At 64.0% G+C, this 57671-nt stretch carries 49 protein-coding genes (1 of these 49 running past the window's edge); 22 read left to right on the top strand and 27 right to left on the bottom strand.

Going from position 1 to position 57671, the window contains the following annotated elements; all coding sequences use genetic code 11:
• The 5 genes from dapC to QD280_RS13970 form a co-directional block, all read left to right on the top strand.
• Positions 1-999, top strand: the 3' portion of a protein-coding gene (gene dapC / locus QD280_RS13990) for a succinyldiaminopimelate transaminase (RefSeq protein ID WP_279839753.1). 201 nt of this gene lie to the left of the window's left edge; the window shows 999 of its 1200 coding nt (coding positions 202-1200); its start codon lies off the left edge, out of view; its stop codon occupies positions 997-999.
• Between the two features lie 39 nt (positions 1000-1038).
• Positions 1039-1440 (top strand): ArsC family reductase, encoded by a 402-nt coding sequence (locus tag QD280_RS13985; RefSeq protein ID WP_347881974.1) that lies wholly within the window; start codon positions 1039-1041, stop codon positions 1438-1440.
• 40 nt (positions 1441-1480) lie between these two features.
• Complete coding sequence (gene dapD / locus QD280_RS13980) at positions 1481-2506, top strand: 2,3,4,5-tetrahydropyridine-2,6-dicarboxylate N-succinyltransferase (RefSeq protein WP_077377814.1); 1026 nt, start codon at positions 1481-1483, stop codon at positions 2504-2506.
• Between the two features lie 161 nt (positions 2507-2667).
• Positions 2668-3864 carry a succinyl-diaminopimelate desuccinylase gene (dapE, locus tag QD280_RS13975; protein WP_279839751.1) on the top strand — a complete coding sequence of 399 codons (1197 nt, stop codon included), beginning with the start codon at positions 2668-2670 and terminating at the stop codon, positions 3862-3864.
• Complete coding sequence (locus QD280_RS13970) at positions 3861-4274, top strand: hypothetical protein (protein WP_043333036.1); 414 nt, start codon at positions 3861-3863, stop codon at positions 4272-4274. The genes dapE and QD280_RS13970 overlap by 4 nt, the downstream gene beginning before the upstream one ends.
• A gap of 96 nt (positions 4275-4370) precedes the next feature.
• Here the strand turns inward: QD280_RS13970 and QD280_RS13965 are convergent, their stop codons facing one another.
• Complete coding sequence (locus QD280_RS13965) at positions 4371-4835, bottom strand: cold-shock protein (RefSeq protein WP_043333039.1); 465 nt, start codon at positions 4833-4835, stop codon at positions 4371-4373.
• 596 nt (positions 4836-5431) lie between these two features.
• Between QD280_RS13965 and QD280_RS13960 the strand changes: the two genes are divergently transcribed.
• Positions 5432-5683, top strand: coding sequence for a SlyX family protein (locus tag QD280_RS13960; RefSeq protein ID WP_279839749.1), 252 nt, complete (start codon positions 5432-5434; stop codon positions 5681-5683).
• Between the two features lie 144 nt (positions 5684-5827).
• Here QD280_RS13960 and trxB read toward each other — a convergent pair whose 3' ends face one another.
• From trxB to QD280_RS13945, 3 genes are all read right to left on the bottom strand, one after another.
• Positions 5828-6784 (bottom strand): thioredoxin-disulfide reductase, encoded by a 957-nt coding sequence (gene trxB / locus QD280_RS13955; protein WP_192839172.1) that lies wholly within the window; start codon positions 6782-6784, stop codon positions 5828-5830.
• Positions 6785-7252: 468 nt separating this feature from the next.
• Complete coding sequence (locus QD280_RS13950; RefSeq protein ID WP_043333044.1) at positions 7253-7855, bottom strand: peroxiredoxin; 603 nt, start codon at positions 7853-7855, stop codon at positions 7253-7255.
• 297 nt (positions 7856-8152) lie between these two features.
• Entirely contained in the window at positions 8153-8518 is a 366-nt protein-coding gene (locus QD280_RS13945) for a CPXCG motif-containing cysteine-rich protein (protein ID WP_107335906.1), read from the bottom strand.
• 347 nt (positions 8519-8865) lie between these two features.
• Here QD280_RS13945 and acnA point away from each other — a divergent pair, with 347 nt between their 5' ends.
• Positions 8866-11625, top strand: a complete 2760-nt coding sequence (acnA, locus tag QD280_RS13940; protein WP_279839746.1) for an aconitate hydratase AcnA — start codon at positions 8866-8868, stop codon at positions 11623-11625.
• Positions 11626-11771: 146 nt separating this feature from the next.
• On the opposite strand, the gene QD280_RS13935 is transcribed toward acnA, so the two are convergent.
• The 11 genes from QD280_RS13935 to radC form a co-directional block, all read right to left on the bottom strand.
• Complete coding sequence (locus QD280_RS13935) at positions 11772-13451, bottom strand: NAD-dependent malic enzyme (protein WP_279839744.1); 1680 nt, start codon at positions 13449-13451, stop codon at positions 11772-11774.
• A 311-nt stretch (positions 13452-13762) separates the two neighbouring features.
• Positions 13763-14992: a YeeE/YedE family protein gene (locus QD280_RS13930; protein WP_341773674.1), complete on the bottom strand. Its 1230-nt coding sequence runs from the start codon at positions 14990-14992 to the stop codon at positions 13763-13765.
• Between the two features lie 265 nt (positions 14993-15257).
• The gene (locus QD280_RS13925) at positions 15258-16271 is read right to left on the bottom strand and encodes a tryptophan--tRNA ligase (protein WP_107335903.1); all 1014 of its coding nucleotides are present in this window, start codon (positions 16269-16271) and stop codon (positions 15258-15260) included.
• Positions 16272-16456: 185 nt separating this feature from the next.
• Positions 16457-17578, bottom strand: a complete 1122-nt coding sequence (gene ald, locus QD280_RS13920; RefSeq protein WP_279834594.1) for an alanine dehydrogenase — start codon at positions 17576-17578, stop codon at positions 16457-16459.
• A 143-nt stretch (positions 17579-17721) separates the two neighbouring features.
• Entirely contained in the window at positions 17722-18228 is a 507-nt protein-coding gene (locus QD280_RS13915) for a thioesterase family protein (RefSeq protein ID WP_279839741.1), read from the bottom strand.
• Positions 18225-18581 carry a DUF2007 domain-containing protein gene (locus QD280_RS13910; RefSeq protein ID WP_279839739.1) on the bottom strand — a complete coding sequence of 119 codons (357 nt, stop codon included), beginning with the start codon at positions 18579-18581 and terminating at the stop codon, positions 18225-18227. The genes QD280_RS13915 and QD280_RS13910 overlap by 4 nt, the downstream gene beginning before the upstream one ends.
• Positions 18582-18755: 174 nt before the next feature.
• On the bottom strand, positions 18756-19946 hold the full coding sequence (locus QD280_RS13905; protein WP_279839737.1) for a class I SAM-dependent rRNA methyltransferase: 1191 nt from the start codon (positions 19944-19946) through the stop codon (positions 18756-18758).
• 130 nt (positions 19947-20076) lie between these two features.
• Positions 20077-20892 (bottom strand): bifunctional DNA-formamidopyrimidine glycosylase/DNA-(apurinic or apyrimidinic site) lyase, encoded by an 816-nt coding sequence (mutM, locus tag QD280_RS13900; RefSeq protein ID WP_279839735.1) that lies wholly within the window; start codon positions 20890-20892, stop codon positions 20077-20079.
• A gap of 156 nt (positions 20893-21048) precedes the next feature.
• Positions 21049-21204 (bottom strand): 50S ribosomal protein L33, encoded by a 156-nt coding sequence (rpmG, locus tag QD280_RS13895; protein ID WP_016417370.1) that lies wholly within the window; start codon positions 21202-21204, stop codon positions 21049-21051.
• A 92-nt stretch (positions 21205-21296) separates the two neighbouring features.
• Positions 21297-21533, bottom strand: a complete 237-nt coding sequence (gene rpmB / locus QD280_RS13890; RefSeq protein ID WP_043336270.1) for a 50S ribosomal protein L28 — start codon at positions 21531-21533, stop codon at positions 21297-21299.
• A 441-nt stretch (positions 21534-21974) separates the two neighbouring features.
• Positions 21975-22649 carry a DNA repair protein RadC gene (radC, locus tag QD280_RS13885; protein ID WP_279839733.1) on the bottom strand — a complete coding sequence of 225 codons (675 nt, stop codon included), beginning with the start codon at positions 22647-22649 and terminating at the stop codon, positions 21975-21977.
• Positions 22650-22949: 300 nt separating this feature from the next.
• Between radC and coaBC the strand changes: the two genes are divergently transcribed.
• The 5 genes from coaBC to slmA all read left to right on the top strand — a co-directional run bounded on the left by coaBC (position 22950) and on the right by slmA (position 28187).
• Positions 22950-24299 (top strand): bifunctional phosphopantothenoylcysteine decarboxylase/phosphopantothenate--cysteine ligase CoaBC, encoded by a 1350-nt coding sequence (gene coaBC / locus QD280_RS13880; RefSeq protein ID WP_279839731.1) that lies wholly within the window; start codon positions 22950-22952, stop codon positions 24297-24299.
• Positions 24300-24758 carry a dUTP diphosphatase gene (gene dut, locus QD280_RS13875; RefSeq protein WP_043336274.1) on the top strand — a complete coding sequence of 153 codons (459 nt, stop codon included), beginning with the start codon at positions 24300-24302 and terminating at the stop codon, positions 24756-24758.
• Positions 24759-24929: 171 nt separating this feature from the next.
• Positions 24930-26312 (top strand): phosphomannomutase/phosphoglucomutase, encoded by a 1383-nt coding sequence (locus QD280_RS13870; protein ID WP_054556539.1) that lies wholly within the window; start codon positions 24930-24932, stop codon positions 26310-26312.
• A 227-nt stretch (positions 26313-26539) separates the two neighbouring features.
• Positions 26540-27457, top strand: a complete 918-nt coding sequence (gene argB / locus QD280_RS13865; RefSeq protein WP_043336279.1) for an acetylglutamate kinase — start codon at positions 26540-26542, stop codon at positions 27455-27457.
• A gap of 112 nt (positions 27458-27569) precedes the next feature.
• A complete protein-coding gene (slmA, locus tag QD280_RS13860; protein WP_043336281.1) occupies positions 27570-28187 on the top strand; it encodes a nucleoid occlusion factor SlmA in 618 nt (205 codons plus the stop codon).
• A gap of 137 nt (positions 28188-28324) precedes the next feature.
• Here slmA and QD280_RS13855 read toward each other — a convergent pair whose 3' ends face one another.
• From QD280_RS13855 to ftsY, 5 genes are all read right to left on the bottom strand, one after another.
• Positions 28325-30955 (bottom strand): GGDEF domain-containing phosphodiesterase, encoded by a 2631-nt coding sequence (locus QD280_RS13855; protein WP_279839729.1) that lies wholly within the window; start codon positions 30953-30955, stop codon positions 28325-28327.
• Between the two features lie 195 nt (positions 30956-31150).
• The gene (gene rpoH / locus QD280_RS13850; protein WP_043336284.1) at positions 31151-32026 is read right to left on the bottom strand and encodes an RNA polymerase sigma factor RpoH; all 876 of its coding nucleotides are present in this window, start codon (positions 32024-32026) and stop codon (positions 31151-31153) included.
• Positions 32027-32284: 258 nt separating this feature from the next.
• Positions 32285-33367, bottom strand: coding sequence for a permease-like cell division protein FtsX (gene ftsX, locus QD280_RS13845; RefSeq protein ID WP_279839727.1), 1083 nt, complete (start codon positions 33365-33367; stop codon positions 32285-32287).
• Positions 33364-34032 carry a cell division ATP-binding protein FtsE gene (ftsE, locus tag QD280_RS13840; RefSeq protein WP_043336289.1) on the bottom strand — a complete coding sequence of 223 codons (669 nt, stop codon included), beginning with the start codon at positions 34030-34032 and terminating at the stop codon, positions 33364-33366. The genes ftsX and ftsE overlap by 4 nt, the downstream gene beginning before the upstream one ends.
• Positions 34029-35789, bottom strand: coding sequence for a signal recognition particle-docking protein FtsY (gene ftsY, locus QD280_RS13835; RefSeq protein WP_279839725.1), 1761 nt, complete (start codon positions 35787-35789; stop codon positions 34029-34031). The genes ftsE and ftsY overlap by 4 nt, the downstream gene beginning before the upstream one ends.
• 106 nt (positions 35790-35895) lie before the next feature.
• Here ftsY and rsmD point away from each other — a divergent pair, with 106 nt between their 5' ends.
• Together rsmD and QD280_RS13825 are read left to right on the top strand one after the other, a co-directional pair.
• Positions 35896-36570, top strand: coding sequence for a 16S rRNA (guanine(966)-N(2))-methyltransferase RsmD (gene rsmD, locus QD280_RS13830; RefSeq protein ID WP_279839723.1), 675 nt, complete (start codon positions 35896-35898; stop codon positions 36568-36570).
• Positions 36571-36752: 182 nt separating this feature from the next.
• Complete coding sequence (locus QD280_RS13825) at positions 36753-37013, top strand: cell division protein ZapB (protein WP_054556544.1); 261 nt, start codon at positions 36753-36755, stop codon at positions 37011-37013.
• Between the two features lie 193 nt (positions 37014-37206).
• On the opposite strand, the gene QD280_RS13820 is transcribed toward QD280_RS13825, so the two are convergent.
• From QD280_RS13820 to prfB, 6 genes are all read right to left on the bottom strand, one after another.
• Positions 37207-37710: a GNAT family N-acetyltransferase gene (locus QD280_RS13820; protein WP_279834584.1), complete on the bottom strand. Its 504-nt coding sequence runs from the start codon at positions 37708-37710 to the stop codon at positions 37207-37209.
• Positions 37707-38678, bottom strand: coding sequence for a hypothetical protein (locus QD280_RS13815; RefSeq protein ID WP_279839720.1), 972 nt, complete (start codon positions 38676-38678; stop codon positions 37707-37709). The genes QD280_RS13820 and QD280_RS13815 overlap by 4 nt, the downstream gene beginning before the upstream one ends.
• Positions 38679-38680: 2 nt before the next feature.
• Positions 38681-38992, bottom strand: a complete 312-nt coding sequence (locus QD280_RS13810) for a BolA/IbaG family iron-sulfur metabolism protein (protein WP_279839718.1) — start codon at positions 38990-38992, stop codon at positions 38681-38683.
• A 237-nt stretch (positions 38993-39229) separates the two neighbouring features.
• On the bottom strand, positions 39230-39613 hold the full coding sequence (locus tag QD280_RS13805; protein ID WP_043336300.1) for a hypothetical protein: 384 nt from the start codon (positions 39611-39613) through the stop codon (positions 39230-39232).
• A gap of 367 nt (positions 39614-39980) precedes the next feature.
• Entirely contained in the window at positions 39981-41519 is a 1539-nt protein-coding gene (gene lysS / locus QD280_RS13800) for a lysine--tRNA ligase (RefSeq protein WP_054556548.1), read from the bottom strand.
• A gap of 164 nt (positions 41520-41683) precedes the next feature.
• Positions 41684-42782, bottom strand: a protein-coding gene (gene prfB / locus QD280_RS13795; RefSeq protein WP_107335890.1) for a peptide chain release factor 2 whose coding sequence is annotated in 2 segments (ribosomal slippage) — positions 41684-42706 and positions 42708-42782 — 1098 coding nt in all. Because the reading frame shifts where the segments join, the coding sequence is not laid out codon by codon here.
• A 419-nt stretch (positions 42783-43201) separates the two neighbouring features.
• On the opposite strand from prfB, the gene QD280_RS13790 reads away from it, so the two are divergent.
• The 6 genes from QD280_RS13790 to QD280_RS13765 all read left to right on the top strand — a co-directional run bounded on the left by QD280_RS13790 (position 43202) and on the right by QD280_RS13765 (position 51801).
• Entirely contained in the window at positions 43202-44827 is a 1626-nt protein-coding gene (locus tag QD280_RS13790) for a peptide ABC transporter substrate-binding protein (RefSeq protein WP_279839715.1), read from the top strand.
• Between the two features lie 152 nt (positions 44828-44979).
• Positions 44980-46698, top strand: a complete 1719-nt coding sequence (locus tag QD280_RS13785; protein WP_279839713.1) for a peptide ABC transporter substrate-binding protein — start codon at positions 44980-44982, stop codon at positions 46696-46698.
• Between the two features lie 59 nt (positions 46699-46757).
• Positions 46758-47684, top strand: coding sequence for an oligopeptide ABC transporter permease OppB (gene oppB / locus QD280_RS13780; RefSeq protein WP_043337152.1), 927 nt, complete (start codon positions 46758-46760; stop codon positions 47682-47684).
• 14 nt (positions 47685-47698) lie between these two features.
• A complete protein-coding gene (locus QD280_RS13775) occupies positions 47699-48622 on the top strand; it encodes an ABC transporter permease subunit (protein WP_107335886.1) in 924 nt (307 codons plus the stop codon).
• Positions 48623-48769: 147 nt separating this feature from the next.
• Entirely contained in the window at positions 48770-50365 is a 1596-nt protein-coding gene (locus QD280_RS13770; protein ID WP_279839817.1) for an ABC transporter ATP-binding protein, read from the top strand.
• Positions 50366-50718: 353 nt separating this feature from the next.
• Positions 50719-51801, top strand: a complete 1083-nt coding sequence (locus QD280_RS13765) for a porin (protein WP_192839189.1) — start codon at positions 50719-50721, stop codon at positions 51799-51801.
• A gap of 187 nt (positions 51802-51988) precedes the next feature.
• Here QD280_RS13765 and QD280_RS13760 read toward each other — a convergent pair whose 3' ends face one another.
• Complete coding sequence (locus QD280_RS13760) at positions 51989-53242, bottom strand: outer membrane protein transport protein (RefSeq protein WP_279839710.1); 1254 nt, start codon at positions 53240-53242, stop codon at positions 51989-51991.
• Between the two features lie 443 nt (positions 53243-53685).
• Here QD280_RS13760 and QD280_RS13755 point away from each other — a divergent pair, with 443 nt between their 5' ends.
• Both QD280_RS13755 and QD280_RS13750 read left to right on the top strand, forming a co-directional pair.
• On the top strand, positions 53686-54141 hold the full coding sequence (locus tag QD280_RS13755; protein ID WP_192839191.1) for a MerR family DNA-binding protein: 456 nt from the start codon (positions 53686-53688) through the stop codon (positions 54139-54141).
• Positions 54138-56948 carry a heavy metal translocating P-type ATPase gene (locus tag QD280_RS13750; protein WP_347881973.1) on the top strand — a complete coding sequence of 937 codons (2811 nt, stop codon included), beginning with the start codon at positions 54138-54140 and terminating at the stop codon, positions 56946-56948. The genes QD280_RS13755 and QD280_RS13750 overlap by 4 nt, the downstream gene beginning before the upstream one ends.
• The last annotated feature ends 723 nt before the right edge of the window (positions 56949-57671 follow it).

Genomic DNA, 57671 nt, shown 5'->3' with positions numbered 1-57671 from the left:
GGGGAATTGCGCCAGGCGATCGCCGACTGGCTCGAGAAGCGCTTCTCGCTCAACGCCACGCCGGATATCGACCAGCAGGTCCTGCCGGTCACCGGCACCCGCGAGGCACTGTTCGCCTTCATCCAGGCCTCGCTGGACAGCAGCCGTCCAGCGCGCGTACTGGTGCCGAACCCCTTCTATCAGATCTATGAAGGCGCGACGCTGCTGGCCGGCGGCGAGGTCACCTACCTGCCCTGCCCCGCCGAGAATGGCTTCCGCCCCGACTACGCCGCGGTCCCGGCCGAGGTGTGGCGTGACACCCAGATCGTCTTCGTCTGCTCGCCGGGCAATCCCACCGGCGCCGTGACACCGCTGGAGGACTTCCAGCAGTTGATTCGCCTCGCTGACGAGCACGATTTCCTGATCGCCTCCGATGAGTGCTACTCGGAGCTCTATCTCGACGAGTCCACGCCGCCGCCGGGCCTGCTGCAGGCCTGTGCCGCCATGGGCCGCGATGACTATGCGCGCTGCGTGGTCTTCCACTCGCTGTCCAAGCGCTCCAACCTGCCGGGCCTGCGCTCCGGCTTCGTGGCCGGCGATGGCGAGGTGATCCGTCGCTTCCGTCACTACCGCACCTATCACGGCTGCGCGATGCCACTGCATCACCAGTACGCCTCCATCGCCGCCTGGAATGATGAAGCCCACGTGCTGGCCAATCGCGATGCCTACCGCGAGAAGTTTGCCGCCGTGACCGAAATCCTCGCACCGGTGATGGACTTCCCGACTCCGGAAGCCAGCTTCTACCTGTACCCCGCCGTGCCGGGCGGTGACGACGCCGCCTTCACCCGCGAGCTGCTGCGCGAAGAGGCGGTCGGCGTGCTGCCGGCAAGCTACATGGCGCGCGAGGTGGACGGCGTGAACCCTGGCGCCGGACGCATTCGTCTGGCGCTGGTGGCCGAACTGGAACAGACCGTCGAAGCCGCCCAGCGCCTGCGTCGCTTCGTCGAACGCCTGCGCTGAGCGCCGGGCCTGCATGGGCTGACAGCAGCCCAACACTGGATGACAGCCCCGCCCGGCGAGGCGGATTGGCTCAAGGAGACCGCCATGCACGTGCTCTACGGCATCAAGACCTGTGATACCTGCCGCAAGGCACGCCGCGCCCTCGACGACCGGGGCGTGCCCTATCGCTGGCATGACCTGCGCGAGGATGGTCTCTCCGCCAGCCTGCTGGAATCCTGGCTGGAGCAGACCGCCTGGAGCAGCCTGCTCAACAAGCGCAGCACCAGCTGGCGCAACCTGAGCGATGAACAACGTGACAGCCTCGATGCCAATTCGGCACGCGCATTGATGCTGGAGCACCCGACCCTGATCAAGCGTCCCATTCTCGAGCGTCATCCCGCCGACAATGAGATGGATCTGGTGATCGGCTATGACAAGGCGGTCTACGAACCGCAGGACTGAGCTACCCCTTACACCACTGGACACCCCGGAGATTGACACGATGTTGAGCCTTGCCCTCGGAATCGGCACCCAGAACACCACCGGCGACTGGCTGGAAGTCTACTATCCTGCCCCGCTGTTCAAGCCGACCGCTGCCGTTGCTGACGCCGCTCGCAAGGCACTGGACGCACCGGCTGGCACCACCGCCACCAGCTTCCTCCCGGAACACTGCGCCGCCCTGGCCAGCGCCCTGCGCGACGCCGGTGACAGCGCCCAGGCCGAACTGGCCGAGAGCCTGGCCGCCAGCCAGCGCCCGCTGGTCGCCATGTTCATCGAGGAAGACGCCGCCCCGCAGAGCGTGCCGGAGGTCTACCTCAAGCTGCACCTGCTGTCTCACCGCATGGTGCGTCCGCACGGCATCGATCTGACCGGCATGTTCGGTCTGCTGAAGAATGTCGCCTGGACCAGCGAAGGCGCCATCGACATCGAGGAGCTGCCGGCGCGGCGCCTCAAGGCCCGCCTGGAAGGTCGCACCCTGTCCGTGGACTGCGTCGACAAGTTCCCGAAGATGACCGACTACGTGGTGCCGACCGGCATTCGTATCGCCGATACCGCACGCGTGCGTCTGGGCGCCTACCTGGGCGAAGGCACCACCGTGATGCACGAAGGCTTCTGCAACTTCAATGCCGGCACCGAAGGCCCGGGCATGATCGAAGGCCGCATCTCCGCGGGCGTCTTCGTCGGCAAGGGTTCTGATCTGGGCGGCGGTTGCTCCACCATGGGCACCCTGTCCGGTGGCGGCAACATCGTCATCAAGGTCGGTGAAGGCTGCCTCATCGGCGCCAATGCCGGTATCGGCATCCCGCTGGGCGATCGCTGCACCGTGGAAGCTGGCCTCTACATCACCGCCGGCACCAAGGTCATGGTCTTCGACAACGAAGGCCAGGAAGTCGAGACGGTCGCGGCCCGTGAGCTGGCCAGCCAGGACGACCTGCTGCTGCGTCGCAACTCCGTCACCGGCCGTGTCGAGTGCCGCACCAACAAGAGCGCCATCGCGCTCAACGATGCCCTGCACGCCCACAACTGAGGCGCGTGACGATGGCCTGTCAGGGGCTACACCTCTGGCAGGCCGTCGTGGCATTTCCCGGCTCGGGCAGCAGTGTCCGAGCCGGCGTGAAGACACTTCGTCTCTCCCCCCGAATTTCGCGCTGTCGCTCCTCGCGATGACGCCTGCAGCGATGGCCCATGATGACTGATTCAAACGCACCGCTTCCGCCACGCCCCGCCGATCTGTCTCCGACGCTGGAGCTGGCCTTCGATCTCATCTCACGCCCCTCGGTCACGCCGGACGACCTGGACTGCCAGACCCTGATGATCGAACGCCTCGAGGCGCTGGGCTTCACCATCACGCGGCTACCCTTCGGCGATGTCGACAACTTCTGGGCGGTGCGCGGCCATCATGGTCCGGTGCTGGCCTTCGCCGGCCACACCGATGTCGTGCCGACGGGCCCGGAAGCCAACTGGCAGTATCCGCCGTTCTCGCCGTGCATCGACGATGCCGGCTTCCTGTGTGGCCGTGGCGCCGCCGACATGAAGGGTTCGCTGGCCGCGATGCTGACCGCCACCGAGCGCTTCGTCACCGCCAACCCGGATCACGAAGGCCGCATCGCCTTCTTGATCACCTCCGATGAGGAAGGCCCGGCGGTTCACGGCACCCGTGCGGTGGTCGAGTATCTGCGCGAGCATCACGAGCGCCTCGACTACTGCATCGTCGGCGAACCGTCCTCCACCGACTACGCCGGTGACGTGATCAAGAATGGCCGTCGCGGCTCGCTGGGTGCGGTCATGCACGTCAAGGGCATCCAGGGCCATGTGGCCTACCCGCATCTGGCGCGCAACCCGATCCACGATGCCGCTCCGGCGCTGGCCGCCCTGGCTGCCGAGCATTGGGACAACGGCAACGACTTCTTCCCGGCGACCAGCTTCCAGATCTCCAACATCCGTGGCGGTACCGGCGCGACCAACGTCATTCCCGGCGAGCTGGAAGTGGTCTTCAACTTCCGCTACTCCACCGAACTGACCGCCGATGACCTCAAGCGTCGCACCTATGAGATCCTCGAGAAGCACGGTCTGGACGTCGAGATCGAGTGGAACCTGAGCGGCGAGCCCTTCCTGACGCCGGAAGGCGCGCTGGTCGATGCCGCCGTCCATGGCGTGGAACGCGCGCTGGGGCGCAAGCCGGTGCTGTCCACCTCCGGCGGCACCTCCGATGGTCGCTTCATCGCCACGCTCGGCACTCAGGTCGTCGAGCTGGGGCCGGTCAACGCGACCATCCACAAGATCGATGAACGCGTCATGGCCAGCGATCTGGACCGACTCTCCAGCGCCTACGAGCACATCCTGGAATACCTGTTTGTCCCCGCGACCCAAGAGACCACGGCATGAGCGACACCCCGCACAATGACGCCGATGAGCAGTACCCGGACATCGAGATCTACCTCAAGCCCTTGAGCCTGGAGGCGCTGGGCGCCTGGCTGGGCGAGCAGTTCGGTCAGGTCGTCGTCTTCCAGCCGGCCGGCAAGCTGCAGCACCGTACGCGCCTCACGCGTGATGGCGCCGAGATCGCGGTGCTGGTGGTCGAGAAGGTCGCCGATGGCTTCGCCAGCCTGTGGTTCGACAGCGCCAGTACCCCCTGGGCGCGCGATGTCGACTGCGCACGCGCCGCCGCCCGGGCCCTGCAGGTCGAGACGCGCTGCTCACTGGGCAGCTGGCAGCCCGGTGATGAGCCGGACCGCTTCTTCCGTGTCATGGCCGATGGCAGCGAGGAGGCTTTCACCTGGCCGGACAAGGGCTGAGTGACCCGCCTCTTCTGGTGCGACAGACCATGAAACGACAACGCCCCGCAGGCTAGCCTGCGGGGCGTTGTCGTCTTTCACTGAGCGAGTCAGCGATCAGGTGATGACCGTCACGTCATCCGCCTGCAGGCCACGCTCATTGCTGATGACGTGGTAACGCACTTTCTGACCTTCGGCCAAGGTACGGTGGCCCTTGCCACGAATGGCACGGAAGTGAACGAAGACATCTTCACCACTTTCACGGGTCACGAAACCGTAGCCCTTGTTGACGTTGAACCACTTGACCTCGCCGATCTCACGATCGTCGTCCTCGACTTCAGCCAGTACTGCAGAGCGCGGAGACAGCACCGGAATGGCAAGCGTCGCGATCAACAGCAGGATGAACACGGCCGCGACGGCAGCCGCGTACGCCAGCTCGAAGCCCTCGACGCTAAGCGCCTGGCTCAGGGTGTCGGCCAGCTGGCCGCCGGTCAGGGTGATGAAGACAGCAATCAGCAACGGTGCCGGCAGTGCCAGCAGCAGGCTGATGATGAAACAACGGAAGAACGTCTTGGAACTCATCAAGATAAACTCTCTAGGTAATGGGTGGAGGTGTAACGCGAGGACAGAAATGAGTGCTTCGGATGATCCCTATCAGAATGTTCTGCCCTTGATCGCAATGGACAGCGCCTGACCGCACGACAGGGTTACAGCAGCTATCGTCAGTCGGGAAACTGCCTGAAGGCAGCGCCTCACGGCGGTGCCCGTCACCGTCACTGATACACGCGAAGATGCCTGTGCATCGCTCTGATGACGTCGTGGCTCGTGATGCAGGTAACTCCACATCAGTCGATGGAACCGGCCCTGTCAATGACGCGCGAAGCGCAGGCAATCGAAGGCCGTCAATGAGTGCGATATACGAAAAATAAGTCAATCGCACTGTCAACAGTCTATCACGCCTCTTCCTGATGCGTCTGAGGCAACTCAGTGACAATCCTTCAACACTTTGCGGTAATTCGACAACGATCCAGGCAACGACCGCAGCGATGATTCGGCGTGCCATCGCTTAAGAATCGTGGCAGGAGTCATGGCATGAGTCGTCATCCAACGGCGACCGCCTTACCCTCTTCCCCCACTGCCCACGCGGACCATTCCCTCACCCTCTGGAGCCCAGATGCATGACAACCTCGACTGATCCCAGCCTGGAAGCCCGACTGGAAGCACTGGAATCGCGCCTCGCGCATCAGGATGACTGGCTCGAGACCCTCGATCGCACCGTCATCGCCCAGCAGCGTCAGATAGAGACACTCGAGCGCCTGACCGCGCTGATGGCCAGCCAGCTACGCACCCTGCGCGAGCAGCAAGGCGATGCAGATTCGACAGCACCTTTCAGTGCACAACCACACGACGAGCTGCCGCCCCATTACTGAGCCGCCGGCAGCACGCAGCCCCCCAGCCAAGTCCTGACTGGGCCTTGAACGCAGACCGGCCCCGCAGCGAGGCTGCGGGGCCGGTCGGGCAGTTCTGAATCAGACTTTCTCGAATCAGACAGTGTTGCTACAGACAGGGCGATCTCAGGCGATGAGGCCGTCCAGATAACGCTCGGCATCCAGCGCCGCCATGCAGCCGGTACCGGCAGAGGTGATCGCCTGACGGTAGACGTGGTCCATCACATCGCCACAGGCATAGACACCGGGGATGCTGGTCTGGGTGGCATTGCCTTCCAAGCCGGACTGGACCTTGAGATAGCCGCCCTGCATCTCGAGCTGGCCTTCGAACAGGCTGGTATTCGGACGGTGACCGATGGCGATGAACACGCCCATCGAGCTCAACTCCTTGGTGGCACCGCTCTCGACATGACGCAGACGCACGCCGGTGACACCGGAGTTGTCGCCCAGCACTTCGTCGAGGGTGTGGTGCCATTCGACCGCCATGTTGCCGTTCTCGACCTTGTCGAACAGCTTGTCCTGCAGGATCTTCTCGGCGCGCAGGCTATCGCGGCGATGCACCAGCGTGACCTTGGAGGCGATGTTGGACAGGTACAGCGCTTCCTCGACAGCGGTGTTGCCGCCACCGACCACCACGACTTCCTGATTGCGATAGAAGAAGCCGTCGCAGGTCGCACAGGCCGAGACGCCCTGGCCCATGAACTGCTGCTCACTCGGCAGGCCCAGATACTGCGCGCTGGCGCCGGTGGCGATGATCAGGGCATCACAGCTGTAGCTGCCGTTGTCACCCTTGAGCAGGAACGGACGCTCGCCGAGGGTCACTTCGTTGATGTGGTCGAACAGGACTTCGGTCTCGAAGCGCTCGGCGTGACGACGCATGCGCTCCATCAGCTCCGGCCCCTGCACACCAGCATCGTCGCCGGGCCAGTTGTCGACGTCGGTGGTGGTGGTCAGCTGGCCACCCATCTGCATGCCGGTGATCAGGAGCGGCTTGAGATTGGCACGTGCAGCGTAGACGGCAGCGGTGTAACCCGCCGGGCCGGAACCGAGAATGATCAGACGTTCGTGACGGACATTGCTCATGGATGACCTCAGTGACAGATGAAGGCGGAGGATTTCACCAGCAGCAATGGCGGCTGCTGGCGATCAATGTACTGAACGATACCGACAACGCTACGCACGGCGCATGCGATCGACATGGTTCAGGACACGGCGTGATGATCCGGGCCGGCTGGCGCCCGTGCAGGCTTCCCACTGGAAGCACTTGTATTCGCTGGCTGACTGGCTCGCCGGGCTGGTTGAGGCGAACAAGGACTGCGCAGAGTAGCGCAGACGCCGCCAGCTTTCAGCACCGGACTCAGACCGGCATCGCAGAAGCTTATGCTCAAGCACGAGCCCGCAGGATGGCATTGCCCAGATGCGCGGAAGCCGCCGCCAGGGGCGACGGCTTCCGGTTCGCCTACCTCTCGAGACACTCATTACCGAAGGTTCGAAAGGCAGTGCGGGATCAGTCAGCGCGAACGCGTGAGCTGATCTCGTCCAGGCAGCGACTTACAGGCTGCTGGAGTGGCCTGCCAGGTACTTGGCAACACCTTCAGCGGTGTCCTTCATACCTTCCTGACCTTCTTCCCAGCCTGCCGGGCAGACTTCGCCGTTGGTCTGGTGGAACTGCAGGGCCTTGACCATGCGGACCATCTCGTCGACGTTACGGCCCAGCGGCAGGTTGTTGACGACCTGGTGCTGAACGACACCGTCTTCGTCGATCAGGAAGGAAGCGCGCAGAGCGACGCCAGCTTCCGGGTGCTCGATGCCGTATGCCTGGGTGACTTCGTGCTTGACGTCAGCCACGATCGGGAAGCCGACTTCACCGATGCCGCCAGCGTCCGGAGAGGTCTTGCGCCATGCGTGGTGAGTGAACTGGGAATCGATGGACACACCGATGACTTCGACGCCGAGTTCCTTGAACTTCGCCAGACGGTTGTCGTGGGCGATGATTTCAGACGGGCAAACGAAGGTGAAGTCCAGCGGCCAGAAGAACAGCACGCGCAGCTTGCCGTTGGAATCAGACAGCTTGTAGTTGTCGACGATGGTACCGTCGCCCAGCACTGCTGCGGCTTCGAAATCCGGGGCCTGACGTCCGACCAATACGCTCATGGTGATCTCCTGAGGAATAATGATGATAAAGGCAGCGGGCCGCCTTTGTGATGAATCGCCACACAGACTAATCGCCACGTGTGGCAGATGCCAAATGTTTGCTGCAATCACCACCATAGAGATTGCCTATGGCAGCGCGATGACGCCAACACCGGGTGTCGGGATCATAAGTGACCTTGGCTGCAGAATACAGCATCTGCCGCGCCCTGCCCCTGCAAGCCTGTCACTTTGCGTCACTGATGCCTGCCGGCGCCGGTGCCAGCGTGCCGTGCAGGAGGGATGCCGTCAGAGATGCCGTCACAGCACGTCGTCATCCTGGCCGATATCCAGCCCTTCGAGCTCACCGCTGACCGGGTCGACCTGCTGGCGCACCTGGATCGGCTGACAGCAACGCTCGCAGTCGATGATGTTGGTCAGACTGCCCTCGTCCAGATCCAGGAACACCGTGAAGGGCGTATCGCAGTAGGGGCAGTTGATCTCCGCCTCATGCAGCGCCTCATTGACCGCCCCCGCCTGCTTGTCTTCCAGCAACTCATGGCCCGGCCATTCATCGGACTGCCCCGAGGAATGCTCCGCCAGCCACTGCTCGACCGCCGCATCCAGAACCTCATCATCTTCCGGCAGCTCGCCGGACTCGCTCGGCCTGCGCCCTTGTTCGTTCATGACAGCCTCCGTTGTGCCTGATGGTGAACGCGACGGACATTGCGAGTGGCACCGCCAGGGGTGCCATTGCATTGGATACCTTAGAGGCCGCATTCACGCCGCGCGAGAGTCGTGGCGGCAATCTCTATGGCAGCGAACGCGACGCAGGGTTCCTTGCTTCACACTATCCTCGATGATGGTGCGCGCTTGAATTCCTGTCACATGATGACCATAGCCTTATGTAGGCAACCATCCGCGACCTGGCAGTCGCTCTCGCGACGCGTCGCATCCGGCCGAGGCACCTGACGCGCCTGTTGAACGACACTTCAGCAGTCTGGCCGGTGAAGACAACGACAAGGAGGAGAATCATGGGTTCCCAGCGCTCTCAGTCACTGGATTCGCTTGACACCCTCTCCGAGCTGGAAGTCGGAGACAAGCGCTATCACTACTACTCGCTCAAGAAGGCGGCCGGCACGCTTGGCGACCTGACGCGACTGCCCTTCACGCTCAAGGTGCTGCTGGAGAACCAGCTGCGCTTCGAGGACGGTGAAACCGCGACCAAGGAAGACATCAAGGCGCTGGCCGACTGGCAGAAGACCGCCTCCAGCACCCACGAGATCGGCTATCGTCCGGCGCGCGTGCTGATGCAGGATTTCACCGGCGTGCCCGGTGTGGTCGACCTGGCCTCCATGCGCGACGCCGTCAAGAAGCTCGGCGCCGACCCCGAGAAGGTCAATCCGCTGACCCCGGTGGACCTGGTCATCGACCACTCGGTGATGGTGGACCATTACGGCGATCCGAGCGCCTTCAAGGACAACGTGCGCATCGAGATGGAGCGTAACCGCGAACGTTACGAATTCCTGCGCTGGGGCCAGCAGGCCTTCGACAACTTTTCCGTCGTCCCGCCGGGTACCGGTATCTGCCACCAGGTGAACCTGGAATACCTCGGCCGCGCCGTCTTCACCCGCGAGGAAGATGGCAAGACCTTCGCCTACCCGGACACCCTGGTCGGCACCGACTCCCACACCACCATGATCAACGGCCTCGGCGTCCTCGGCTGGGGTGTCGGCGGCATCGAGGCGGAAGCTGCGATGCTCGGCCAGCCGGTCTCGATGCTGATTCCGGAAGTGGTCGGCTTCAAGCTGACCGGCAAGCTCAACGAAGGCATCACCGCGACTGACCTGGTACTGACCGTCACCCAGATGCTGAGAAGCCGTGGCGTGGTCGGCAAGTTCGTCGAGTTCTACGGTGATGGCCTGGATGACCTGCCGCTGGCCGACCGCGCGACCATCGCCAACATGGCGCCGGAGTATGGCGCTACCTGCGGCTTCTTCCCGCTGGATGACGAGACGCTCAACTACATGCGTCTGTCCGGTCGCTCCGATGAGCAGGTCGCGCTGGTCGAGGCCTATGCCAAGGAGCAGGGTCTGTGGCGCGAGCCGGGCCACGAGCCGGTCTTCTCCGATACGCTCGAGCTGGACATGACCGAGGTCGTCGCCTCCCTCGCCGGTCCCAAGCGCCCGCAGGACCGCGTCGCCCTCACCGACATCAAGCAGACCTTCGAGAAGATTCTCGGCGATCAGCTGGGCGAAGTGCCGGACATCGAGGACGGCAAGTGGCTGTCCGAGGGTGGCCAGACCGCCGTCGATGTCGAGCAGAGCTACGACAAGCAGAGCGAGGTGAAGAACGGCGATTACAGCGAGCTGAATGGCGAGACCTTCCGCCTCGATCACGGTGATGTGGTCATCGCCGCCATCACCTCCTGCACCAACACCTCCAACCCCAGCGTGATGCTGGCGGCTGGCCTGGTGGCGCGCAAGGCACGCGAGAAAGGCCTGAGCAGCAAGCCGTGGGTCAAGACCTCACTGGCGCCGGGCTCTAAGGTCGTCACCGACTACCTGGCGACTGCCGGCGTGCAGGATGACCTCAACGAGCTGGGCTTCAACCTGGTCGGCTATGGCTGCACCACCTGTATCGGCAACTCCGGCCCGCTGCCGGAACCGGTCGAGGACGCCATCAACACGCGTGACCTGACGGTCGCCTCGGTGCTGTCGGGCAACCGCAACTTCGAGGGTCGCGTGCATCCCAACGTGCGTACCAACTGGCTGGCGTCGCCGCCCCTGGTGGTCGCCTATGCCCTCGCCGGCACCGTGCGGGTCGATCTCTCCAAGGAGCCGTTGGGCAAGGACACCGAGGGCAATGACGTCTTCCTCAAGGACATCTGGCCGAGTCAGGCCGAGATCGCCGAGGCCGTCGAGCAGGTGCGTACCGAGATGTACCGCAAGGAGTACGCCGAGGTCTTCGACGGTGACGAGACCTGGCAGGCCATCGATGTGCCGCAAGCCGAAGTGTATGAGTGGAAGGACTCCACCTACATCCAGCATCCGCCGTTCTTCGAAGGAATGCAGCGTGAGCCGGAAGCCGTTCAGGATGTCGAGAATGCCCGCGTGCTGGCGATGCTCGGCGACTCGGTGACCACCGACCACATCTCTCCGGCCGGTGCCATCAAACCGGACAGCCCGGCGGGTCGCTACCTCAAGGAGAACGGGGTCGAGGTCAAGGACTTCAACTCCTACGGCTCACGTCGCGGCAACCACGAAGTGATGATGCGCGGCACCTTCGCCAACGTGCGTATCCGCAACGAGATGCTCGATGGCGTCGAGGGCGGCGAGACCCGCCACGTGCCGTCCGGCGAGCAGATGGCCATCTACGATGCCGCCATGAAGTACGCCGAGGAAGGCACGCCGCTGGTGGTCGTCGCCGGCAAGGAGTATGGCACTGGCTCCTCACGTGACTGGGCCGCCAAGGGCACCCTGCTGCTGGGCGTGCGCGCGGTGATCGCCGAGTCCTACGAGCGTATCCACCGCTCCAACCTGATCGGCATGGGCGTGGTGCCTCTGCAGTTCCCGCAAGGCGAGAGCCGCCAGTCGCTGGGGCTGACCGGTGATGAGGAAATCAGCATCAGCGGCCTGAATGACCTGACGGCCGGCGGCAAGGTCCAGGTCACCTTCAAGAGCGACAAGGGTGAGCAGAAGATCGAGGCGCTGTGCCGCATCGATACCGACAACGAGCTGGAGTACTACCGTCACGGCGGCATCCTCCACTACGTGCTGCGCGGCATGCTGTAACCCGCCAGTCGCTCACCGCAGCGCTGACTGCAACACAAAAGCCCCCGCAGGCATGGCCTGCGGGGGCTTCTTCATTGACGCACTCTGTTTCATGCAACCTGTTTCATGCAATCTGCTTCATGCGCTCACTGGCGGCGCCGATGCAATCAGAACGCCTTGCGGCGGTAGGCGCGGTAACGCGGCTGCCAGAAGTTCTTCTCGATGTTGGCCTGGATGATCTCGTCGCTGGAGGTCAGCGCCACACCATCGGTCTGGGCCTGACGCGCCACGTCGAAGGCGATCTGACGGCTGATGTCCTGGATATCGCCCAGTGACGGCAGCAGCGCACCCTCGCCCTTCAGGACGATGGGGGCGTTGTTGGCCAGCGCGTTGGCGGCGGCCATCAGCATGTTGTCGGTGATGCGTGAGGCGTTGGACGCCAGCACGCCCAGACCGATGCCCGGGAAGATGTAGGCGTTGTTGCACTGGGCGATCGCGTGGGTATGGCCGTTGTGCTCGACCGGCGCGAACGGGCTGCCGGTGGCGACCAGCGCCTTGCCGTCGGTCCACTCGATGACTTCCGCCGGTGTCGCTTCGACGCGTGAGGTCGGGTTGGACAGCGGCATCACCAGCGGGCTCTCGCAGCCGGCCTGCACGGCACGGATCACGTCTTCGCTGAACAGGCCACGCTGGCCGGACACACCGATCAGCACGCTCGGCTTGGCGGCCTTGACCACATCCAGCAGGCCGCGGTCACCGAAGTCGGCCACGCTGTCGATATCGTGGGCCAGACGGCTCTGGAAGTCGTAGAGGCCTTCCATGTCGCTGGTCAGCAGACCGAAGCGATCGACCATGAAGACGCGCTTGCGGGCCTCGGCCTCTTCCATGCCTTCCTTGACCATCGCCACCACGATCATCTCGGCGATACCGCAGCCGGCGCTACCGGCACCCAGGAAGGTGACGCGCTGGTCGGAGAGCTTCTCGCCCTTGGCCTTGCAGGCCGCCATCAGGGTCGCGACCACGACGGAGGCGGTGCCCTGGATGTCGTCATTGAAGCAGCAGACTTCATCGCGGTAACGCTCGAGCAGCGGCATGGCGTTGGCCTGCGCGAAGTCCTCGAACTGGATCATGGCCTTCGGCCAGCGACGCTTCACGGCAGTGATGAACTCGGCCACGAAGGCGTTGTAGTCATCGCCGGTGACGCGCTCGTGACGCCAGCCCATGTAGCGCGGGTCGTCGAGCAGCTTCTGGTTGTTGGTGCCCAGGTCCAGTGAGATCGGCAGGGTGTAGGCCGGGCTGATGCCGCCACAGGCGGTGTACAGCGACAGCTTGCCGATGGGGATGCCCATGCCGCCGATGCCCTGATCGCCCAGCCCCAGGATACGCTCGCCATCGGTGACGACGATGACCTTGACGTTGTCCTTGGTCGCGGAGCGCAGGATGTCATCCATGTGCTCGCGGTCCGGGTAGGAGATGAACAGGCCGCGGTGGTTGCGGTAGATGTTGGAGAACTCCTCGCACGCCTGACCGACGGTCGGGGTGTAGATGATCGGCATCATCTCCTCGAGGTGTTCCTCGATCACGCGGAAGAACAGGGTCTCGTTGTCGTCCTGCACCGAGCGCAACAGGATGTGCTTGTCGAGGTCGGTGGCGCACAGCTGATACTGGCTGTAGACGCGCGCGACCTGCTCTTCGATGCTCTCGACATTCTGCGGCAGCAAGCCCATCAGATTGAAGCTGACACGCTCCTCGAGGCTGAAGGCGCTGCCCTTGTTGAGCAGCGGCATCTCGAGCAGGCTCGGGCCGGCGTAAGGAACGTACAGGGCGCGCTTGGAAGTATCCGTCATGGCGAGACTCTTGAATCAGTGGGGACGACCTCACGCTCGGCAAGCTTCTCGGCATGCCGGCAGACAAGCGCAGCATGCCCGCTGAAGCACCGCAGAAGACCTGCTGGCAACCGGGCGTCCGAGGGACCTTTCGACGTGCAGTTTCCACGTGCGAACAAGGCATGATGATAGCACGCGCAGTGCTATCTCCGGCAGCCTGTGCAAGGTCGGCGTGCGTTGCGCAGACAAGGGTACTGCATGACGAGAAACGCCCCGCTCATCCCCCTGACGGGGAAGGAGCGAGGCGTTCGCAGTCACGTGCGGGGAATGGCTCAGGCCAGATCGGCACGCGATGCCGGCTTGCGCGGCGCAAGGGCGAAGAAGGGACGCAGCTTCACGCCCAGCATGTTGCCGGCGAAGGCCATCACCAGCCACAGCCAGCCATGCAGGCTGCCGGAGGAGATGCCGCCGAAGTAGGCGCCGATGTTGCAGCCGAAAGCCAGCCGCGCGCCGTAGCCCAGCAGCAGGCCACCCAGCACGGCAGCCACCAGCGAGCGCAGCGGAATGTTCCACTTCGGCGCGAACTTGCCGGCCAGCAGCGCCGCCGCCAACGCCCCGACCACGATGCCGATGTTCATCACCGTGGTAATGTCCGTGTAGAGCGGTGCCGCCAGTGCCTTGGCGTTGCCCGCCGCCTGCCAGTAACCCCAGTCACTGACATCGAAGCCCAGCGTGGTGTAGACCTTGGTGCCCCACAGCGCGAAGGCCGAGGTGATACCCCACGGACGCCCGGCCAGCGCCAGGGTGGCGAAGTTGAGCAGCGCCAGCGCCACGGCGCCCGCCAGCAGCGGCCAGGGGCCGCGCAGAAAACGTGACAGGCCACGCGGCTGGCTGTCGGTCACGGCGGCCTTCTCGAGCTCACCGTGACGACGCTTCTCCAGCGTGCGCGTCACCAGCACGATGATGGCGAACAGCACCAGGCTGACGATGATGCCGCCCAGCGCACCGAAGCTGTCCACCAGCGAGACGGCGGGCAGCGACGGCAGGCTCTGCCACCAGCTGAAGTGCGCGGTGCCGATCACCGAGCCGACGCAGAAGAAGATCAGGGTGATCACCATGCGCGCATTGCCGCCGCCGACGGTGAACAGCGTGCCCGAGGCGCAACCGCCGCCCAGCTGCATGCCGAGGCCGAACAGGAAGGCGCCGACCACGACGGAGGTGCCCAGCGGCGAGACGAAGCCGGAGACGTCCTGTCCCCACAGGCTGCCCGCTGCCAATACCGGGAAGAACAGCACCACGGCAATCGCCAGCATCAGCATCTGCGCACGCAGGCCGCGGCCACGACGCTCGGTGATGAACACTCGCCAGGCGGAGGTGAAGCCGAAGGCCGCGTGATAGAGCACCACGCCCAGCGCGCCGCCGATCAGCAACAGCAGGCCCTGGCGCCAGCCGGCGACCAGGCCCAGCAGCACTGAGGCAATGACCAGCAGCCCACCCGCCCAGACGGCGCGAGGGTTGATGGTGGTAGATGGCTGGGCAGGCTCACTGGCCTTGCCCGGCATCGCGTGTTGACTCATGTCGTACCCCCTTGTGTATTCAGCATGCTTGAAGCATTTATGCGGCAAGCCTAACGCGTCGCTTTATAGCTGTGAATGAATTTCCAGCACGCTTTTCATTCCCCGCAGATATATGCCTGACATCACGCCCCGGGTGCCATCAGCCCGCCAGCCCCGATGACGCCACCCTCTGAAACGATGGCGCCAGCAACAGAAACCCCCGCCATCCGGGAAGATGACGGGGGCCGATCGAGCAGCGTGGACGGGCGACCTAGATGAAGTTGCCCAGACCGACGGCGCGACGCAGACGCTCCATCATCGGTGCGGCCTCTTCGCGGGCACGCTCGGCGCCACGCTTGAGGATCGCCTCGACATGCGCCGGGTCCTCCATCAGCTCGACGTAACGCTCGCGCGGCGCCTTGAGGTGATCATTCAGGTATTCGAACAGCTGGTTCTTGGCGTCGCCCCAGCCGATGCCGGCCGCGTACTGCTCACGCATGGCAGCGACTTCCGCCTCGGTGGCGAAGGCCGAATAGATCTGGAACAGCGAACAGGTATCCGGGTCCTTCGGCTCGCCCGGTTCCAGCGAGTTGGTCTTGATCTTGCGCACGCTCTTGAGCAGCTGCTTCTCGGTGCCGAACAGCGGGATGGTGTTGTTGTAGCTCTTGGACATCTTGCGCCCGTCGAGGCCCAGCAGCAGCTGGGATTTCTCGTCGGTCACCGCCTCGGGCATGGTGAAGTAGTTGCCCTTGAAGAGGTGGTTGAAGCGCCCGGCCATGTCGCGCGCCATCTCGATATGCTGGATCTGGTCACGCCCCACCGGCACCTTGTGCGCATTGAACATCAGGATATCCGCCGCCATCAGCACCGGATAGCTGAACAGGCCCATGCTGATGCCGCGATCGAGATCCTCGATACCGCTCTCTTCATTCTCGGCCACGGCGCCCTTGTAGGCATGCGCGCGGTTCATCAAGCCCTTGGCGCACACGCAGTTGAGCAGCCACATCAGCTCCGGGATTTCCGGCACGTCAGACTGGCGATAGAAGATGGCGTTGTCGGTGTCCAGACCCAGTGCCAGCCAGGTGGCGGCGATCTCACGACGCGACTCCTGCACGCGCTTCGGGTCCTGACACTTGATCAGGGCGTGGAAGTCAGCGAGGAAGTAGAAGGACTGGACCGTCGGGTCCTGACTGGCTTCGATGGCAGGCTTGATGGCGCCGACATAGTTGCCGAGATGAGGGGTGCCGGTGGTCGTGATGCCGGTAAGAACGCGGGTCTTGGTCATGGATGCACTTCTTGGGCGTCTGGGTCGGGAGGTCGTGCCGCGGGGCTGCACTCGCTCACAATGGATCACGACAGGCCGCGGCAGCGCCGCTCGAAGTCCTCGAACGCAGCCACCATGACCTGTCGCTATATGTCCCACATCTTACCCTGAGGCGTGCAGCCTTCGTAAGGGCCGGCGCGCCCGGTTCACTCCTTCGCCAGCGCCTCGGCGAGCGCAGTCACCGGCATGTCGAAGGCCTCGCCGACTTCCGGCAGGATCAAATGCCCCGCGTGCACATTGAGGCCCGCGGCAAAGTGGCTGTCCCGGCTCAGCACCTCGCGATAGCCGCCATTGGCGAGGCGCACGATATACGGCAGCGTCGCGCTGGTCAGCGCCTGGGTCGAGGTACGTGCCACCGCGCCGGGCATGTTGGCCACGCAGTAATGCACGATGCCATCCACCACGTAGGTCGGCTCGGCGTGGGTGGTCGCCTGGCTGGTCTCGAAGCAGCCGCCCTGATCGATGGCGACATCCACCAGCACGGCGCCCGGCGTCATCTTGCGCAGATGCTCGCGGCGAATCAGCTTGGGGGCCGCCGCACCGGGCACCAGCACGGCACCGATGATCAACGCCGATTGCCGCACCGCTTCCTCCAGCGCCTCGGAGGTCGAATAGACGGTACGAATCTGGCCCTGATAGCGATGATCCAGCGTCTCGAGGCGCGCCAGTGAGGTATCGAGAATCACCACCTCGGCGCCCAACCCCAGCGCCATGCGCGCCGCGTTCTCCCCCACCACGCCACCGCCGATCACCGTGACCCGTGCCGGCGGCACGCCGGGCACGCCGGGTAACAGCACGCCCATACCGCCCTGCGCCTTCTCCAGCGCGTGCGCGCCGGCCTGGATCGCCATGCGCCCGGCGACGCGACTCATGGGCGCCAGCAGCGGCAGCCCCCCGTCGGCATCCGTGATGGTCTCGTAGGCGATGGCCGTCACGCCGCTCTCCAGCAGGCTCTCGGTCAGCTCACGAGCGGCGGCCAGATGCAGATAGGTGAACAGGGTCTGGCCGCGGGTGAGCCGCGCCACCTCGGCCGGCTGCGGCTCCTTGACCTTGAGAATCAGCTCGGCGTCGCGAAAGACCCGCTCGACGTCCGACTCGAGACGCGCGCCCACACCCTGATATTGCGCATCGGGGTAGCCACTACCCTCCCCGGCGCCAGACTCGACGATCACCTCATGGCCCTGGGCGATCAGCTCACGCACACCGGCAGGCGTGAGGGCGACGCGATACTCGTGGTTCTTGATTTCCTTCGGCACGGCAATCTGCATGGTGAACTCCTTGCACTGCTGGCGGAATGCACTGACGTCATCACGACGCCTGCTACAAGCACAGCAGACTCGTCAGCGTCTCGCCAATCAGATACCAGCAAGATTCACCAAAACACGCCAATGATGCAGTGGAATGCGAGGAATCATCGCTGACTGGCAGTTTCCTCACTCACCAGCGCCGCCGAATAGCATTCACGATAGGCGCCGGGCATGCGCCGGGCCCGTCCACTCGAGAGCTCGATGCAGACAAAGCGCGTGCGCGCCTCCAGCAGCGTCTGGCCATCCGAGCACCGGCGCAGCTGGAAGCGACGCGTCAGACTCAGGCGACCATCGCAATCCACCAGCCAGGCCGCCAGCATCAGTGAATCGCCAAGTCGCGCACTGGCCAGATAGTCGATCTCGTGACGGTGCACCGCCATGCCGCGGTCCTGCTCACGGTAGTGCGCCAGGCCAAGCCCCAACGCTTCGGAGTGTGCCCAGCTGATGTCCTCCAGCCAGCGCACATACTCGGCATTGTTGACGTGACCATAACCATCCAGCGCCTTCTTCTTCACGCTGATCGGCAACAGGAACGGGCGTGGCAGTGCCCAGCCGGGGGAATCTTGCGTCAACGGCGGCGCGGCGCTCGCCTTCGAGGTGCCTTTGCTCATGCCACGAACTCCGGGTCCTCATCGCGCGGACGCGCCTGTGGTGCGGGCTGCTGCGGCGCGCTTGCCCCACACGCCCAGCACTCGCTGAAGCTGCCCTCGAGATGTTCGCCACAGGCACACTGCCAGTCCGGCAGGGCCGGCGCGGCCTCGATGCTCGCCAGCAGGCGGCGGGCATGCGCAAGGTCATGCTCTGCCACCCACAGCTGGGGCTCGCAGTCGAGCACGGGCAACTCACCCGCGGCCGAGCCGAGCAGGCGATTGCGCAGCTCACAGGGGATACCCTCGCTTTCCAGCAGGTTGCGCCAGTGATCGAGCAGCACGAGATTGTGATGAGATGTCAGTCGTCTATACATGCCGTCAGACTATCAGAGTCCATGAGCCATGGACGATTAGCCAAAAGCGAGCTGAAGTCGATAGGCAAGCCACAGACGACTCACATTCCACAGACGACAACGCCGCCCCGAAGGGCGGCGTTGTCGTCGATACCGGATGGCACAGCCATCAGTCCTGGTAGCCGTCAGGCATCATCAGTCGCGATAGACGCGCACACCGAGGGCCTTGAGGTAGGACGTCTCGGGGATCGACGGGTGCACCGGGTGGTCACTGGCCTGATGGCCCTGGAAGATGACCTGACCGTGGCGGTCCTGGTGACGCACGGCGCCACGCACCACATCCATCAGGCGCTCCGGCGCCAGATGCATGGAGCAGGAGCCGGACATCAGCAGGCCGTCACGGCCCAGCAGGCGCATGGCTTCACGGTTGAGGCGTGCATAGGCGCGCTCACCGTTGGTGATGTCCTTGCGCTTGCGGATGAAGGCGGGCGGATCCGCGATGATGACGTCGAACTGCTCGCCTTCCGCACGCAGAGCCGAGAGGGCCTCGAAGACATCCGATTCCGCGATGGAGACGCGGTCCTCGACACCGTTGAGCGCGGCGTTGCCCGAGACGCGCTCGAGTGCCGCGCCGGAAGCATCGACACACAGCACTTCGCTGGCGCCATGCGCCGCCGCCTGCACGCCCCAGCCACCGACGTAGCTGAACAGGTCCAGCACGCGCTTGCCTTCGACCTGACGGTTCAACCAGGCACGGTTGGCGCGGTGGTCGTAGAACCAGCCGGTCTTCTGGCCGTCGAGCACCGGCGCCGTGAACTGGACACCGTTCTCTTCCAGCAGCACGCTTTCCGGCAGCTCGCCGTAGACGACTTCGACGTTGCGCTCGAGCTGTTCCTGACGGCGACCGCTGGAATCGTTCTTGAACACGATGGCTGACGGCTTGACGACCTTGAGCAGTGCATCGACGATCACTTCCGCCAGACGCTCCATGCCGAAGGTGTTGAGCTGACAGACCAGCACGTCGCCGAAGCGATCGACGATCAGGCCCGGCAGCAGGTCGCCTTCGCCGTGGACCAGACGATAGAACGGCTTGTCATAGAGGCTCTCGCGCAGCGACAGCGCCTGGTTGAAGCGGTGCACCAGCAGCGAGCGATCCAGACGCTGTTCCGGGTTGCGCGACACGATGCGCGCGCAGATCAGCGAGTTCGGGTTGACATAGGCAACACCCATCGCACGACCATTGCTGGCCTCGATGATGGCCTGGGCACCCGGCTCGAAGTTCTTGAGCGGCGTCGCGACGGTATCGACTTCATTGGAGTACAGCCACAGATGGCCGGCCTTGAGGCGGCGATCAGCATTCTTCTTCAGGCGCAGACGTTCAGTCACGGGAAATATCCAGAAAGCAGAGGAAGGGACAGGACGACGACAGGACGCGCCCGAACGGGCCTATTCTAGTCGTCATGGCGGCCCCGGTCACGGAGCCCCCGGTCAAGCAGTGGTCTGATGCGGCTCGCCGCTAGCGCTGACAATACGGGCAGAAGCAGCTGGCGCGCTGGCCCAGCACCAGACTCATGATCTCGTGGCCGCATTCGCGGCATGGCTCGCCACCCCGCCCGTAGACGTTGAGGCTCTGCGCGAAGTAGCCCGGCTTGCCATCTCCGCCGACGAAGTCACGCAGCGTGGTGCCGCCCTGGGCGATCGCCGCGGCCAGCACGCTGCTGGCGGCGTTGGCGAGGCGCTCGCACTCCTCGCGCGTCACTTCACCGGCAGGACGGCGCGGGTTGACACCCGCCATGAACAGCGCCTCGCTGGCGTAGATATTGCCCACGCCCACCACATTGGCGTTGTCCATCAGAAACGGCTTGATCGCCACGCGGCGCTTGCGGGAGCGCGCAAAGAGGTGCTCGCCATTGAAGGCATCAGACAACGGCTCCGGCCCGAGTCGCGCCAGGCGCGTATCGGCATGCGGGTCACCGCGCACGAAGTCGACGAAGCCGAAGCGACGTGGATCGTGATAGCGCAGCACATGGCCGTTGCCGAGCACGACATCGACATGATCATGCGTACGTGGCGGTGTGCCGATGGGCACCAGTCTGAGGCTACCGGACATGCCCAGGTGCCAGAGCAGATGGCCATCGGCAATCGGCAACAGCAGGTACTTGGCGCGACGCGCAAGCGTGCCGAAACGCTGACCCACCAGCCACTCGGCGAGCTCGCCGGGCACGGGGGTGCGCAGACGCGGCTGACGCACGATCACCTCGGTGACCTCCTGGCCCTCGACCAGCGGCGCGATACCGCGACGGGTCGTCTCGACTTCCGGTAATTCGGGCATGTTCTCTCCTCGACTGACCGCCAGACGCACAACAGGGTGACGACAGAAGCCGCCACCCTGTTGCAGGATGCCCAGAACAGCGACATCCAGATACTCGAAAACCCGGTCAGGACCGGGTTTTCGAGGGTTCCGACAGCACGCTGGCGGGAGACAAGATCACTTGATCTTGGCTTCCTTGTACATCACGTGCTTGCGAACGACCGGATCGTACTTCTTGAATTCAAGCTTGTCCGGAGTGTTACGCTTGTTCTTGTCGGTGGTGTAGAAGTGGCCAGTACCGGCACTTGACACCAACTTGATCTTGTCACGCATTTTCAGTTTCCTTCCACAGTCGCATTCACCGAACGATTGAGAGCGTTGCCCTCGGCTCGGTTGCCATTGCTACAGGGGCTGTCTTCTAGTGTTTAGAAGCGCTCGCCACGTGCAGTGAGGTCCTTGAGGACTTCGTCGATACCCTTCTTGTCGATGATGCGCATGCCCTTGGTAGAGACGCGCAGCTTGACGAAGCGCTGCTGGGATTCAACCCAGAAACGGTGGGTGTGCAGGTTCGGCAGGAACCGGCGACGAGTCTTGCGCTGGGAGTGAGAAACATTGTTACCAGTCACCGGGCGCTTGCCGGTAACCTGACATACTTTGGACATTGGAGCCTCCAACCGCTGCGTTGGCTAAGTTGTTCAAAACCTGTCGGGCAAACCGGAAGTGGCAGGCGCCGCCTCATGCCCTGATTTCAAAGTGTTTACGTCCGTTCCGGAAGACAAGCTTTCGGGTGCTGGAACGTGCAGGCGCAGCATTTTACCCGAAGAGGAACGTGAAAGCACGTCCTATACGGATTTTTTTCGCCAGCACGCCCATGCCCGACGTGTCACATCGGTACAGACGCTTCTCAGCCAAACGCTTCACTCAGCCAATGTCGGCCAGAGTGGTCGCGAATTCTGTGGTGGGTGATACGGGAGGCGCAACATTACCACAACCAGTGCCCTGGTTTGCAATCCCTGCGCATTTCTCACGCCAGCGGCGACCGCATCTGGCGGGGGCTGTACCGTCATCGAGCACTCAGCGGCTCAGCCTCCTCGACACCCCAACTAGAGCAAGCCGCGCTCGGCAAACGAAACCACCTCGCCGTCTCCGACCACGAAGTGATCCAGCACGCGAATATCGAAAAGCCCCAGCGCCTCTTCCAGGCGCTGCGTGATGCGCCGGTCGGCCTCACTGGGCTCCGCGACGCCAGAGGGATGGTTGTGGGCCAGAATCAGGGCGCCGGCATTGAGCGCCAGTGCCCGCTTGACCACCTCGCGCGGGTAGACGGCGGCGGCATCCAGCGTGCCGGTGAAGAGTGTCTCGAAGCGGATGACGCGATGCTGGCTGTCGAGAAACAGCGCGGCGAACACTTCATGCGGCAGGTCGCGCAGATGCGAGGACAGATAGCGCCGCACCAGCAGGGGCGACGTCAGGGCGGCCCCGCGCATCAACAGGCTCTCCAAATGGCGACGCGACAGCTCAAGCGAAGCCTGCAGCTGCACGTACTTGGCATCACCCAGTCCGCGCGCCGCGCAGAAGTCCTGCTGGGTCGCCTCCAGCAGCGGCCTGAGACCGCCGAAGGTGCTCAGCAGGTCGCGCGCCAGATCCACCGCCGAGCGTCCTTTTATGCCTACGCGCAGAAAGATGGCCAGCAGCTCGGCATCTGACAAGGCCCCTGCCCCTGACGACAACAGCTTCTCGCGCGGACGCTCCCCGACCGGCCACTCTCGAATCCCCATGCACTCTTCTCCCATCGCCTGTCGCCCCGAATGGCTGACAGTCCAAAGCATGAGAAGCGTGGTCAGATGCCGCCTCTTTCGCCATTGTGAGTATCAACGCTTGTCGCCCCGAGGGCCTGCGTCTGGCCCCTGCATGCCACTCGAGAGGAGCCCCCGCCCCATGAAGCGAGCGCTCGCAGGGACCATGGCGACACTCGGCGTCGCGGGCCAGCGGCGCTACGCAAGGTTGCATCACGGTGATATGGTAGAGGGCAAACGCGCGAGCGTAGCAATCGACGCATCAGGGACGCAGGACACACCATGCATTCACTCGCCGGACGGCGCATTCTGCTGGGCATCAGTGGCGGCATCGCGGCCTACAAGGCCGCTCTGATCACCCGCCTGTTGAAAAAGGCGGGCTGTGAAGTGCGCATCGCCATGACCGAAGGGGCTCAAGCCTTCATTACACCGCTGACCCTACAGGCGTTGTCGGGCAATCCGGTGCACACCTCCCTGCTGGACCCCGAGGCCGAGGCCGGCATGGGGCATATCGAGCTGGCACGCTGGGCGGAGGTCATCCTGATCGCGCCTGCCACCGCCGATCTGATGGCCCGCCTGGTGCATGGCCATGCCGATGATCTGCTCACTACCCTGTGCCTGGCCAACAGCGCGCGCTGGGTGATGGCCCCGGCGATGAATCAGGCCATGTGGGCGCACCCCGCCACCCAGCGCAACGCCCGCCAGCTCAGTGCCGACGGCTGGACGCTGCTCGGCCCCGCCAGCGGCGAACAGGCCTGTGGCGACGTGGGCGCGGGCCGCATGCTGGAGCCGGAAGAGATCGTCGCGGCGCTGAGCGACCTCATGAGCCAGCGTGACCCCAGCCGCCAGGGCAATGAGATGTCGTTGCCAGCCGCAGGCCTGACGGTGACCATCACCGCCGGCCCGACCCGCGAACCGCTGGACCCGGTGCGCTATCTGAGCAATCACAGCTCCGGCAAGATGGGCTATGCGCTGGCCGCCGAGGCTGCGGCGCTGGGCGCCAGCGTGCGCCTGATCAGTGGCCCGGTGGCGCTGACGACGCCGACTGGCGTCGAGCGCATCGATGTCGAATCCGCGCTGGACATGCAGGCCGCCGCCGAGGCAGCCGCCAGCGAGAGCGACCTCTTCATCGGCTGCGCGGCAGTCGCCGACTTCCGCCCGGCCACGGTCGCCGACCACAAGCTCAAGAAGCAGTCGGGCGAGGAGCAGATGCAGGTCACGCTGATCCGCAATCCGGATATCATCGCCGGTATCGCCGCCCAGACGCAGGCACGCCGAGCCGCCGGTCAGCGGGCACCGCTGGTGATCGGCTTCGCCGCCGAGACTCGCGACGTGCTGCGCTATGCACGCGACAAGCTTGCGCGTAAACAGCTCGACATGATCGTCGCCAATGATGTGAGCACGCCGGGCCTTGGCTTCGGCAGTGACAGCAATGCCGCCACCCTGCTGTGGCAGCCGCTCGATCAGAACACGAACACGCAACACGAACAGGCCATCGCGGCCTGTCCCAAGACGGAACTGGCGCGCGCGATTCTGAAGCGCGCCCTGGCACTCCATCAGCACAGGGTCAGCCTCGACCCTGCCATCCAGACCGTTACACCGACTGTCACCGACGATCAGGAAGCACCTTAGATGACCCGCCCCCGGCTCGAACTCAAGATTCTCGACGAGCGCGTTCGCGATTACCCGCTGCCGCATCACGCCACTCCCGGCAGCGCCGGCATGGACCTGCGCGCACTGCTCGACGCGCCGCTGACCCTGGCGCCGGGCGCCTGTGAGCTGGTGCGCACCGGGCTGGCGATCCATATCGCCGACCCCGCACTGGCCGGCATGATCCTGCCGCGCTCCGGTCTGGGGCACAAACACGGCATCGTGCTGGGCAATCTGGTCGGCCTGATCGACTCCGACTACCAGGGCGAACTGATGATCTCGGTCTGGAACCGCGGCGAGAGCGAGTTCGTGCTGGAACCCGGCGAGCGTCTGGCACAGTACGTGCTAGTGCCAGTGGTACAGGCGGAGCTGGTGGAAGTCTCTGAATTCGAGGCCAGCCAGCGCGGCGAAGGCGGCTTCGGCCACTCCGGTCGCCACTGATTGACCCGTCATGCCAGAGGGCAGCCGAGCGGCAGGCTCGCGCCGGCTGCCGGGCTTCCGGTCACAAGGAAGCCATGCAGATTTCCACACTGATCGTCATGCAGCGATAGCGTTCGAGACGCATGACGCCTCAAGCGACTTCACGATTGATTCAACCGACAGGGATGCACCATGAGTCAGGTACCCGCTTCAATTTTCCGCGCCTACGATATCCGTGGCATCGTGGATGAGACCCTCACCGAAGACGGCGTGCGCGCCATCGGCCAATCCATCGGCAGCGAAGCCGCGGCACGCGGTGAATCCACCGTCGTGGTCGCGCGTGACGGCCGTCTCTCCGGCCCGCGCCTGTCCAAGGCGCTGATCGCGGGCCTGCGCGATGCCGGCCGTGATGTCGTCGACATCGGCATGGTGCCGACACCGGTGCTCTACTACGCCACCAATATCCTGGAAGGCACCCGCTCCGGCGTAATGCTGACCGGCAGCCACAACCCGGCCAACTACAACGGTCTGAAGATCGTGCTGGCCGGCGAGACCCTGTCTGGTGACACCATCACCGATCTCTATCGTCGCCTGCAGGAAGGCGATCTGGCGCAAGGTGAAGGCAGCCTGCGTGAAGAGGACGTGCGCGAGCGCTATCTGGAGCAGATCACCGGTGATGTGGTCGTCAAGCGTCCGCTCAAGGCTGTGGTCGATTGCGGCAACGGCGTGGCTGGTGAGCTGGGCCCGGAGCTGATCCGTCGCCTGGGCGTCGACACCGTGCCGCTGTTCGACGAGATCGACGGCAACTTCCCGAATCACCACCCGGACCCGGGCAAGCCGGAAAACCTGCAGGACCTGATCAAGACCATGCAGGAAACCGGCGCGGACATCGGTCTGGCCTTTGATGGTGACGGCGACCGCCTCGGCGTCGTGACGCCCAAGGGCGAGATCCTCTACCCGGACCGCCTGATGATGGCGCTGTCGGAAGACCTGATCGAACGCGTGCCGGGCGCGCGCATCATCTTCGACGTCAAGTGCACCGGCAACCTGGCGACCGTGATCGAGAAGGCCGGCGGCACGCCGGAAATGTGGCGCACCGGCCACTCGCTGATCAAGGCACGCATGAAGGAAACCGGCGCGGCACTGGCCGGCGAGATGAGCGGCCACATCTTCTTCAAGGAGCGCTGGTTCGGCTTCGATGACGGCATCTACGGCGCTGCGCGCCTGCTGGAAATCCTCGCCAAGCAGGATGTCGATGCCGACACCTTCTTCGCCCGCTTCCCGCAGGACCTCGGCACCCCCGAGATCAATGTGGAAGTGACCGACGAGAACAAGTTCGCTATCGTCGAGCGACTGGCCAGTGAAGGCGACTTCGGCAGCGACGGCGTCAAGACCACGCTGGACGGCATTCGTGTCGACTACGCCGATGGCTGGGGCCTGTGCCGTGCCTCCAACACCACGCCGATGCTGGTGCTGCGCTTCGAAGGCAAGTCGGAAGCCGCACTGGAGCGTATCAAGGACAGCTTCCGCGCCGCGCTGAAGCAGGCCGAGCCGAGTATCCAGGCACCGTTCTGATCCCTCGCTCGCCATCGACAGGATGGCATGAGCCGCAACGGGGGCGGCGGTCTGCCGCTTGATCGCCGCCCTCGCCTTGCCAGGCACTGCAGCCGCTCATCCGGGCGCATCAGGTGCCTGAAGCAACCGATTTGCATGACAGCGCGCACCGCGCGTGCTGAAAGACCGTTTCGAGTGACAGTGTCCGGACTCTCTTTCCGGACCATTTTCTGTGGAGTGATACGCTGATGAGCCACGCCAACCGCGACCCGCATCAGGTGGTCGAGGTCCTGTCCGAAGCCCTGCCCTATATCCAGCAGTTCTCGGGCAAGACCGTGGTGGTCAAGTACGGCGGCAACGCCATGACCGAAGAAGCCTTGATCGACTCCTTCGCTCGCGACATGGTGTTGATGAAGGAAGTCGGCATCAATCCGGTGGTCGTGCATGGCGGCGGCCCGCAGATCGGCGCGCTGCTCGAGAAGCTGAACATCGAATCGCGCTTCGTCGATGGCATGCGCGTCACGGATTCCGAGACCATGGACGTGGTCGAGATGGTGCTGGGCGGCCTGGTCAACAAGGGCATCGTCAACCTGATCAACCAGAGTGGCGGCAAGGCCATCGGCCTGACCGGCAAGGACAGCGGCCAGATTCGCGCTCGCCAGCTCAAGGTCAGCGGCCAGACGCCGGGCATGAATGCCTCTGAAATCATCGACATTGGTCATGTCGGTGAAGTCGAGCATGTCTCCACGGACCTGATCGAACTGCTGACACGCAACGATTTCATTCCCGTCATCGCACCCATCGGGGTCGATGCCGAGGGTCGCAGCTACAATATCAATGCCGACCTGGTCGCCGGCAAGGTCGCCGAGGCACTGGGCGCGGAGAAATTGATGCTGCTGACCAACGTGGCTGGCCTGATGAACGCACAAGGCGAAGTCATGACCGGCCTGACCACCGAGGCGGTGGATGGCCTGATCGAGGATGGCACCATCTACGGTGGCATGCTGCCCAAGATCAGCTGTGCATTGGACGCCGTGAAGCAAGGCGTGCGCAGTGCTCACATCATCGATGGCCGCGTGCCACATGCGACCCTGCTGGAAATCTTCACCAATGCCGGGGTCGGCACGTTGATCAGCAACGCGGAAGCGGACACTGACAAGGCGTAAGGTGACAAGCCGGGGCTCGGCCCCGGTGTTTCGCGCGAGGCAAGCGACATGCCTCAGGACACGGACCCGCCCGTAGCACACTGCTGCAGGCCGCGATAAACGACAAGATTCCATGACGCAGGCGAATCCAAAACAATCACGTCGCGAACAGATCCTCCAGGCACTCGCTCTGATGCTGGAAGAGGACAGCGGCAAACGCATCACGACTGCAGCACTGGCACGACAGGTCGGTGTCTCGGAGGCGGCGCTCTATCGTCACTTCCCCAGCAAGGCACGCATGTTCGAAGGACTGATCGAATTCATCGAGAGCACGCTGTTCGAGCGTATCGCGCTGATCATTCAGGACAACGACACTGCGCATGCCAGGGTGCATCACATCCTGAGCCTGCTGCTGGGCTTTGCCGAGAAGAACCCGGGGCTGTGTCGCCTCCTCAATGGTGATGCTCTCACCGGCGAGACGGCACGCCTGCGCACGCGCATGGCGCAGCTGTTCGAGCGTCTCGAGACGCAGATCAAGCAGGTACTGCGCGAAGCCGAGCCTCGCGAGGGACTGCGGCCGGCCATCACCGTCACGGCAGCGGCCAATCTGCTGCTGGCGTGTGCGGAAGGCCGTATCGGCCAGTACGTGCGCAGCGACTATCGCAAGCGCCCGACCGAGCACTGGGAAGACCAGTGGCAGCTGCTGAGCCGCGACCTGCTGCTGAGCAGTCAGGAGCGCATTGCCGTCTGAGGGGCTTGCCCCGCGCGCATGCGCCGCACCAAGACGAACGCCCCGCCTGCAGTCATTGCAGGCGGGGCGTTCTTTTTGGGTCAGGCCTTCTCATGTCACCACCGGATGGGGTGGGGTCGGACTGCATGGGCGGCACCTCAGGCGTTGACGCTGAAGCGCTCCAGTATGGCCTCGGCGGACATCGGCCGCGCCAGCAGGTAGCCCTGATAGGTGTCGCAGCCCAGTCGCTTGAGCTCCTCGAACTGCACGTCCGTCTCGACTCCCTCGGCGACGATCTCATGGCCCAACGAGTGCCCCAGGCTGATCACGGCACCGACCAGCTGGATGGCCTGCTGATTGGGACAGCGGATACCGCCGTCAGAGCCGGCGACCGCATCCATCTTCATCACGAAACTGCGGTCGACCTTGAGCACATCCAGCGGCAGGGATGACAGATAGGACAGCGACGAATAGCCCTGCCCGAAGTCATCCAGCGCCACACGCACGCCCAGCTCGCGCAGCGCGCCGAGCACGGCAAGCCCCCCTTCCATGTCCTGGATCAGCAGCGTCTCGGTCACCTCGACTTCCAGCCGCGTCGGCGACAGCTTCTGGCTTTCCAGCACGCCGAAGACTTCATTCTCGTAGCCCGAGGTAAGCTGGCGCGCCGACAGATTGACCGCCATGCGCGGCATGTGAAGGCCGGCCTCCTGCCAGCGCACCATCTGGGCACAGGCTTCCTCGAGCACGAACCGTCCGAGGCGGAAGATCAGACCGGTCTCTTCGGCCAGCGGAATGAACTGGGCCGGCGAGATCATGCCCAGCTCCGGATGCTGCCAGCGCAGCAGCGCCTCGACACCCTGCAGCTCGCCGTGGCTATCCAGCTGCGGCTGGTAATGCAGATAGAGCTGCTCGCTGCCGATGGCCTGACGCAGGTCCTGCTCCAGCGTCATGCGCGAGGCGACGTGCTTGTCCAGCGACGACTCCCAGCGCAGCGCGTGATCGCCGCGCGACTTGGCGTGATAGAGCGCCACATCGGCATTCAGCATCAGCGCCTGGGCATCGCCATTGGTCTCGGACAGCACATAGCCTGCCGTCAGACTGATGATCAGCGGGCGACCCAGAATCGTGAAGGGACGCTCGACCTTCTGCTGGATCTCCTCCACTACCTGCGCCGGATCATCGTTGCCATGCGGCAGATAGAGGCCGAACTCATCGGCCCCCAGACGCGCCACCAGACCGCCCGGCGGCAGCAGACGGCGCAGACGCTCGCCGACCGCAACCAGCAGCTGGTCACCGGCTTCATGGCCCAGACCATCATTGACGGTCGAGAAACGGTCGATATCGGCGTAGATCATCAAGCCACCCGCCGCGACGCGCTCGTCGGCCGCCGCCATGAAGGCCTTGCGGTTATAGAGCCCCGTCAGGGCGTCATGACGCGCCAGGAAATCGAGCTGACGCTCGGATTCCTTGTGCGCACTGATGTCGAGCAGCAGGCCTTCCCAGTAGCGCACGCCATCCTCGCCCTCGATCATCACGCTGCGGTCCAGCACCCAACGCTCATGGTCAGCGATGATGCGGAAGACCTGCTCATGGCGCATCTGCGCGCACATCGCCCAGTGGCGGGCGGCGCTGACGGATTGACGGTCTTCCTGATGGATCAGCTCGGTCAGGGTGATGCCGGCGCCGACCAGTGATTCGGCCGAGCGACCGAACAGCTCGGCCGAGCCGTTGCTGATGAAGGTCAGCACTCCGGTGTTGACCTCGATGCGATACACCACGCCCGGCAGGTTATCCATCAGCGTCACCAGGGTGCGAGAACGCGCCGTCATCGACTCGAGCGCGCCCTCCAGCTCATCGTGGCGCTCAGCGCGCTTGCGCTCGGCGCGCGCCACCACGACCACCAGCACGACCAGGAAGATGCCGCCGAGCAGCATGCCGAACCAGATACGGTTCCACCACAGCCACCACAGACTGGAGAGCGGCTGACTCACGACGCTGAACAGCTTGAGCGGTGCGATATAGCTGCCCGCCGCCATGCGCGGCTGGCCGTCGAAGCCCGGCACATGATAGCGGCGCACACCACGCTCGGAGATGTACTTGCCCATGTTGGCCATCGAGGACAGCGGCAGCTTGCCGGTCACGCCCAGCGCATGCTCCTGAGGGCTCGAGAACAGCAGCAGACCGTTGGTGGAGAACAGGCGCAGGCGCTGCCCATCATCGGAATTCGGGTTGGCCAGCAGGCTGCGTGACTCGGAGAAGTCCAGGCAGCCGATCATCAGCCAGGACATGCCTTCGATATCCATGTGGCGATAGAACGGCAAGCCCGGCTGACCGGATGCCAGAGGCAGTGCGGAGCCGAACAGCAAGCTGCTACGCCCGGGCAGCGCCTGGGCTTCCGGCTGGGTCAGCTGCCAGCTGCAACTGCGCCCCACGCCGATCTGACGCAGGCTGCTGCCGCGGTAATCGGCAAACGGCACCACCATCAGCGAGACCAGAGAGGGATGACGGCCCAGCGCGCTATCCAGCGAGCCACGCCACAGCTCCTTGCCTTCGCTGCTCAACACGCGCTCCAGCACCATCATCTCGCGCGAGACATTGGCGATCAGCTGCTCGGTGGAGATATGCAGCTGGGTATCCAGCAGCTCCAGGCGACGCATTTCCTGTTCACGCACATCAAACCATTGGCTGGCCAGAAACAGGCCACCCAATACCACCATCAGGGCTGCATTGAGCCCAAAGATTCGCCACAGCGAATGTGTGCCATTGACGTGCGAGGAGGTCGGGTCCACGGGGTCACCAGTAGAAATGTTTCATGTCTTAGTGTGACAGAATGAAACATTGTGTTGCAGTGTTCAACCAATAACGACGGATTCCTCGGGATCCACTCTCCCTCAACGAAAATGCCCCGCCGGGAAACCCGGCGGGGCATTTTCACGTGACAGCGAGCCTGAAAATCGCGGGCTCATGTCATGGGGTCATCAAGCTCAGGCAGCGAAGCCTTCGCTCATGTCACCCATCGATTCACGCAGCTTCTTCATCGCGTTCTTCTCGAGCTGACGGATACGCTCGGCAGAGACGCCATAGATGTCGGCAAGCTCGTGCAGAGTCGACTTGTTGTCACTCAGCCAGCGCTGCTGGAGGATGTCGCGTGAGCGCTCATCCAGTGCCGCCAGCGCCTTGAGCAGACGACCGTGGGAGTCGTCTTCCAGGTCCTGCTGTTCCACCTGGGCAGCCGGATCGAGGCTGTGATCTTCCAGATAGTTGGCCGGCGCCTGATAGGCAGAGCTCTCGTCATCGCTGGGGCCGGCGTCGAAGCCTGCATCGTGGGCAGAGAGACGGCTTTCCATCTCACGCACCACGGCAGGTTTGACGTCCAGATCGCCCGCGATGGCATCCACTTCATCGTTGTTCAACCAGGCAAGACGCTTCTTGGCGCCACGCAGGTTGAAGAACAGCTTGCGCTGAGCCTTGGTGGTCGCGACCTTCACGATGCGCCAGTTGCGCAGCACGAACTCGTGAATCTCGGCCTTGATCCAATGCACGGCAAAGGAGACGAGGCGTACGCCCTGATGCGGGTCGAAACGCTTGACCGCCTTCATCAGGCCGACGTTACCTTCCTGGATCAGGTCCGCCTGCTGCAAGCCATAGCCGCTGTAGCTGCGCGCGATATGCACGACGAAGCGCAGGTGCGACATGACGAGTCGACGGGCCGACTCCAGATGATTCTCTTCATGCAACCGCAGGGCCAGCTCGTGCTCTTCTTCGGCAGTAAGCACAGCGATACGGTTCACCGACTGAATATAGCCGTTTAGATCTTGACCCGGTGACAGGTGGCCAAGTGGCTGAAGACTGGTGCTCATAGTGCAGATGTCTCCATGGTTGCCTAACACGCATGCAAGTAGTGAGACTGTGAAGGGTGGGACAGGTTCCCGTCAATAGCTGTACATGACGTGTACAATTGTCATGACGAGTAGCACTTCGTAACGCTGTCGGGTGTGTGGTGCGTTTAACCCCCCACCACCCCCCTTCACTGACGCCCGACATGAATGTTGTCGGAACGTAACTTTTGACCTTCCTGGGCAGAAATACTGGCTGAAAACCGCGAAAAATAATCGGAATCAACGCGGAGAAATACTCGCCAGATGACGTCCGACCGCGATCCAGGCCCCTATCCAGCCCAATATTGTACTCGAAAACAGCAGCGTGGCACCCCCTGCAACGCCCAGTGCGGGCAACACATAGTTGCCGCCATAACTTTGTACAAGGGCCGTCACGGGTGCCGCCAGCCAGTTGCCGCCAAGCGCCAGGATTCCGCAGGCCAGCAGCCCTCCTCCCAGACCGTACCAGGCACCGCTGTAGAGGAAGGGACGCCGCACGAAGGCGTGGGTCGCCCCGATCAGCGTCACGACCTCGATTTCCTGGCGGCGACTCTCCACGGACAGGCGGATGGTATTGCCCACCACCAGCAACACGCCCAGCCCGAAGAGTAACGCGAGTCCCAGCGTCACTTTCTGACCCAGCTCACCCAATTGGCGCAGACGCTCGAGCCAGGCCAGATCCAGACGTGCGCTGGCGACACCCGGCTCGCCCTCGAGGCGCGTGGCCAGGGCGCGAACGGACTCCGGCGTGGTGTCCAGCGGCGTGATGACGATACTGGCCGGCAAGGGGTTGTCATCCAGCAGACTCAGCGAGCGCTTGAGGTCCAGCGCCTGGGCGAATTCCTGCATGCCCTCGGCGGCGGTGATCAGACGCACTCCCCCGACACCGGCAGCGTCGCGCAGCGAGTCCGACAGCGTCAGCGCCTGGCTCTCGTCGACCGAGGTCTCGAGATAGAGGGTGAGCTGGGCGCTGTCATTGAGTTCATTGTCGAGCAGGCGCGCGCTGTCCAGTGCCAGCCACAGCGCCGCCGGCAACGTCAGTGCGATGGCGATGGCCAGCATGGTCAGCAGGCTGGCGATGGGCGCGACCAGCAGGCGGCGTGCGCTGTCGCGCGCCATGGCAGCGTGATGACGCAGCCAGCTGCGATAGCGGCTCTCGACCGAGACACGACTGGAGCGCGCACCCTTGCGCGCCGCACGCTCGGCGGCCTCCGGTGATTCAGGCGCCTGCGCGGCGGCCTTGCGGGTACGCGTCTCGGCGCGGAGCTGGCCACGCTCGCGTGAAGTAGAGGGGGAATCGTTGCGGGAACGCGGGGGGCTCATCGGGCATCCTTGTCGGCGATCAGACGACCATCGGACAGCTCCAGCGTGCGATGGTGCAGGCGGGCGATCAGCGCCAGATCGTGACTGGCAATCATCACCGTGGTACCGATGCGATTGAAGTCCTCGAACAGACGCATGATATCGGCGGACAGTGCCGGGTCCAGATTGCCGGTCGGCTCATCGGCCAGCAGCAGCGCGGGCTTGTTGACCACGGCGCGCGCGATGCCGACGCGCTGCTGCTCACCACCGGACAGCTCGATCGGCAGCGCCTTCTCACGATGCAGAAGGCCGACCTTGTCGAGCGCCGCCCGCACCCGCCGCGCCTGTTCACGCGGCGGGACCCCCTGGATCATCAGCGGCAGGGCCACGTTGTGGAAGATGTTGCGGTCGGTCAGCAGCTGGTGGTCTTGGAAGACCACGCCGATCTGGCGGCGGTAATATGGCACCTGGGAGGTATGCAGCCGCCCGATATCATGCCCCGCCACCAGAATGCGCCCCCGCGAGGGGCGCTCGAGGAGCATGATCAGCTTGAGCAACGAGCTCTTGCCGGCACCGGAATGGCCTGTCAGAAAGACCATCTCGCCACGCTCGACCCTGAAGTCGAGCCCGGCCAGTGCATCGAAGCGCCCTCCATAGCGCTTGCCGACATGCTCGAAGGCAATCATGCCTCGCGCGACTCGGCGTTGGCCTCTTCGCTTGCCTCATCGCCAGCACGTGCAAACAGGGCACTGACGAAGTCATCAGCCGCGAAGGGACGCAGGTCATCGACACCTTCCCCGACACCGATATAGCGGATCGGCAGATTGAGCTGCTTGGCCAGCGCGAAGATGATGCCGCCCTTGGCGGTTCCATCCAGCTTGGTCAGCGTCAGGCCAGTGATGTTGACCGCTTCATGGAAGGTGGAGGCCTGTGACAGCGCGTTCTGGCCGGTACCGGCATCCAGCACCAGCATCACCTCGTGGGGCGCGGACACATCCAGCTTGGCCATCACGCGCTGCACCTTCTTGAGCTCTTCCATCAGGTGACTCTTGTTGTGCAGGCGGCCCGCGGTATCGGCGATCAGGATATCGACGTTACGCGCCTTGGCGGCTTCCAGGGCGTCATAGATGACCGAGGCACTGTCGGCGCCGGTATGCTGAGCGATGACCGGCACCTTGTTGCGCTCGCCCCACACCTTGAGCTGCTCCACCGCCGCGGCGCGGAAGGTATCGCCCGCCGCCAGCATCACGCTGCGGCCCTGGCTCTGATAGCGCTTGGCCAGCTTGCCGATGGTGGTGGTCTTGCCGACGCCGTTGACGCCGATCATCAGGATCACGAAGGGACCGCTACCCTTGGGCGGCAGCTCCAGGTCCTTGGCGACCGGTGCCAGCATCACGCGCAGCTCTTCCTGCAGCGCTTCGTAGAGCGCCTGCGGCTCCTTCAATTCCTTGCGCGAGATACGCGCGGTCAGGTTGTCGATGATCTCGGTGGTCGCCTCGATGCCCACGTCTGCCATCAGCAGCTGGGTCTCGAGGTCTTCCATCAGCTCATCATCGATCTGCTTCTTGCCCAGGAACAGGCTGGCGACGCCCTCGGTCAGATTGGCGCGTGTCTTGCCAAGACCGGCCTTGATGCGCGCGAAGAAGCCACGACGCGGCTTTTCCCGACCATCGCGGGCCGTATCACGCGCAGCGTCATCCTCGACCACGGCGTCTGCGCCAGCGGCGGCAGCCTCGGCGGCACGTGCCTCTTCTTCCTGGCGAGCCTGTTCCAGCGCGGCCTGCTCTTCGGCCTCGATGGCGGCCAGCTGCGCGGCGGCCTGACGCTCTTCTTCCTCGCGAGCCGCGATACGCGCCTCTTCGGCACGCGCTTCACTGGCGGCTTCTTCCGCACGGGCCTGAGCGGCCTGTTCGGCAGCGATGCGCTCGGCCTCTGCCTGGGCGGCCTGCTCGGCAGCCAGACGTTCCGCCTCTTCCCGGGCGGCCTTTTCGGCGGCGACGCGTTCTGCAGCGGCCTGCTCCTGGGCGATGCGCTCCGCTTCGTCTCGGGCGGCCTGTTCCTGAGCGGCCTGCTCCTGCGCTGCGCGTTCCTGGGCGATGCGCTCGGCTTCGGCCCTGGCGGCCTGGTCGGCAGCCGCCTGCTCAGAGGCGCGGCGCTCGGCTTCAGCTTCGGCCTTCTGCTCTTCGAGCTTCTGAGCCTCGGCCTGCTGCTCTTCGGCCTTCTGAGCCTCGAGCCGAGCGGCCTCTTCACCGGCAAGGCGCTCTGCCTCTACCTTCTCGGCCTCGAGACGCTTCGCCTCGAGCCGCGCTGCCTGCTCGGCATCGGCTTGCTCGTGGGGCGTGGCGTCTTGTGTCTGTTCAAGAGCCTGTTGCTCGAGGGCCTGCTGCTCGGAGGCTTTCTGCTCCTGAGCCTTGTGTTTCTTGCGCTTGAAAAAACCGAACATGGCGAGACAGTCCTGAACTCGTGAAAGTGGCGTCATCCTACCATCCCTTCGGGGCTGAAGGTACGCACCGCGCGGCATCCGGCGTCGCACATGCTAGACTCGCGGCATGAAAAAACGCGCATCCTCCCAAGGCCCCGCACGGGGCAAATCCAACGCGCCCTCGCGCGCTGACAAGCAGAGCGGCAAGCGTGGCCAGGCCGCCGGCGGGCCAGGTCGCCTGCGCATCATCGGCGGGCGCTTCAAGCGCCGCCTGCTCAACGTGATCGACGCACCGGGCCTGCGCCCGACACCCGACCGCGTGCGTGAGACGCTCTACAACTGGCTGGGCTTTCATGTCGGCGGCGCCCGCGTGCTTGACCTCTATGCCGGCAGTGGCGCACTGGGTCTCGAGGCACTATCGCGTGAGGCGGCGCATGTCACCTTCGTGGAACGCGACAGCCGCGTCGCGCGTGCGCTCGAGAGCAATCTCGCGACCCTCGCCAACGGCGACAGCCTGCCAACACAGGTGGTGACCGGCGATGTCCTGCACTGGCTCGAGACGGCCACACCCGCCGCGGGGGGCATGGACCTGGTGCTGCTCGACCCTCCCTTCCGGCTCGAGCTGGCCGCCGCGAGCTGCGCACTGCTCGAAGCGCATGGCTGGCTGAGCGATGACGCCATGATCTATCTGGAAGTGGAATCCGGCCTCGACCCCGTGGTGCCCGCCAACTGGCAGCTGCACCGGGAAAGCCGTGCCGGCGACAGTCATGGCCGCCTGTATCGGCGCCATCCGCCCGCCTGAGCCACCTTCCCACTTGTGTCGACTCAGGCGGCGTCGTAGTCTGCCTGCAGGCGGGTATCGCTGCGCCATCCGGCAAGGATTCCCGACATGGCCGATATTCATCGCACCAGCATTTACCGCATACCTTTACCGCCCTCAACGAACCCCCTCGGGCCACGACCGTGACTCGACAAGGAGATAGCATGAGCACCGAACTCTTTACCCAACTTGAGCAGAAAGTCGGCCAGGCCATCGACAGCATCGAGATGCTGAAGATGGAAGTCGAAGAGCTGAAGGAAGAGAACCAGCGCCTGACCGAAGCCAAGACAGGTCAGGGCGAAGAGCTGGAGCAGCTGCGCCAGACCAACGCTCAACTGCAGGAAGAGCGTGACCAGTGGGCACAGCGTCTGGAAGCGCTGGTCGCACGCTTCAGCGAGACCGAGAGCGAAACCCAGAGCGCCTGATGCTCCCGCGCGTCCTGCGCGCTGGGCCGCGTGAACATGCACTCTTGAACAATGGCTCTTGAACAGGAGCGCTTGAACAAGAGTTCATGAACAGGGCCTCATGGAAACGCCGCCAACAGGAGACTGTCGGCGGCGTTTTCGTGTCGGCACCAGCACCAGAGCGATGCCGGAGACCAAGACAGAAGGGCCAGGGTCACACCAGCGGCAGCGACATGAGCCAGGCATCTTCTCGCCCGCCATCCGCCAGCGGATAGTAGCCCTTGCGCACTCCATCCCGAGTAAAGCCGGCCTTCGCATAGAGGGCAGCGGCGGCGGCATTGCTGGCGCGCACCTCCAGCAGCAGGCGCTCAAGCCCCGAGTCACGTTGCCAGTCACGCGCCTGCGCGATGGCGGCGGCCAAAAGGCGTGCACCTACGCCCTGCCCGCGCTGCGCGGCGTGTACGGTGATCGCCTCGATCTCGGCCTCGAAGGGCCCGCGCGCCAGCACCACGAAGCCGATCAGCTCTGCGGTCGGCGACTCACAGGCCTGCCACCAGGCGCCCAGCACGCAGCGCGCGTCATCGTTGAGCACATCGACCAGCTGTGACTGGCTCAGGCCGTGTGCCTGGCTGGCCTCGATGGCCTCAAGCGCCGTCAGGGTCGCTTGATCATCGGCCAGCTCACGCAGCTCGAGGCGCCAGGCAGCTGACTCGCTCATGAGGCGTCCGTCTGCGGCGAGGCCGACTGCCACTCGCGCCCCCAGCGGATCAACAGCGGCCACAGCTTGCGCTTGGCCTCACTGGAGCGCGCCAGCGCCGACAATTCCGGCCCCTGCCAGACCGGCAGGTTCAGCAGACTGGAGGTCGCCTCGCCGCGCTCGGAAGCGGTGATGCCAAGCACCTCGCGCAGCGTCTCGCTGGCCTCATCGCTGCCGAAGATCAACAGCCGCTCCGGCTGCCAGCCGCGCCGCGCCGGGCCACTCAGGAAGGCATGCAATCCTTCGCGGGCTTCTTCGAGTGGCGAACTGGCCTTGAGGTTGGGCAACAGCGGCCAGCGGAAGTGGCTGAAGGTGAGCCCTGATGCCACCTCGATGCCGGCGGCGCGCCACAACGCCTTGAGCAAGGCTTCCCCTTCCAGATGCGGTGCCTCGTCACCGGGCAGCATGATCAACCAGCGCCCTTCCAGCGCCGCCAACTGAACGCTGAAGCGCAGTGGCGGCTTGTCTGCCGCTGGCGGCGTCACTGCCTCATCTGCTGCCGGAGCCTCGGCCGAGACCTGCGTCGGCGGCGTCCCCCACGAGGCGGTGCTGCTGGTCTCGGCAGCGCCGGGCGCCGGCGAGGCAGCCGCAGCGGGGGCTTCGACCGCCGCCGGCGCCATGCCCAGCAAGGCGCGTGCACTCGAGGCCGGAGAAGGCCCTGCCGGGCGTGGTGAAGCGCTGCCGGCCATGCCGCCACCCTGAGCAGAGGAGCCATGGCTGGCATCCGCCGTCTGGTGGGCAGCAGGCGGATGCGGCGCCTCATCGATCAGCGCATGCAGGCGCGCCTGAGGCGCGACCGCCTCCGCCGCTTGCGGCTCGGGCCAGTCACACGCTTGGGTGGGCAAGGCATTGGGCAGCTGATAGCGACCGACCCAGGCGGTCAGTCCCATCGCGTCCAGATATTGCAGGCGTTGCGGTTCAGGGGTCATGGTCAGTGCTTGCCGCCGCCCAGACAGTTGGGGGAATCCGGAATCTCGCCACCGCGTGCCGCCCACTCCTGCTCGGTGTACAGGTGCAGTGCCAGTGCGTGCACCGGGCCATCCAGCTCTTCGCTGAGCAAGGCATACAGCTGCTGGTGACGCTTGACCCGCGACAGGCCGCTGAAGCGATCGCTGACCAGGGTGACCTTGAAGTGGGTCTCGGAGTTGGCCGGCACGCTATGCATATGGCTCTCGTTGACGACTTCGACCATCAACGGGTCAAGCGTCGCGAGCTTGGTGTCTATCTGGGTCTGGATGCTCATGCGCAATCTCCTTGAAGGGGGGAAGCCGCACGACGGACATGCGGAAAATTGAGGGTGACGATGCGATCGCCACAACGCAAATGGCCTCGGGCATTTTGCCCGAGGCCATTGTAGCGCCTGTCGCCATCACTGACAGTCATTGCTGACGGCGCTTGCTGACAGCTCTCGCGGAAAGTGCGGCGACGGCGGCCATCACGCGTCTGACAATCGGCCAATCGGCGCGATCACACCGGAGATTCAGTCAAGATCGGCCAGCAGCTCGTCATCGACTTCGCTGACTTCCAGCGGCGCCTCGTCGTCCAGGTCGACCGCCAGATAGCTGTGCTCGACGGTCAGGAAGCGCTCGAAGAGTGCCTTGTCCATCGGCTCCGGCCAATGGCGGGTGTCTTCTTCCCAGGCGCGCAGCTCGCTTTCCAGCACGTCCAGCCAGCGCTCGGAGACGAAGCCATCCAGCGCCTCACGCGTGTCCATCTCGGGAATCAGGTAGACGGTGCTCTCCTGATTGACATCCTCCAGCGCCAGATCCTCGCCTCCCTCACCTTCGGATTCCAGCGAGTTGATCCAGTCGACAAACGCCTGGGTCGGCTTGACGCTCAGGGCGGAACGGTTAAGCAGCTTCATTCTGCACTCTCCAGGACATTCAGGGACAATTCCGAGACAGGACACACCGTGGATGGCAGAGCCGCTCATAAAGCAGGCACGCGATACGGGTGAGCCTCGAGGCATCCAGCGCGTCACCCTGGCAGTGCCAGGGCGCCAGCAGACTGGACGCCGACCATTATGGCCGCTCGCGGGCAACAAAGCCAAGCGCCACCTTGCCTCATCGGCACCGATCATGCCCCGCGAGGCACTCGTCGTCAGTCATTCGTGTGAGCCAGAGACCACAACGCCCCCGATCAGGGATCGGAGGCGTTGTGGGTGCCCTCAGCGTGGCCCGTCACGATGGCCCGTCATGATGCGCCATGAGGACGGGCTGGCGGCCGGCGGCTCAGCCCTGCTGCGGACGCATCGCCGGGAACAGCAGCACGTCGCGGATGGAGGCACTGTCGGTCAGCAGCATCACCAGACGGTCGATGCCAATGCCTTCACCGGCGGTCGGCGGCATGCCGTATTCCAGCGCGCGCACGTAGTCGGCGTCGTAGAACATGGCTTCGTCATCACCGGCGTCCTTCTCGGCCACCTGGGCCTGGAAGCGCTCGGCCTGGTCTTCGGCGTCGTTGAGCTCCGAGAAGCCATTGGCGATCTCGCGGCCACCGACGAAGAACTCGAAACGATCGGTCACGTGCGGGTTGGCATCGTTGCGACGCGCCAGCGGGCTGACTTCGGCCGGATATTCGGTGATGAAGGTCGGCTGGTCGAGACGGTGCTCGGCGACTTCCTCGAAGATCTCGGTCTCGAGCTTGCCCAGCCCCCAGATCGGCTTGACCTGGATACCGAGACGCTCGGCCGTGGCGCGCGCGGCGTCGTAATCGGCCAGGTCGGCCTCGGTGATGCCATCGCCGTACTTGATGATCGACTCGCGCATGGTCATCTGGATGAACGGCTGGCTCAGGTCGTACTCGCTGCCCTGACAGGTGATCTGCGTGGTGCCGAGCACTTCCTGGGCCGCGGTGCGGATCATGTCTTCGGTGAGCGCGATCAGGTCACGGTAGTCCGCGTAGGCCCAGTAGAACTCGAGCATGGTGAACTCGGGGTTGTGACGCGTCGACAGCCCTTCGTTGCGGAAGTTGCGGTTGATCTCGAACACGCGCTCGAAGCCACCCACCACCAGGCGCTTGAGGTACAGCTCCGGCGCGATGCGCAGGTACATTTCCATGTCCAGCGCATTGTGGTGCGTGATGAACGGACGTGCGGTCGCGCCACCCGGAATCTGCTGCAGCATCGGCGTCTCGACTTCCATGAAGCCACGATCGCTGAGGAAGCGACGGATGGAGGCGACGATGCCGGCACGCAGCGCGAAGGTGCGGCGAGACTGCTCGTTCATGATCAGGTCGACATAACGCTGGCGATAGCGCATTTCCTGATCGGACAGACCGTGGAACTTGTCCGGCAGCGGACGCAGGTTCTTGGTCATCAGCTGGGCGCTTTCGATCATGACGTACAGATCGCCCTTGCCGGATTTGTGCACCGGGCCACTGGCACCGACGATGTCACCGATATCCCAGCTCTTGATGTCCTCGAGCAGCGCTTCCGGCAGGCCCTTCTTGTCGACGTAGAGCTGAATCTGGCCGGAGACTTCCTGCAGCACGATGAAGGGGCCACGTTTGCGCATGATACGCCCGGCGACGGCGGCCTTGCGGTCCAGCGTCTCCAGCTCGGCCTTGTCCTTCTCGCCCAGCTCTTCCATCAGGTCAGCGGCGAGGCTGTCACGACGGAAATCATTCGGGAAGGCACTCTTGCCTTCGGCGGCGGCCTGCTCGCGGCGGGCGTTCAGCTTGGCGCGACGTTCGGCGATCAGGCGGTTCTCTTCCTGAGCCTGTTCGGCGGCCTGCTGCTCATCAATGGCGGGGGTCTGCTCTGTCGACATGGAGGGGCCTGTCTCGTGTCAAAGGGTCATGGCCTGGGCCACGACAGATCATGATCAGCCTGACGATTGTGACCATCAGGGCTGACCGCGATACGGGGATTCGTGGCCTCCGCCGGCGAGACCGGCGGAGGCGAATAGGCGCTGGGCCGCGAGGGTACTCGCGCTCAGAGCCCCATCTTGAGGCTGGCGACGATGAAGTCATCGAGGTCGCCGTCGAGCACCTTGTCACAGTTGCTCGACTGGACGCTGGTCCGCAGGTCCTTGATGCGCTGGTCATCGAGGACGTAGGAGCGGATCTGGCTGCCCCAGCCGATATCGGACTTGGAGTCCTCGAGTTCCTGCTTGGCGGCGTTGCGCTTCTGCATCTCGGCTTCGTAGATACGCGCCTTCAGCATCTTCATGGCGCGGTCACGGTTGGAGTGCTGGCTACGCTCGGTCTGGCAGGCCGCCACGATGCCTGTCGGCACGTGGGTGATACGTACCGCGGAGTCGGTGGTGTTGACGTGCTGACCACCGGCGCCGGAGGAGCGATAGGTATCGGTGCGCAGGTCGGCCGGATTGATGTCGATCTCGATGTTGTCATCGATTTCCGGCGACACGAACACGGACGCGAACGAGGTGTGACGACGGCCGCCGGAGTCGAAGGGACTCTTGCGGACCAGACGATGCACGCCAAGTTCGGTACGCAGCCAACCGAAGGCGTAATCACCCTCGACGTGGATGGTCGCGGACTTGATGCCGGCGACTTCACCGGCGCTCGCCTCGACGATCTCGGTCTTGAAACCGTGATGCTCGGCCCAGCGCAGGTACATGCGCAGCAACATGTTGCCCCAATCCTGCGCTTCGGTACCGCCAGAGCCTGCCTGGATGTCGAGGTAGGCGTTGTTGGCGTCCATCTCACCCGAGAACATGCGGCGGAACTCGAGCTTCTCGAGACTGGCCTTGAGCTGGTCCAGCTCGCGGACGACTTCGTCCACGGTGCCTTCGTCTTCTTCCTCGACCGCCATTTCCAGCAGGTCGGAGCAGTCGGACAGACCGTTGCTCATGTCGTCGAGGGTCTTGACGACCAGCTCCAGCGACGCACGTTCCTTGCCGAGCTTCTGCGCGTAGTCCGGGTCATTCCAGACATCCGGATTCTCGAGCTCGCGTGTGACTTCCTCTAGCCGATCCTGCTTTTCGGCATAGTCAAAGGTACCCCCTCAGGACTTCTGCCCTTTCGGACAGGTCCTTGATGAGGTTGGTGATCGGATTGATCTCTTGCATGGTCGTCCTGTCTTGAGGCGATGATGCGTGAATGGGTGCGCGGCGATCCTGTCGCAAGCGACGGGCTCCGCCACATGCCACCCGAGGGTGGATGTGCAGATCGACAGCGCGCAAAGCCCGATATTGTAGCCATTTCCCGGCGTGGCGACCATGCCCGGCCCATCATCCGTGGCCAGCGGGCAAGCGACGGCTCTCGGCTGCCAGGCATGCCGCCCATCAGCGGGCAGGCGACGAATACGACCAAAGTCATTCAAAGGCCCGTCAGCCCCGAATGGCCCGAGTTTCCACGCCTTGCATGACGTTTATCGAATGCATGCATAAGCCATCCATTTTTTAACATGGACAGCCGGCAGGAAAAGATTCGATGGTAGAAGGCGACACTCGTATTACCCCTAACAACAATAGCGAGCCTCCCTATCATGGCACGACTGTACTCCCCCTCTCACACCCCGGCGCTCCCCGGACGCTTCGCGCTCAAACGCCTGGCAGGTTCTCTGCTGCTGGCCGGGGGCATCGTTGCCTCCCAGGGCATCATGGCCGACACGCTCAAGCTGGCGATCATGGGTGAACCGGCCTCGCTGGACCCGCAGCAGATCTCCGGCACCTGGGAAAATGACGTGGTGGGCGACCTCTTCGAGGGCCTGGTCACCGAAGCCGCCGATGGCGAGCGCATCCCCGGCGCGGCCGAGTCGTGGCAGATTTCCGACGATGGCAAGACCTATACCTTCACGCTGCGCGAGAACGGCAAGTGGTCAGACGGTGAGCCGGTGACCGCCGAGGACTTCGTGTACGCGCTCAAGCGCATCATGACGCCGGAAAATGCCTCGGATTACGCCTACATCCTGTATCCGATCAAGAACGCCAAGGCCATCAACAGCGGCGAGGCCGAGCCGGACACCCTCGGCGTGCGTGCCGTGGATGATCATACTCTCGAGATCACCCTCGAGCGCCCGACGCCCTACTTCCTGGATCAGCTGTCGCACTACACCGCCTACCCGCTGCCGAAACATGTGGTGGAGAAGTACGGCAAGGACTGGACCGACCCCGGCAAGATGGTCTCCAACGGTGCCTTCGAGCTGAGCGAGTGGCAGCCGCAGACCCGCATCGTCGCGCTCAAGAATCCTGAGTTCCACGATGCCAGGGAGGTCGCGCTGGATGAGGTGATCTACTACCCCATCGAGGAGCGCAACAGCGCCCTGAAGCGCTTTCGCGCCGGCGAGATCGACATCGCGCGTGAATTCCCGACCCAGCAATACGGCTGGCTGAAGGACAACCTGCCGGACGCCACCCACGTCGCGCCCTACCTGGGCATCTACTACTACGTGCTCAACTCACGCGATGGCCATGCCACCGCAGACCCGCGCGTGCGCGAGGCGCTCAACCTCTCCATCCGCCGCAAGGTCATCACCGACAAGATTCTCGGCACCGGTGAAGTGCCGGCCTACAGTTTCGTGCCCACCGGCGTGAACCATTACGACATCCAGGAGATGCCCTTCAAGGACATGTCGATGGATGAGCGCATGCAGAAGGCCAGGTCCCTGATGGAAGAGGCTGGCTACGGCCCGGACAATCCGCTGGAGCTGACCCTGCGCTACAACACCAGCGAAGACCACAAGAAGGTGGCCATCGCCGCCGCCGCGATGTGGAAGCCGCTGGGCGTGAAGGTCAATCTGCTGAACGCCGAAGTCGCGGTGCACTACGAGGACATGCGCCAGGGCAAGTTCGATGTCGGCCGCGCCGGCTGGATCGGCGACTACAACGACGCCCAGAACTTCCTCAACCTGCTGGAAAGCGGCGTGCCCAACAACTACGGCGCCTATTCCAACAGTGCGCTGGATGACGACATGCACAAGGCCGCCAATACGCTCGACATGGAGGATCGCGAGGCGCTGATGCAGGACGCCGAGCGCAAGGCGCTGGATGACTACGCCGTGCTGCCGATCTACTACTACGTGTCGCGCAATCTGGTGAACCCCAAGCTCAGCGGCTGGAAGAACAACATCGAGGATACTCACCGCTCGCGCTGGGTCTCGTTCTCCGAGTGATGCCGATCGTCGACGCTCTCCCGAGGCGCTGATACCCGCCTTCGACCACAGCGGCCGAAGGCAGGCATCAGCGGCACAGAGCGTCAGTCCGCCAGGGAATGGCCAAGACACGTCGTCACCCCGCCCCGGGGTGGCGACAAGGAGCACGCCGCATGCATCTCTCATCTCATTTCAAGCGCCCATCGGGCGCTGGACTTCGTGTACCTGCACGTCGCTGGCAGCGTCACTTGTCTCGCCTGCTGCTGACGACTCTGTGCATTGTCCCGACCGTCGTCGCGCCCAGAATCATGGCCGCGAGCGAGGGGACCGGTGCGGCAAGTGTCGCAGGTGCCTCTCAAGAACACTCCTCTGACGCTTCGCAGGTATTGCGCATCGCCAATGGCGCCGAACCGGCGTCACTGGACCCACAACAGACCAGCGGTACCTGGGAGACGCGCATCACACGTGATCTATTCGAACCGCTGATCGCCTACTCCGCCGATGGCAAGCTGGTGCCCGGACTGGCGGAACACTGGGAGTCGTCCGCCGATGGGCTGACCTGGACCTTCCATCTGCGCGAGGGGCTCGAATGGTCAGACGGCACGCCGCTGACCGCCGAGGATGCCGTCTTCGCGCTGCGCCGCCTGCTGACTCCCGCCACCGCGGCCCACAACGCCACGCTCTACTACCCGATCGTCAATGCCCGCGCGGTGAATACCGGTGCGCTGGCGCCGGAGAAGCTTGGCGTGACCGCGCCCGACGCGCAGACGCTCACCATCACCCTCAGTCACCCCTCGGCGACGCTGGAGCAGACGCTGGCGATGAGCGAAGCCGCCCCGCTGCCACGCCATGTGATCGCGGCCAAGGGCGCTGACTGGACGCGGCCGGCCAACATGGCCACCTCGGGCGCCTTCGTGCTCAAGACCTGGTCGCCCCAGGCCGAGATTCGCCTGACGCCCAATCCGCGCTATCACGCGGCGGACACGGTCGCGCTCGATGAGGTGGTCTACCTGCCCATCGAGGAGAGTCATGCCGCGCTCAATCGCTTCCGCGCCGGCGAGGTCGAGATCGCCTACGGCGTACCCGCCAGCCATTACACCTGGATCCAGGACAATCTGGCCGCTGCCCTGCAGACCTACCCGATCCTCGGCGAGTACTTCTATGTCTTCAATCTGCGCGAGGGCTCGCCGGTGGCCGACCAGCGCATTCGTCGCGCGCTGAATCTGGCCACGCGCCGTGAGGTGATCACCGAGCGCATTCTCGGCATGGGCCAGATTCCCTCCTGGCACTTCGTGCCGAAGGCATTGGGTGAGCATCAGGGCGCGCGCTTCGACTTCGCTGACTGGTCGATGGACCGACGCATGGCGAAGGCGCGTGAGCTGATGGCAGACGCGGGCTACGGCCCGGATACCCCGCTTGAGCTGACGCTGCGCTACAACACCCTGGAAGACCACAAGAAGATCGCCGTGGCCCTGGGGGCGATGTGGAAACCGCTGGGCGTGAAGGTGACGCTGACCAATACCGAGGCCGCGGTGCATTACCGCGATCTGGCGCTGGGCGATTTCGAGGTCGGCCGTTACGGCATGATCGCCACCATCGCCGATGCCTACGACTTCCTGAACGCCTTCAGCAGCGACAACACCTCCAACGCGCCCGGGCTCAGCTCGCCGACCTACGATGCGCTGATCGAGGCGGCGGCACGTGAAGGAGACGTCGGCACCCGCCAGCGCCAGCTCCACGACGCCGAGCAGTATCTGCTCGACAACGATGTGGTGCTGCCGCTCTACGACTATGTCACCTCCAGTCTTGTCGATCCCGCCATCAGCGGCTGGGCGCCCAATGCGCTGGACGTGCACCCGAGTCGCTATCTGCAGCTCGATACCTCGCACTGACAGACGACAGTCACCAATAACAACGACATACCCGGGCAGCGGCCCGGACGGAGCACTGGATGCTGAGCTACACCCTCAAACGGTTGCTGCAGGCGATTCCCACCCTGCTGATCGTGATCACCCTGTCGTTCTTCCTGATGCGAGTCGCCCCGGGCGGCCCCTTCGATGGCGAGCGCCGTCTGCCCCCGGAAATCGAGCAGAACCTGCGCGCGGCCTATCACCTGGATGAGCCATTGCCGATGCAGTATCTGCGCTATCTGGGTGATCTGGTGCAGGGCGATCTCGGCCCGTCCTTCAAGTACAAGGACTTCGATGTCAGCGAGCTGATCAGCCAGGGCTTCCCGGCCAGTCTGGAGCTGGGCATGTGGGCGATTCTGGCCGCGCTGCTGATCGGGGTGCCGCTGGGGGTGATCGCGGCCATCCGGCGCAACTCGACGGCGGATTACGTGGTGATGAGTACTGCGCTGGCGGGGATCGCGGTGCCCAATTTCGTGATCGCCCCGCTGCTGGCGCTGGTGTTCGGCGTGCTGCTCGGCTGGCTGCCGGCCGGCGGCTGGAACGGCGGCGCCTGGCAGAACCTGCTGCTGCCGGTGGTGGCGCTCTCCATCCAGCAGATCGCCTACATCGCCCGCATGATGCGCGCCAGCATGATCGAGGTGCTCGGCAGCCACTACATCCGCACCGCCCGCGCCAAGGGGCTGAGCGAGTGGAAGGTGATTCTGCGCCATGCATTGCGACCGGCGATGCTGCCGGTGGTCTCCTACCTCGGCCCGGCCATCGCCGGCATCATCACCGGCTCGGTGGTGATCGAGCAGATCTTCGGCATTCCCGGCATCGGGCGCTATTTCGTGCAGGGTGCGCTCAATCGTGACTACACCCTGGTGATGGGCACGGTGGTCTTCTATGGCGCCTTGATCCTGCTGCTCAACCTGATCGTCGACCTGCTCTACAGCATGCTCGACCCGCAGATCCGCTACGACGACTGACCCGAGGCCCTGACATGTCACAGACAACTCCCGCTCCCCACGGCACCGGCGGTGCCAGTGCCTTCGACGGCCAGCCCCCTGCAGCACCGGCAGGCGACAGCCTGACCCGCGACGCCTGGCGTCGTCTCAAGCAGAACCGCGCTGCCATGTGCAGCCTGGTGGTGATGGCCGTCATCGTGCTGGCCTGCCTGATCGGCCCGTGGCTGACGCCCTTCGAACTCGACGAGGTCGACTGGAACGCCATCGGCACCGGCCCGGACCTGGCCTCCGGCCACGTCTTCGGCACCGACGTCAACGGCCGCGACCTGCTGACCCGCACCCTGCATGGCGGCCAGATCTCGCTGTCGGTGGCGCTGGTCGCCACCTTCGTCAGCCTGGTGATCGGCGTGCTCTACGGCGCCGTCTCCGGCTACTTCGGCGGACGCACCGACAACCTGATGATGCGCTTCGTCGACATCATGTATTCGCTGCCGTTCATGTTCCTGGTGATCCTGCTGATGGTGGTGTTCGGTCGCAACATCTTCCTGATCTACGCCGCCATCGGCGCGGTGGAGTGGCTGGACATGTCGCGCATCGTGCGCGGCCAGGTCTTGGCGCTCAAGAAGCGCGAATTCGTCGAGGCGGCGCATGCACTCGGCGTTCGTGACCTGCAGGTCGTGACTCGTCACCTGATTCCGAACGCGCTGGGCCCAGTGATCGTCTACGTCACGCTGACGGTACCCAAGGTCATCCTGCTGGAAAGCTTCCTGTCGTTCCTCGGCCTCGGCGTGCAGGAACCGCTGACCTCATGGGGCGTGTTGATTTCCGAAGGCAAGGACATGATGGAGACCGCCCCCTGGATGCTGCTGGTGCCCTCGGCCTTCCTCGCCGCGACCCTGTTCTGCCTCAACTTCCTCGGCGATGGGCTGCGTGATGCCCTCGACCCCAAGACTCGCTGAACCGGAGCGCTGATCATGACTTCTTCACCCTCTACCTCCGGCACCTCCTCCAGCCTGCCGCCAGCACGCAACTCCGCCGACCAGGCCCGCGCCGACACCCTGACCCGCCTGGGGCTGGCGACCGAGGCGCCGGGCACGCCACCGCTGATGGAGATCGATGACCTCAAGGTCGACTTCCAGCTGCCGGACGGCGCGGTACCCGCCGTCAAGGGCGTCAGCTTCACTCTCAACAAGGGCGAGACGCTGGCGCTGGTCGGCGAGTCCGGCTCCGGCAAGTCGGTCACGTCCACCGCCATCCTGCGCCTGCTGCCGGAACTCGCCGAGATCAAGGGCGCCATCCGCCTGCGCGGCGAAGACCTGCTGAGTGCCTCGACGCGGCGCATGCGCGAGCTGCGCGGCAATCGCATCGCTACCGTCTTCCAGGAGCCGATGACCTCGCTCAATCCGCTGCACCGCATCGGGCGCCAGATCATCGAGGTACTGGCACTGCATCGTGACCTCAAGGGCCGCGCGGCTCGCCACAAGGCGCTGGAACTGCTCGAGCAGGTCGGCATTCCGGAGCCGGCGCGACGTATCGACAGCTATCCCCACGAGCTGTCCGGTGGCCAGCGTCAGCGCGTGATGATCGCCATCGCGCTGGCCTGCGAGCCGGACCTGCTGATCGCCGATGAGCCGACCACCGCGCTGGATGTCACGGTGCAGGCGCAGATCCTGCGGCTGCTCAAGTCGCTGCAGCAGCGCTACGGCATGGCAATCCTGTTCATCACCCACGACCTGAGCATCGTGCGCCACTTCGCGGACCGCGTCTGCGTGATGCGTCACGGCGAGCTGCTGGAAACCGGCGCCACCCACGACGTCTTCGAGAGCCCGCAGCACGCCTACACCCGCATGCTGATCGATGCCGAACCGGCCGGCGAGAAGGCCCCGGTGGCCGCAGATGCGCCAGTGCTGCTGTCGGCGCGCGATGTGCGTGTCAGCTTCACCATCAAGCGTCCGCTGTTCGGCCCCAAGGTCGCCTTCGAGGCGGTGCGCGGCATCGATCTCGAGGTGCGACGCGGCCAGACCATCGGCATCGTCGGCGAGTCCGGCTCCGGCAAGTCGACGCTGGGGCGCGCCCTGCTGCGCCTGCTCAAGAGCCAGGGCCAGATCAGCTTCGATGGCGTCGATATCATGCCGCTGGACAAGTCAGGCATGCGCCCCTTGCGCTCGCGCATGCAGGTCGTCTTCCAGGACCCCTTCGGCTCCCTGTCACCGCGCCTGACCGTGGGCGAGATCATCAGCGAAGGCCTGCGCGTGCACCACCCCGAGCTCAATCGCGCCCAGCGCGATGCGCGGGTCTGCGACGCCCTGAGCGAGGCCAGCCTCGACCCCGGCATGCGCAATCGCTATCCGCATGAGTTCTCCGGCGGTCAGCGCCAGCGCATCGCCATCGCCCGCGCCCTGGTGCTCAAACCGGAATTCCTGCTGCTGGACGAGCCGACCTCGGCGCTGGACCGCTCGGTACAGGTCACGGTGATCGACCTGCTGCGCGACCTGCAGGCGCGCCATGGCCTGACCTATCTGTTCATCAGCCATGACCTGGCGGTCGTGCGTGCGCTGTCAGACCATCTCATCGTGATGAAGGAAGGCGAGGTGGTGGAAAGCGGCAGTACCCACGCCATCTTCGAGGCACCCCGTGAGCATTATACGCGTGAATTGATGCAGGCCGCCTTCGCCCCAGACCTGGGCCAGACGCACCACTGACACCCTGAAAAGACGACATGCCTGATGGGCGCTGCAGCGCCCATCAAGACCCCGCCTTGCCTGAGAAAAGGCGCAGGGCCTCATCACTGCCTGTCTGAAGGGTGGCGATGAGCGCCCGGCCTCGCCCCGGGCAAGGGCAGCCGAGTCGCTCACACGAATCGACATTGGCTGCCAACCGGGTGCTTGCACCCGACCGAGGCCGGAGCAGGATGCTCCGGCATTACCCACACCGATGGAAAGACATGCACAGGATGACGATGCAACCTACAACAACAGCCAGCATCCCCCTTCACACTCACTCACGACTGCGTCACGCGATTGGCGCAGCCCTGCTCGGCACGGGACTGCTGAGCATGAGCCCCATGGCCCAGGCCATCGAGGTCTACAAGACGGATACCGACCGCGTCGAGTTCAGTGGCCGCCTGGCGGCGTTTGCGGTGATCCAGGATGGCGCACACGATGATATCTACAACGGCGGCTCGCGGGTGCGCCTGATCCACGAGCATCAGTTCGAGCAGGGCTGGAGCTCCATCATCCGCGCCGAATGGGGCTTCGATCCCTGGTTCAAGGACGGCACCGATGCTCACTACAAGCGCATGCTCTATGCCGGAGCGGCCCACGAGAAATGGGGCAGCTTCACGGTCGGCAAGCAGTATGGCCCCTGGTACGACATGGTGGCCGTCAACACCGACTGGTTCTGGATCAATGGTGGCGAGGCGTCCGGCACCTTCGAAGGCCGCAGCGGTGACGGCGGCCTGCATGGCACGGGGCGGCCGGACAACTCGCTCTACTGGAAGAAGGGCTTCGACGATGTCACTGTCGGCCTGCTCTACCAGCTCGGCCATGATGGCCAGCACAGCAACGAGACCTCACTCTTCGAGGATGGCGTCTTCACCACCGAGACCGAGTATTCGGGGTATGAGCGTGACTACAGCTATGAGGCCGCGCTCAACTGGCACCCGAACGAGGACTTCACGGTGGGCGGGGTCTTCCACCATACGGAGCTGAGCGACTACGAGAGCGGCAACAGCGAGAACGGCGATATCGATGCCTGGCTGCTCGGCGGTCACTGGTCACCGGGCAACTGGTACATCGCCCTCGTCGGCGGGGAGTATCGCAACCATATCGCCGGCAGCACCCTGGACTCCTCGGAAGATTTCGTCGACAAGGCGCGCGGCGCGGAATTCGTGGTCAACTACAAGTTCAAGGAGGTCATCTGGGGCGATGACAGTGTCGAGCTCTACGGTGGCTTGAATCACCTGGAGGACGCCGACAGCGAAGCACGCTACGCCTATCAGATTCTGGGCGCGGCCTGGCGGGTCAAGGACCTGACGCTGGCCACCGAGTATCGCTTCGACAACAGCCGCCAGTCAGACGGCAGCGAGTACAGCGCCGACCGCGACCAGCTGATGTTCCTGGCGCGTTACGACTTCTGATCGACATGTCAGACGCTGGTGACGGTTCGCCAATGCTCGCGCTGAGGCGATAGTTCCGCCCTTGCCTGATGAAGCCGGCAGGGACGACAAGAAAACGCCCGGTCATATGACCGGGCGTTTCTGTATCGGTTGTATCGGTTGTATCGGTTGTCCCGAGACCAGCTCAGCGTTTCAGCCGCTGACGTACTCAGAAGCGATAGGTCGCGCCGAGACCGAAGCCATGCGCTTCATTCTCGTAATCGGCTTCATAGGTGCCACGGTTGGGCTCGCTCAGGCTGACGGTGGCCGTCTCTTCCCACAGGTAGGTGTAGGCCATGTCGATGGTCAGCTCCGGCATCGGCGTCCAGCCGGCCCCCAGCGAGAAGATGGTGCGATCACCGGACGGGATACGCGCGCTGCGATGCTCATCCACGGTCGGGCTGTCATCGAAGGCCATGCCGGTGCGCAGCACCCACTGCGGATTGAGCTGATAGCTCAGACCGACCGCGTACTGCCAGCTGTCCTCGTAGCCCTGCTCCTCGACGATGTCGCTCATGTTGTCGACTTCCACCGCGATCTCGTCGAAGCGGCTCCAGTGCACCCAGGTCACGCCCGCCATCAGCGTCCAGCGATCATCCAGCTTGTGCGTCACGGAGAAGTCGATGCTTTCCGGCAGGGTCACGTCCAGCGACGCATCCTGCTCGGTATTCGCGAAGCCCGCGCCAGTGAAGACATTGTTGTACTTGGCCTCGCCGTCCAGGCTGTAATCCACCTTGGAGCGATAGGACAGACCGAGACGGGTACTTTCCACCGGCTGGAAGATGACCCCGACGTTGTAGCCCCAGGCGGCATCGTCGCCCTTGATCTTGACCTTGCCATCGCCTGCGCCGGCATCGAGAGTATTCGACGTCAACTCACCCTTGATACTGTTGTAGGTCACACCGGCGCCGATGGCCCACTTGTCATTGATGCGGTAGGAGATGGTCGGCTGGGCGGTGACCACCTCGACTTCACTGTAATTGGCGAAATAACGGCCGCGGAAATCAGAACCATAATCGGTGATCACACCATAGGGCGCGTAGACCCCGAAGCCCAGTGCTACCCGATCATTCATCGGCTGCACGTAATAGAAGGAAGGCACTGCCGCCCCCGGCACCATGTCACCGTCATCTCCGCCAGAGACTGGCCGACCGAGTGCATCGTTCGCGCTGGCGACATCAATATCGGTATTGACGTCCAGATAGGTCACACCGCCGGTGATCTGGGCACGATCCAGGAAGGACATGCCGGCCGGATTGCCGAACACGGTGGAGGCATCATTGGCATTCGAGGCGCGCCCGGCGAAGGAGGTGCCCTGGGTACTGACACTCTGCTCGTTCAGCTGGAAGGCCCCCGCGTGAACGCCACCGGCATAAGCCGTGGCTACCGTTGCCAGAGCGACCCCGAGGGTGAGTTTGTTCATCTTGTTTTTCATTATGGATGGCGTCCCATTGCAGGTGGCTGGAGAGCCGCATGTTGTTGTTATCATTCGTTGATGCATAGCTCTGTCATCTACGTTTTGGGCGAGTCGTGCGTTCAAGTCAAGGGCGAACGTTTGTTTGAATAGGGAGATTTCTAGTATTCAGGGAACTTTCATTCATGTCTGCACTGTCACGTGCTGCTAAGCCCATGACCTGACGACGATTTAGTGCCTTGTCGCCAGCGTTTAAAACACGACAACCTCCTCTGCTCCCCTCTCTAGCCTATTGGTCGAACATCAGCTTTTTCGTATGTATCGGCTCGCTTGACCTATGTGCAACACATAAGTCTTACACTGATGACCAGTCACGGAACATTGGCTGCCGACAGACCTTCAGGGCAGCCGAATGCTCTCTCCGCCACCCTTGATCACCAGGAGATGATGCAATGAAAGTCGCTGAACTGGCCCGCGCGGGGGGCGTCACCGCCGAAACCGTTCGCCATTACACGCGCCAGGGGCTGATCACGGCCCGACGTGATCCCGTCAACAACTACCAGCGCTTCGATGAGCAGGCGCTGGTACGCCTCAAATTCATCAGTCAGGCACGCCAGCTGGGCTTCAGCCTTGCCGACATCAAACAGATTCTCGAGCAGGCGGACCAGCACGACTCGCCGTGCCCGCTGGTGCGTGACCTGCTGCGACAGCACCTGCCGAGAGTGCGCGAGCGCATTCGTGAGCTGGAATCCCTCGCAGAGCGCATGGAGCATGCGCTGGATTGCTGGCAGGACCTGCCGGATGGCGTGCCGGACGGCAACAGCGTGTGCTGCCTGATCGAAGGCTTTCCGCAGGACGTGCCCGACACCGCTTCCACTTCCAAACGCCGCGACGGGGGGCAATCATGATGACCACATCACTTCCCGAGACACGCCTTCTGCATGCGCCAGGCATCCATTGTCAGGGCTGTGTCGGCAGGATTCGTCGTGCTCTGCAGGCGCAGGACCCGCAGGCCGAGTTGCTCGGCGCGCCTGACGCAGAGCTGTTGCTGATGCACAGCCAGCTGTCATCCACGGCACTGCAGGAAGTCGCAGACGACTGCGGCTACCCCCTCAAGGAGGAAGCCCTGCCGGAACGCGCTCATCACGATCTGTCGGTGTACGGCATGCACTGCCAGAAGTGCGTCGCCAGATTGCGCGAGGCCATCCAGCACTGGGATGACACCGCGCAAGTCACTGGCACGCCGAAAGAAGACACTCTCGACGTGGACACCTGTCTGCCGCGCGGGCTGCTCGAGAGAATCATTCTCGAGACAGACTATTCGCTTGAGGCCCCCGCCGAGGAGGATGAAGCTCAAGTCGCGCCGGCTGCTGATACGCCGGCCGTTGCAAACAAGGCAGCGACTGAGAGCCAGCCAACCGATAGCGCAAGCACCGAGTTCTCACTGTCCGGCGTCACCTGCGCCAGCTGCGTGGCGACGATCCAGAAGGCACTGGATGGCCTGGACGGAGTTGAGCAGGCGCAGGTCAACTTCGCCTCGCGCACCGCCCAGGTCACGAGCCGCCTCACTCCTGACGAGATCGTCTCGGCCATCGAAGGTGTCGGCTACGGGGCGAGCCTGGTGGAAGACGCCCAGGCCGGTGAGCAGCAACAGCAAGAGGACGCCGATCAGGAATATCACTCTCGTGTCCGTGACAGCGTGCTGTCACTGGGCATCGGCATCCCTCTGATGATCAGCATGTTCTTCCATCATCCCGGCTTCGAGGGGCTCGAGCGCGGGGTGTGGCTGGCGATCGGCGTCGCCGTGCTGGGCGTGCTCGCCACGGCAGGACGCAGCTTCTTCACCAGCGCTTGGAAGGCCTTCACGCACCATCAGGCCAACATGGATACGTTGGTGGCGCTCGGTACCGGGGCGGCATGGCTTTACTCCATGGGCGTGCTGCTGTTTCCCGACAGGGTGCCCCCGGCGGCGCGCGGGCTCTACTTTGAAGCCTCGACCATGATCATCGGCTTGATCAGTCTGGGGCAGGCGCTGGAAGTCCGCGCCCGGGGCCGCACTCAGCAGGCGCTGCGCGCGCTGCTGGATCTGCAGACCCGCACGGCCCGCGTGATCCGCGACGGGGAAGAGCGCGAGATCGATATCAACGAGGTCCGCAGCGGGGACCAGGTGCGCATTCGCCCCGGTGAGCGCATCCCGGTGGATGGCCGGGTCATCGAGGGCCAGAGCCACATCGATGAATCGATGCTCAGCGGTGAGCCACTGCCCGTGTCACGCGGTATCGGCGACGAGGTAGCCGCCGGTACGCTCAATACACGTGGCAGTCTGGTCTTCGAGGTCGAGCGCGTCGGTAGCGAGACGCGCCTGGGCCGCATCATCAGCCAGGTGCGTCAGGCGCAGAATTCGCGCCCGCCGATCGGCCGGCTGGCTGACACCATTTCCGGCGTATTCGTGCCCAGCGTGATGATCATCGCCATCGTCGCGGCGCTGGTATGGTTCAACTTCGGACCTGCGCCGACCGGCGTGCATATGCTGGTGGTCGCGACGGCGGTACTCGTCATCGCCTGCCCGTGTGCGCTGGGCCTGGCGACGCCGATCTCGACCATGATCGGGGTCGGCAAGGCGGCGGAACATGGCGTGCTGGTACGCAGCGGTGAGGCACTGCAGACCGCCAGTCGCTTGACCGCGCTGGTGGTCGACAAGACCGGCACCCTGACACGCGGCAAGCCGGAGGTCACCGAGGTCTCGCTCCTCGAAGGGGAAGACGAGGAAGCCGTACTGGATGCAGCACATGCACTGGAGAGGGGCTCCGAGCACCCGCTGGCCGCGGCACTGCTGGCACATATCGAAGCCAGACGTCCCGAAGCCTCGCGCAGCAAGGCCTTCCATGACTACCAGACCATCAGCGGACGCGGCATTCAGGCCCAGGACGATGCAGGGCGCACCTGGCGCATGGGCAACGCTGCCATGCTGGAAGAGGCAGGTATCAGCCTAGCCCCTCTCAGCGAGCAGATCACAGCGCTGGAAGACAATGCGCGCACCCTGATCCTGATGGCTCGCGACGATGAATTGCTCGCCGTCTTCGGGCTGGCCGACCCGCTACGTGACGATAGCCGCGATGCCATCGCTCGCCTGCATGCCATCGGCCTCAAGGTGATCATGCTGACCGGTGACAACCCTCACACGGCAGCGGCCGTGGCGCGCGAGACCGGTATCGATGATTACCGTGCCGGCGTCTCACCGGATGACAAGCACGACGAGATCGCGCGGCTGCAGCAGGAAGGTCATGTGGTGGGAATGGTCGGCGATGGCATCAATGATGCCCCGGCGCTGGCGCTGGCCGATGTCGGTTTCGCGATGGGCGAAGGTACCGACGTTGCCATCGAGACCGCCGGTATCACGTTGATGCAGCCGTCGCTGGGCGGGGTCGCGGATGCGATCGCGATCAGCCAGGCCACCCTGCGCAACATCAAGCAGAACCTGGTGGGGGCCTTCGGCTACAACCTGATCGGCATCCCGATTGCCGCAGGCATCCTCTATCCCTTCACGGGCATGTTGCTGTCACCGGTCATCGCGGGGCTGGCCATGTCCCTGTCCTCGATCACCGTCGTGACCAATGCCAATCGTCTGCGTCGATATACGCCCCCGAGTGCAGCTGGATCCGCAACGAGTAACCCCGAGAATGCCGCCACCACCTCACAAGGAGCGTCAGCATGATCTGCATGGCCATCAATCTGCTAGGGTTCGGCCTGATCGCCGCCATTGTCTGGTGGTTCTGGCTCGCCAAGTCATGAAACACACTCCAGGCCTTGCTCTGTAGTCGCTGAAATCGAGCAAGATGATTGCACAAGACAATCGCGCAAGTTCATCATTTCAAAGCCCTGTCACACGCTGTGTGGCAGGGCTTTTTCGTGACAGTTTTCTGATCAAAAGCGCACCAGACGGCTCTCGCAAGACTCGCAACGATAGCGCTCATGGCATGCCGCCCAGTGGCTCCGAGACCCGTGTCACCCAACAGCACACTGGAGAGAAAGCAGCTGCCGCGAGTTCGTATGGATAGCTCCTGCACTGACGAATCTTGAGTTTTCCACAACCGCTTTGCTCTTCTTTACCCCGCGCATCACTTCTTTACCCCGCTCGACCAAGGCGCCGAGAATGCAAAAACGCCCCTGCCACATCAGTGACAGGGGCGCTTCCTTTGAGCTTCTTTCTGCACAGCGGATCTGCTGACGTCTCTATGCGTGCCTTTCCACACAACTCACACATGTCACACATGGCTTATCCCACGCATGACCTTCGCGCCTATGATTTTTCCTGCGCACAAAGAGAACCGCCCCTGTAGCAAGGCTACAGGGGCGGTTCAGTATAAGTGCCTGACGATGACCTACTCTCACATGGAGAAACTCCACACTACCATCGGCGCTAAGCGGTTTCACTTCC

Source organism: Cobetia sp. 1AS1 (assembly GCF_029846435.1).
Taxonomy (GTDB): domain Bacteria; phylum Pseudomonadota; class Gammaproteobacteria; order Pseudomonadales; family Halomonadaceae; genus Cobetia; species Cobetia amphilecti.
Note: the sequence above shows the minus strand (reverse complement) of the source record. Positions and strands in the feature narration are given on the sequence as shown.

What these genes read in the sequence shown, in the direction of transcription:
- QD280_RS13790 (WP_279839715.1), top strand. Translation starts at nt 43,202, where the DNA reads ATGGCACGACTGTACTCCCCCTCTCACACCCCGGCGCTCCCCGGACGC.
- rpoH (WP_043336284.1), bottom strand. Translation starts at nt 32,026, where the DNA reads ATGAGCACCAGTCTTCAGCCACTTGGCCACCTGTCACCGGGTCAAGAT.
- radC (WP_279839733.1), bottom strand. Translation starts at nt 22,649, where the DNA reads ATGGGGATTCGAGAGTGGCCGGTCGGGGAGCGTCCGCGCGAGAAGCTG.
- dut (WP_043336274.1), top strand. Translation starts at nt 24,300, where the DNA reads ATGACCCGCCCCCGGCTCGAACTCAAGATTCTCGACGAGCGCGTTCGC.
- ftsY (WP_279839725.1), bottom strand. Translation starts at nt 35,789, where the DNA reads ATGTTCGGTTTTTTCAAGCGCAAGAAACACAAGGCTCAGGAGCAGAAA.
- QD280_RS13930 (WP_341773674.1), bottom strand. Translation starts at nt 14,992, where the DNA reads ATGCCGGGCAAGGCCAGTGAGCCTGCCCAGCCATCTACCACCATCAAC.
- QD280_RS13910 (WP_279839739.1), bottom strand. Translation starts at nt 18,581, where the DNA reads ATGTATAGACGACTGACATCTCATCACAATCTCGTGCTGCTCGATCAC.
- QD280_RS13970 (WP_043333036.1), top strand. Translation starts at nt 3,861, where the DNA reads ATGAGCGACACCCCGCACAATGACGCCGATGAGCAGTACCCGGACATC.
- dapE (WP_279839751.1), top strand. Translation starts at nt 2,668, where the DNA reads ATGACTGATTCAAACGCACCGCTTCCGCCACGCCCCGCCGATCTGTCT.
- QD280_RS13925 (WP_107335903.1), bottom strand. Translation starts at nt 16,271, where the DNA reads ATGACCAAGACCCGCGTTCTTACCGGCATCACGACCACCGGCACCCCT.
- QD280_RS13810 (WP_279839718.1), bottom strand. Translation starts at nt 38,992, where the DNA reads ATGAGCATCCAGACCCAGATAGACACCAAGCTCGCGACGCTTGACCCG.
- ald (WP_279834594.1), bottom strand. Translation starts at nt 17,578, where the DNA reads ATGCAGATTGCCGTGCCGAAGGAAATCAAGAACCACGAGTATCGCGTC.
- rsmD (WP_279839723.1), top strand. Translation starts at nt 35,896, where the DNA reads ATGAAAAAACGCGCATCCTCCCAAGGCCCCGCACGGGGCAAATCCAAC.
- QD280_RS13820 (WP_279834584.1), bottom strand. Translation starts at nt 37,710, where the DNA reads ATGAGCGAGTCAGCTGCCTGGCGCCTCGAGCTGCGTGAGCTGGCCGAT.
- mutM (WP_279839735.1), bottom strand. Translation starts at nt 20,892, where the DNA reads ATGCCCGAATTACCGGAAGTCGAGACGACCCGTCGCGGTATCGCGCCG.
- rpmB (WP_043336270.1), bottom strand. Translation starts at nt 21,533, where the DNA reads ATGTCCAAAGTATGTCAGGTTACCGGCAAGCGCCCGGTGACTGGTAAC.
- argB (WP_043336279.1), top strand. Translation starts at nt 26,540, where the DNA reads ATGAGCCACGCCAACCGCGACCCGCATCAGGTGGTCGAGGTCCTGTCC.
- QD280_RS13945 (WP_107335906.1), bottom strand. Translation starts at nt 8,518, where the DNA reads ATGAACGAACAAGGGCGCAGGCCGAGCGAGTCCGGCGAGCTGCCGGAA.
- QD280_RS13960 (WP_279839749.1), top strand. Translation starts at nt 5,432, where the DNA reads ATGACAACCTCGACTGATCCCAGCCTGGAAGCCCGACTGGAAGCACTG.
- rpmG (WP_016417370.1), bottom strand. Translation starts at nt 21,204, where the DNA reads ATGCGTGACAAGATCAAGTTGGTGTCAAGTGCCGGTACTGGCCACTTC.
- trxB (WP_192839172.1), bottom strand. Translation starts at nt 6,784, where the DNA reads ATGAGCAATGTCCGTCACGAACGTCTGATCATTCTCGGTTCCGGCCCG.
- slmA (WP_043336281.1), top strand. Translation starts at nt 27,570, where the DNA reads ATGACGCAGGCGAATCCAAAACAATCACGTCGCGAACAGATCCTCCAG.
- QD280_RS13750 (WP_347881973.1), top strand. Translation starts at nt 54,138, where the DNA reads ATGATGACCACATCACTTCCCGAGACACGCCTTCTGCATGCGCCAGGC.
- QD280_RS13770 (WP_279839817.1), top strand. Translation starts at nt 48,770, where the DNA reads ATGGAGATCGATGACCTCAAGGTCGACTTCCAGCTGCCGGACGGCGCG.
- QD280_RS13805 (WP_043336300.1), bottom strand. Translation starts at nt 39,613, where the DNA reads ATGAAGCTGCTTAACCGTTCCGCCCTGAGCGTCAAGCCGACCCAGGCG.
- QD280_RS13965 (WP_043333039.1), bottom strand. Translation starts at nt 4,835, where the DNA reads ATGAGTTCCAAGACGTTCTTCCGTTGTTTCATCATCAGCCTGCTGCTG.
- QD280_RS13815 (WP_279839720.1), bottom strand. Translation starts at nt 38,678, where the DNA reads ATGACCCCTGAACCGCAACGCCTGCAATATCTGGACGCGATGGGACTG.
- coaBC (WP_279839731.1), top strand. Translation starts at nt 22,950, where the DNA reads ATGCATTCACTCGCCGGACGGCGCATTCTGCTGGGCATCAGTGGCGGC.
- QD280_RS13915 (WP_279839741.1), bottom strand. Translation starts at nt 18,228, where the DNA reads ATGAGCAAAGGCACCTCGAAGGCGAGCGCCGCGCCGCCGTTGACGCAA.
- QD280_RS13985 (WP_347881974.1), top strand. Translation starts at nt 1,039, where the DNA reads ATGACAGCCCCGCCCGGCGAGGCGGATTGGCTCAAGGAGACCGCCATG.
- QD280_RS13950 (WP_043333044.1), bottom strand. Translation starts at nt 7,855, where the DNA reads ATGAGCGTATTGGTCGGACGTCAGGCCCCGGATTTCGAAGCCGCAGCA.
- ftsE (WP_043336289.1), bottom strand. Translation starts at nt 34,032, where the DNA reads ATGATTGCCTTCGAGCATGTCGGCAAGCGCTATGGAGGGCGCTTCGAT.
- QD280_RS13775 (WP_107335886.1), top strand. Translation starts at nt 47,699, where the DNA reads ATGTCACAGACAACTCCCGCTCCCCACGGCACCGGCGGTGCCAGTGCC.
- QD280_RS13825 (WP_054556544.1), top strand. Translation starts at nt 36,753, where the DNA reads ATGAGCACCGAACTCTTTACCCAACTTGAGCAGAAAGTCGGCCAGGCC.
- QD280_RS13755 (WP_192839191.1), top strand. Translation starts at nt 53,686, where the DNA reads ATGAAAGTCGCTGAACTGGCCCGCGCGGGGGGCGTCACCGCCGAAACC.
- ftsX (WP_279839727.1), bottom strand. Translation starts at nt 33,367, where the DNA reads ATGAGCCCCCCGCGTTCCCGCAACGATTCCCCCTCTACTTCACGCGAG.
- QD280_RS13870 (WP_054556539.1), top strand. Translation starts at nt 24,930, where the DNA reads ATGAGTCAGGTACCCGCTTCAATTTTCCGCGCCTACGATATCCGTGGC.
- QD280_RS13935 (WP_279839744.1), bottom strand. Translation starts at nt 13,451, where the DNA reads ATGACGGATACTTCCAAGCGCGCCCTGTACGTTCCTTACGCCGGCCCG.
- QD280_RS13760 (WP_279839710.1), bottom strand. Translation starts at nt 53,242, where the DNA reads ATGAACAAACTCACCCTCGGGGTCGCTCTGGCAACGGTAGCCACGGCT.
- QD280_RS13765 (WP_192839189.1), top strand. Translation starts at nt 50,719, where the DNA reads ATGAGCCCCATGGCCCAGGCCATCGAGGTCTACAAGACGGATACCGAC.
- QD280_RS13785 (WP_279839713.1), top strand. Translation starts at nt 44,980, where the DNA reads ATGCATCTCTCATCTCATTTCAAGCGCCCATCGGGCGCTGGACTTCGT.
- oppB (WP_043337152.1), top strand. Translation starts at nt 46,758, where the DNA reads ATGCTGAGCTACACCCTCAAACGGTTGCTGCAGGCGATTCCCACCCTG.
- dapD (WP_077377814.1), top strand. Translation starts at nt 1,481, where the DNA reads ATGTTGAGCCTTGCCCTCGGAATCGGCACCCAGAACACCACCGGCGAC.
- acnA (WP_279839746.1), top strand. Translation starts at nt 8,866, where the DNA reads ATGGGTTCCCAGCGCTCTCAGTCACTGGATTCGCTTGACACCCTCTCC.
- lysS (WP_054556548.1), bottom strand. Translation starts at nt 41,519, where the DNA reads ATGTCGACAGAGCAGACCCCCGCCATTGATGAGCAGCAGGCCGCCGAA.